This window comes from Pseudomonas sp. FA117, from assembly GCF_057370475.1.
The window spans coordinates 5,661,818-5,719,488 of the sequence record NZ_CM170675.1 but is presented as its reverse complement, the minus strand read 5'-3'; the positions used below and the strand labels follow the sequence as shown (position 1 = coordinate 5,719,488).

General features: G+C 61.7%; 30 protein-coding genes, 2 tRNA genes and 4 rRNA genes (2 of these 36 running past the window's edge). 23 read left to right on the top strand and 13 right to left on the bottom strand.

Annotated features, from left to right (window positions below; all coding sequences use genetic code 11):
• The 7 genes from AC1TXO_RS26095 to rrf (AC1TXO_RS26065) all read left to right on the top strand — a co-directional run.
• On the top strand, positions 1 to 229 hold the 3' end of the coding sequence (locus AC1TXO_RS26095) for a CaiB/BaiF CoA transferase family protein (protein ID WP_486404383.1). It extends 992 nt beyond the left edge of the window; the window shows 229 of its 1,221 coding nt (coding positions 993-1,221); the start codon falls outside the window, past its left edge; the stop codon is at positions 227 to 229.
• A 564-nt stretch (positions 230 to 793) separates the two neighbouring features.
• Positions 794 to 2,330, top strand: a 16S ribosomal RNA gene (locus AC1TXO_RS26090).
• A 77-nt stretch (positions 2,331 to 2,407) separates the two neighbouring features.
• Positions 2,408 to 2,484 (top strand) — tRNA-Ile (locus AC1TXO_RS26085).
• A 6-nt stretch (positions 2,485 to 2,490) separates the two neighbouring features.
• Positions 2,491 to 2,566, top strand: a tRNA-Ala gene (locus AC1TXO_RS26080).
• Positions 2,567 to 2,787: 221 nt separating this feature from the next.
• Positions 2,788 to 5,680 (top strand): 23S ribosomal RNA (locus AC1TXO_RS26075).
• 133 nt (positions 5,681 to 5,813) lie between these two features.
• Positions 5,814 to 5,929: ribosomal RNA gene (gene rrf, locus AC1TXO_RS26070) — 5S ribosomal RNA — on the top strand.
• 109 nt (positions 5,930 to 6,038) lie between these two features.
• Positions 6,039 to 6,154 (top strand): 5S ribosomal RNA (gene rrf, locus AC1TXO_RS26065).
• The 16S, 23S and 5S rRNA genes sit together here with 2 tRNA genes alongside, the layout of an rRNA operon.
• A gap of 107 nt (positions 6,155 to 6,261) precedes the next feature.
• Here rrf (AC1TXO_RS26065) and AC1TXO_RS26060 read toward each other — a convergent pair.
• The 6 genes from AC1TXO_RS26060 to AC1TXO_RS26035 form a co-directional block, all read right to left on the bottom strand.
• Complete coding sequence (locus AC1TXO_RS26060; protein WP_486404382.1) at positions 6,262 to 6,729, bottom strand: SRPBCC family protein; 468 nt, start codon at positions 6,727 to 6,729, stop codon at positions 6,262 to 6,264.
• A 34-nt stretch (positions 6,730 to 6,763) separates the two neighbouring features.
• Positions 6,764 to 10,195 carry an amino acid adenylation domain-containing protein gene (locus AC1TXO_RS26055; protein WP_486404381.1) on the bottom strand — a complete coding sequence of 1,144 codons (3,432 nt, stop codon included), beginning with the start codon at positions 10,193 to 10,195 and terminating at the stop codon, positions 6,764 to 6,766.
• Positions 10,196 to 10,205: 10 nt separating this feature from the next.
• A complete protein-coding gene (locus AC1TXO_RS26050) occupies positions 10,206 to 11,135 on the bottom strand; it encodes a diiron oxygenase (protein ID WP_486404380.1) in 930 nt (309 codons plus the stop codon).
• Positions 11,132 to 11,908 (bottom strand): DUF3050 domain-containing protein, encoded by a 777-nt coding sequence (locus tag AC1TXO_RS26045; RefSeq protein ID WP_486404379.1) that lies wholly within the window; start codon positions 11,906 to 11,908, stop codon positions 11,132 to 11,134. The genes AC1TXO_RS26050 and AC1TXO_RS26045 overlap by 4 nt, the downstream gene beginning before the upstream one ends.
• 601 nt (positions 11,909 to 12,509) lie before the next feature.
• Positions 12,510 to 13,094: a thioesterase II family protein gene (locus tag AC1TXO_RS26040; protein ID WP_486404378.1), complete on the bottom strand. Its 585-nt coding sequence runs from the start codon at positions 13,092 to 13,094 to the stop codon at positions 12,510 to 12,512.
• 73 nt (positions 13,095 to 13,167) lie between these two features.
• A complete protein-coding gene (locus tag AC1TXO_RS26035; RefSeq protein WP_486404377.1) occupies positions 13,168 to 13,860 on the bottom strand; it encodes a GntR family transcriptional regulator in 693 nt (230 codons plus the stop codon).
• A 206-nt stretch (positions 13,861 to 14,066) separates the two neighbouring features.
• Between AC1TXO_RS26035 and lapG the strand changes: the two genes are divergently transcribed.
• Entirely contained in the window at positions 14,067 to 14,828 is a 762-nt protein-coding gene (lapG, locus tag AC1TXO_RS26030) for a cysteine protease LapG (protein ID WP_486404376.1), read from the top strand.
• Between the two features lie 9 nt (positions 14,829 to 14,837).
• Complete coding sequence (gene lapD, locus AC1TXO_RS26025; RefSeq protein WP_486404375.1) at positions 14,838 to 16,784, top strand: cyclic di-GMP receptor LapD; 1,947 nt, start codon at positions 14,838 to 14,840, stop codon at positions 16,782 to 16,784.
• A 110-nt stretch (positions 16,785 to 16,894) separates the two neighbouring features.
• Here lapD and AC1TXO_RS26020 read toward each other — a convergent pair whose 3' ends face one another.
• Together AC1TXO_RS26020 and AC1TXO_RS26015 are read right to left on the bottom strand one after the other, a co-directional pair.
• Positions 16,895 to 17,236 carry a tryptophan synthase subunit beta gene (locus AC1TXO_RS26020; protein WP_486406919.1) on the bottom strand — a complete coding sequence of 114 codons (342 nt, stop codon included), beginning with the start codon at positions 17,234 to 17,236 and terminating at the stop codon, positions 16,895 to 16,897.
• Between the two features lie 159 nt (positions 17,237 to 17,395).
• A complete protein-coding gene (locus tag AC1TXO_RS26015) occupies positions 17,396 to 34,672 on the bottom strand; it encodes a retention module-containing protein (protein ID WP_486404374.1) in 17,277 nt (5,758 codons plus the stop codon).
• A 338-nt stretch (positions 34,673 to 35,010) separates the two neighbouring features.
• Between AC1TXO_RS26015 and AC1TXO_RS26010 the strand changes: the two genes are divergently transcribed.
• The 7 genes from AC1TXO_RS26010 to AC1TXO_RS25980 all read left to right on the top strand — a co-directional run bounded on the left by AC1TXO_RS26010 (position 35,011) and on the right by AC1TXO_RS25980 (position 43,818).
• Entirely contained in the window at positions 35,011 to 36,348 is a 1,338-nt protein-coding gene (locus AC1TXO_RS26010) for a TolC family outer membrane protein (RefSeq protein ID WP_486404373.1), read from the top strand.
• Between the two features lie 44 nt (positions 36,349 to 36,392).
• A complete protein-coding gene (locus AC1TXO_RS26005; protein WP_486404372.1) occupies positions 36,393 to 38,549 on the top strand; it encodes a type I secretion system permease/ATPase in 2,157 nt (718 codons plus the stop codon).
• Positions 38,539 to 39,915 (top strand): HlyD family type I secretion periplasmic adaptor subunit, encoded by a 1,377-nt coding sequence (locus AC1TXO_RS26000; protein WP_486404371.1) that lies wholly within the window; start codon positions 38,539 to 38,541, stop codon positions 39,913 to 39,915. The genes AC1TXO_RS26005 and AC1TXO_RS26000 overlap by 11 nt, the downstream gene beginning before the upstream one ends.
• A gap of 215 nt (positions 39,916 to 40,130) precedes the next feature.
• Positions 40,131 to 41,030, top strand: a complete 900-nt coding sequence (locus AC1TXO_RS25995) for a TauD/TfdA dioxygenase family protein (RefSeq protein ID WP_486404370.1) — start codon at positions 40,131 to 40,133, stop codon at positions 41,028 to 41,030.
• 18 nt (positions 41,031 to 41,048) lie between these two features.
• Positions 41,049 to 42,068, top strand: a complete 1,020-nt coding sequence (locus tag AC1TXO_RS25990) for an ABC transporter substrate-binding protein (protein WP_486404369.1) — start codon at positions 41,049 to 41,051, stop codon at positions 42,066 to 42,068.
• 6 nt (positions 42,069 to 42,074) lie between these two features.
• Complete coding sequence (locus AC1TXO_RS25985; protein ID WP_486404368.1) at positions 42,075 to 42,938, top strand: ABC transporter ATP-binding protein; 864 nt, start codon at positions 42,075 to 42,077, stop codon at positions 42,936 to 42,938.
• A gap of 16 nt (positions 42,939 to 42,954) precedes the next feature.
• Positions 42,955 to 43,818, top strand: coding sequence for an ABC transporter permease (locus tag AC1TXO_RS25980; RefSeq protein ID WP_486404367.1), 864 nt, complete (start codon positions 42,955 to 42,957; stop codon positions 43,816 to 43,818).
• Between the two features lie 61 nt (positions 43,819 to 43,879).
• Here AC1TXO_RS25980 and AC1TXO_RS25975 read toward each other — a convergent pair whose 3' ends face one another.
• From AC1TXO_RS25975 to AC1TXO_RS25965, 3 genes are all read right to left on the bottom strand, one after another.
• Positions 43,880 to 44,194: a DUF2388 domain-containing protein gene (locus AC1TXO_RS25975; RefSeq protein ID WP_486404366.1), complete on the bottom strand. Its 315-nt coding sequence runs from the start codon at positions 44,192 to 44,194 to the stop codon at positions 43,880 to 43,882.
• A 92-nt stretch (positions 44,195 to 44,286) separates the two neighbouring features.
• Positions 44,287 to 45,963: a GspE/PulE family protein gene (locus tag AC1TXO_RS25970; RefSeq protein WP_486404365.1), complete on the bottom strand. Its 1,677-nt coding sequence runs from the start codon at positions 45,961 to 45,963 to the stop codon at positions 44,287 to 44,289.
• Between the two features lie 121 nt (positions 45,964 to 46,084).
• Complete coding sequence (locus AC1TXO_RS25965; RefSeq protein WP_486404364.1) at positions 46,085 to 46,411, bottom strand: hypothetical protein; 327 nt, start codon at positions 46,409 to 46,411, stop codon at positions 46,085 to 46,087.
• Between the two features lie 126 nt (positions 46,412 to 46,537).
• Between AC1TXO_RS25965 and AC1TXO_RS25960 the strand changes: the two genes are divergently transcribed.
• The gene (locus tag AC1TXO_RS25960) at positions 46,538 to 47,002 is read left to right on the top strand and encodes an Lrp/AsnC family transcriptional regulator (RefSeq protein ID WP_486404363.1); all 465 of its coding nucleotides are present in this window, start codon (positions 46,538 to 46,540) and stop codon (positions 47,000 to 47,002) included.
• Between the two features lie 58 nt (positions 47,003 to 47,060).
• Here AC1TXO_RS25960 and AC1TXO_RS25955 read toward each other — a convergent pair whose 3' ends face one another.
• On the bottom strand, positions 47,061 to 48,440 hold the full coding sequence (locus AC1TXO_RS25955; protein WP_486404362.1) for a CYTH domain-containing protein: 1,380 nt from the start codon (positions 48,438 to 48,440) through the stop codon (positions 47,061 to 47,063).
• 101 nt (positions 48,441 to 48,541) lie between these two features.
• Here AC1TXO_RS25955 and argE point away from each other — a divergent pair, with 101 nt between their 5' ends.
• Together argE and argA are read left to right on the top strand one after the other, a co-directional pair.
• Positions 48,542 to 49,684 carry an acetylornithine deacetylase gene (gene argE, locus AC1TXO_RS25950; protein WP_486404361.1) on the top strand — a complete coding sequence of 381 codons (1,143 nt, stop codon included), beginning with the start codon at positions 48,542 to 48,544 and terminating at the stop codon, positions 49,682 to 49,684.
• 125 nt (positions 49,685 to 49,809) lie between these two features.
• Complete coding sequence (argA, locus tag AC1TXO_RS25945) at positions 49,810 to 51,108, top strand: amino-acid N-acetyltransferase (RefSeq protein WP_486404360.1); 1,299 nt, start codon at positions 49,810 to 49,812, stop codon at positions 51,106 to 51,108.
• 89 nt (positions 51,109 to 51,197) lie between these two features.
• On the opposite strand, the gene AC1TXO_RS25940 is transcribed toward argA, so the two are convergent.
• The gene (locus AC1TXO_RS25940) at positions 51,198 to 52,574 is read right to left on the bottom strand and encodes a glutamine synthetase family protein (protein ID WP_486404359.1); all 1,377 of its coding nucleotides are present in this window, start codon (positions 52,572 to 52,574) and stop codon (positions 51,198 to 51,200) included.
• Between the two features lie 668 nt (positions 52,575 to 53,242).
• Between AC1TXO_RS25940 and AC1TXO_RS25935 the strand changes: the two genes are divergently transcribed.
• The 4 genes from AC1TXO_RS25935 to AC1TXO_RS25920 form a co-directional block, all read left to right on the top strand.
• Positions 53,243 to 54,601, top strand: a complete 1,359-nt coding sequence (locus AC1TXO_RS25935; protein ID WP_486404358.1) for a glutamine synthetase family protein — start codon at positions 53,243 to 53,245, stop codon at positions 54,599 to 54,601.
• A gap of 48 nt (positions 54,602 to 54,649) precedes the next feature.
• Complete coding sequence (locus tag AC1TXO_RS25930; RefSeq protein ID WP_486404357.1) at positions 54,650 to 56,011, top strand: aspartate aminotransferase family protein; 1,362 nt, start codon at positions 54,650 to 54,652, stop codon at positions 56,009 to 56,011.
• A 169-nt stretch (positions 56,012 to 56,180) separates the two neighbouring features.
• Positions 56,181 to 57,278 (top strand): polyamine ABC transporter substrate-binding protein, encoded by a 1,098-nt coding sequence (locus tag AC1TXO_RS25925; RefSeq protein WP_486404356.1) that lies wholly within the window; start codon positions 56,181 to 56,183, stop codon positions 57,276 to 57,278.
• 162 nt (positions 57,279 to 57,440) lie between these two features.
• Positions 57,441 to 57,671, top strand: the 5' end (the start) of a protein-coding gene (locus AC1TXO_RS25920; RefSeq protein ID WP_486404355.1) for a polyamine ABC transporter substrate-binding protein. It continues 864 nt past the right edge of the window; 231 of the gene's 1,095 nt are visible here — the first part of the coding sequence; its start codon is at positions 57,441 to 57,443; its stop codon lies off the right edge, out of view.

The window sequence follows — 57,671 nt, the reverse complement described above, 5'->3', positions numbered from 1 at the left end:
GATGTTCCAGGATCCGCAGGTGGTGGCGCGTGGGCTGGCGGTGCAGGTGCCGCATCCGCTGTCGGGCAGTGTGCCGCAGGTGGCGAGCCCGATCAGGCTGTCGCAGACGCCTGTGGAGTATCGGCGGGCGCCACCTTTATTGGGAGAGCACACCGAAGCAGTATTGGTAGACGTCCTGGGGTTGGATGCAGAGGCTGTTCAGGCCCTGCGCTCGGCTGGGGTGTTGTGACAGCGTCTATATATAGAAGAGGGGAGGCCGACAGGCCTCCCCGCTTTGTTTTTCAGCGATCTGAAAGATTCTTGAAATAAAAGGTTGACGCCCTCTCGAATCCCCTTATAATGCGCCCCACTTCCGCAGCAAACGGAACGCGAAACTCCTTGTTAATCAACGAGTTAAGCGAGTTCGGTGTAGCGCGAAGGGCTTCGGTCTCTTGATCGGCAGCGGTGAAAAAGGCAGTTGACAGCATCGTTTGGTGCTGTATGATTCGCCTCCCGCTACGAGAGATCGCAGCGAGTCAAGTGTTTGAAGCTAAACGAGTTTCTCGCGAAAAACTTCAAAATAAACGCTTGACACCGAATGAGGAAAGCGTAGAATGCGCGCCTCGGTTGAGACGAAAAGCTCTTGACCAAACGCTCTTTAACAAATCGAATCAAGCAATTCGTGTGGGTGCTTGTGAGTACGGACTGATAGTCGCCAAGATTATCAGCATCACAAGTGGCCATGCGAGAAATCACATAGTCATTTGAGATTGCTGAGCCAAGTTTAGGGTTTCTTAAAAACCCAAGCAGTATTGAACTGAAGAGTTTGATCATGGCTCAGATTGAACGCTGGCGGCAGGCCTAACACATGCAAGTCGAGCGGATGACGGGAGCTTGCTCCTTGATTCAGCGGCGGACGGGTGAGTAATGCCTAGGAATCTGCCTGGTAGTGGGGGACAACGTTTCGAAAGGAACGCTAATACCGCATACGTCCTACGGGAGAAAGCAGGGGACCTTCGGGCCTTGCGCTATCAGATGAGCCTAGGTCGGATTAGCTAGTTGGTGAGGTAATGGCTCACCAAGGCGACGATCCGTAACTGGTCTGAGAGGATGATCAGTCACACTGGAACTGAGACACGGTCCAGACTCCTACGGGAGGCAGCAGTGGGGAATATTGGACAATGGGCGAAAGCCTGATCCAGCCATGCCGCGTGTGTGAAGAAGGTCTTCGGATTGTAAAGCACTTTAAGTTGGGAGGAAGGGTTGTACGTTAATACCGTGCAATTTTGACGTTACCGACAGAATAAGCACCGGCTAACTCTGTGCCAGCAGCCGCGGTAATACAGAGGGTGCAAGCGTTAATCGGAATTACTGGGCGTAAAGCGCGCGTAGGTGGTTCGTTAAGTTGGATGTGAAAGCCCCGGGCTCAACCTGGGAACTGCATCCAAAACTGGCGAGCTAGAGTATGGTAGAGGGTGGTGGAATTTCCTGTGTAGCGGTGAAATGCGTAGATATAGGAAGGAACACCAGTGGCGAAGGCGACCACCTGGACTGATACTGACACTGAGGTGCGAAAGCGTGGGGAGCAAACAGGATTAGATACCCTGGTAGTCCACGCCGTAAACGATGTCAACTAGCCGTTGGAATCCTTGAGATTTTAGTGGCGCAGCTAACGCATTAAGTTGACCGCCTGGGGAGTACGGCCGCAAGGTTAAAACTCAAATGAATTGACGGGGGCCCGCACAAGCGGTGGAGCATGTGGTTTAATTCGAAGCAACGCGAAGAACCTTACCAGGCCTTGACATGCAGAGAACTTTCCAGAGATGGATTGGTGCCTTCGGGAACTCTGACACAGGTGCTGCATGGCTGTCGTCAGCTCGTGTCGTGAGATGTTGGGTTAAGTCCCGTAACGAGCGCAACCCTTGTCCTTAGTTACCAGCACGTTATGGTGGGCACTCTAAGGAGACTGCCGGTGACAAACCGGAGGAAGGTGGGGATGACGTCAAGTCATCATGGCCCTTACGGCCTGGGCTACACACGTGCTACAATGGTCGGTACAGAGGGTTGCCAAGCCGCGAGGTGGAGCTAATCTCACAAAACCGATCGTAGTCCGGATCGCAGTCTGCAACTCGACTGCGTGAAGTCGGAATCGCTAGTAATCGCGAATCAGAATGTCGCGGTGAATACGTTCCCGGGCCTTGTACACACCGCCCGTCACACCATGGGAGTGGGTTGCACCAGAAGTAGCTAGTCTAACCTTCGGGAGGACGGTTACCACGGTGTGATTCATGACTGGGGTGAAGTCGTAACAAGGTAGCCGTAGGGGAACCTGCGGCTGGATCACCTCCTTAATCGAAGACATCAGCCTGCTGATGAGCTCCCACACGAATTGCTTGATTCATTGTCGAAGACGATCAAGACCCTATATAGGTCTGTAGCTCAGTTGGTTAGAGCGCACCCCTGATAAGGGTGAGGTCGGCAGTTCAAATCTGCCCAGACCTACCAATATGCGGGGCCATAGCTCAGCTGGGAGAGCGCCTGCCTTGCACGCAGGAGGTCAGCGGTTCGATCCCGCTTGGCTCCACCACTTATGCTGCACCTTGATCAGAACCTAGAAATGAGCATTCACTGATGAATGTTGATTTCTGGCTTTTGTCAGATCGTTCTTTAAAAATTCGGATATGTGATAGAAATAGACTGAAGACCAGTTTCACTGCTGGAATTCAGGCTAAGGTAAAATTTGTGAGTTCTCACGAATTTTCGGCGAATGTCGTCTTCACAGTATAACCAGATTGCTTGGGGTTATATGGTCAAGTGAAGAAGCGCATACGGTGGATGCCTTGGCAGTCAGAGGCGATGAAAGACGTGGTAGCCTGCGATAAGCTTTGGGGAGTCGGCAAACAGACTGTGATCCAGAGATCTCTGAATGGGGGAACCCACTCAGCACAAGCTGAGTATCTTGTACTGAATACATAGGTGCAAGAGGCGAACCAGGGGAACTGAAACATCTAAGTACCCTGAGGAAAAGAAATCAACCGAGATTCCCTTAGTAGTGGCGAGCGAACGGGGACCAGCCCTTAAGCTGGTTTGAGATTAGTGGAACGCTCTGGAAAGTGCGGCCATAGTGGGTGATAGCCCCGTACACGAAAATCTCTTGCCAGTGAAATCGAGTAGGACGGAGCACGAGAAACTTTGTCTGAACATGGGGGGACCATCCTCCAAGGCTAAATACTACTGACTGACCGATAGTGAACCAGTACCGTGAGGGAAAGGCGAAAAGAACCCCGGAGAGGGGAGTGAAATAGAACCTGAAACCGTATGCGTACAAGCAGTGGGAGCCTACTTTGTTAGGTGACTGCGTACCTTTTGTATAATGGGTCAGCGACTTATATTCAGTGGCGAGCTTAACCGAATAGGGGAGGCGTAGCGAAAGCGAGTCTTAATAGGGCGCTTTAGTCGCTGGGTATAGACCCGAAACCGGGCGATCTATCCATGGGCAGGTTGAAGGTTAGGTAACACTGACTGGAGGACCGAACCGACTACCGTTGAAAAGTTAGCGGATGACCTGTGGATCGGAGTGAAAGGCTAATCAAGCTCGGAGATAGCTGGTTCTCCTCGAAAGCTATTTAGGTAGCGCCTCATGTATCACTGCTGGGGGTAGAGCACTGTTTCGGCTAGGGGGTCATCCCGACTTACCAAACCGATGCAAACTCCGAATACCAGCAAGTGCCGAGCATGGGAGACACACGGCGGGTGCTAACGTCCGTCGTGAAAAGGGAAACAACCCAGACCGTCAGCTAAGGTCCCAAAGTCATGGTTAAGTGGGAAACGATGTGGGAAGGCTTAGACAGCTAGGAGGTTGGCTTAGAAGCAGCCACCCTTTAAAGAAAGCGTAATAGCTCACTAGTCGAGTCGGCCTGCGCGGAAGATGTAACGGGGCTCAAACCATGCACCGAAGCTACGGGTATCACCTCTGGTGATGCGGTAGAGGAGCGTTCTGTAAGCCTGTGAAGGTGAGTTGAGAAGCTTGCTGGAGGTATCAGAAGTGCGAATGCTGACATGAGTAACGACAATGCGAGTGAAAAACTCGCACGCCGAAAGACCAAGGTTTCCTGCGCAACGTTAATCGACGCAGGGTTAGTCGGTCCCTAAGGCGAGGCTGAAAAGCGTAGTCGATGGAAAACAGGTTAATATTCCTGTACTTCCAGTTATTGCGATGGAGGGACGGAGAAGGTTAGGCCAGCCTGGCGTTGGTTGTCCAGGTTTAAGGTGGTAGGCTGAAATCTTAGGCAAATCCGGGATTTCAAGGCCGAGAGCTGATGACGAGTGCTCTTTAGAGCGCGAAGTGGTTGATACCATGCTTCCAAGAAAAGCTCCTAAGCTTCAGATAACTGGGAACCGTACCCCAAACCGACACAGGTGGTTAGGTAGAGAATACCAAGGCGCTTGAGAGAACTCGGGTGAAGGAACTAGGCAAAATGGCACCGTAACTTCGGGAGAAGGTGCGCCGGCGAGGGTGAAGGACTTGCTCCGTAAGCTCATGCCGGTCGAAGATACCAGGCCGCTGCGACTGTTTATTAAAAACACAGCACTCTGCAAACACGAAAGTGGACGTATAGGGTGTGACGCCTGCCCGGTGCCGGAAGGTTAATTGATGGGGTTAGCGCAAGCGAAGCTCTTGATCGAAGCCCCGGTAAACGGCGGCCGTAACTATAACGGTCCTAAGGTAGCGAAATTCCTTGTCGGGTAAGTTCCGACCTGCACGAATGGCGTAACGATGGCGGCGCTGTCTCCACCCGAGACTCAGTGAAATTGAAATCGCTGTGAAGATGCAGTGTATCCGCGGCTAGACGGAAAGACCCCGTGAACCTTTACTATAGCTTTGCACTGGACTTTGAGCTTGCTTGTGTAGGATAGGTGGGAGGCTTTGAAGTGGGGACGCCAGTTCTCATGGAGCCATCCTTGAAATACCACCCTGGCAACCTTGAGGTTCTAACTCAGGTCCGTGATCCGGATCGAGGACAGTGTATGGTGGGTAGTTTGACTGGGGCGGTCTCCTCCCAAAGAGTAACGGAGGAGTACGAAGGTGCGCTCAGACCGGTCGGAAATCGGTCGTAGAGTATAAAGGCAAAAGCGCGCTTGACTGCGAGACAGACACGTCGAGCAGGTACGAAAGTAGGTCTTAGTGATCCGGTGGTTCTGTATGGAAGGGCCATCGCTCAACGGATAAAAGGTACTCCGGGGATAACAGGCTGATACCGCCCAAGAGTTCATATCGACGGCGGTGTTTGGCACCTCGATGTCGGCTCATCACATCCTGGGGCTGAAGCCGGTCCCAAGGGTATGGCTGTTCGCCATTTAAAGTGGTACGCGAGCTGGGTTTAGAACGTCGTGAGACAGTTCGGTCCCTATCTGCCGTGGACGTTTGAGATTTGAGAGGGGCTGCTCCTAGTACGAGAGGACCGGAGTGGACGAACCTCTGGTGTTCCGGTTGTCACGCCAGTGGCATTGCCGGGTAGCTATGTTCGGAAGAGATAACCGCTGAAAGCATCTAAGCGGGAAACTTGCCTCAAGATGAGATCTCACTGGGATCTAGAATCCCCTGAAGGGCCGTCGAAGACTACGACGTTGATAGGTTGGGTGTGTAAGCGCTGTGAGGCGTTGAGCTAACCAATACTAATTGCCCGTGAGGCTTGACCATATAACACCCAAGCAATCTGCCTGGCAGATTGTGGTGGTGAAGACGAAACGAACCGAAAGTTCGAGGCGACCCACAAAGATCACATATCCGAATTGGCTGGCGTGTCTGCAAGGACACACTGGCAACCGAATTTCTTGACGACCATAGAGCATTGGAACCACCTGATCCCATCCCGAACTCAGCAGTGAAACGATGCATCGCCGATGGTAGTGTGGGGTTTCCCCATGTGAGAGTAGGTCATCGTCAAGATTCATTTCGCAAAACCCCTATCTGCGCGAGCAGGTAGGGGTTTTGTCTTTAAGTAGAGACTACAGAGATTCGCTGGCACGTCCCTCGGACGGACCGGCACACAGGATTTCTTGACGACCATAGAGCATTGGAACCACCTGATCCCATCCCGAACTCAGCAGTGAAACGATGCATCGCCGATGGTAGTGTGGGGTTTCCCCATGTGAGAGTAGGTCATCGTCAAGATTCATTTCGCAAAACCCCTATCTGCGTGAGCAGGTAGGGGTTTTGTCTTTCTGGCGAAATGAAAAACCGCTGCGCTGTTGCCAGCGCAGCGGTGTCGAAGGGTGCCGTCAGCCCAGCAGATTGCGCACGTTGTTCATCGCATCATCGGCAAAACCCTGGAGAAACGCCTGGAAGGCCGGCAGCGTCTCTGCGCCACCCTCCCAGGGCTCGGCCTGGATGGTCCAAGTCGCGCGGCTGTGCTGCCCTTCAAGGGCCTCCACCTGCATCGCGGCCCACAGGTTGCCAATGTTGAGGCTGGTGTAGATCAGGCTCCAGGTCATCTGCATTGCCTGTTCGTCGCGCGAATTCAACTGCTCGATGACCACGTTGCCATCCTTGAACAGCTTCTTGCGCACCGAGCGCACGCCTGTGCCGGTCATGTCGATATGGGCCAGGGCCGGAATGAACACCGGGAAGCCGGCGAAGTTGCCGACGATATTCCACACGGCAGCGGCAGGTGCCGCGATGTCCACGCTGGATACGACCAGGCAACCTTCGGGGTTGCGGATCAGTGTGTCGGGTTTGAGTGCTTGCATGGGATGTTGCTCCTGTTGTGAATGATGAAAAATTTCAGAGGAAGCCGATGTCGTTCAGGTAGCGGCAGCCGCGCTGCAACAGCGCTGCATCTTTCGCTGGATAGCAGGCGCCCATGCGCCGAACGCCTTCCCGCGCATTGCCGTGCTCGATGTTGGAGATGTCGCCGATGTCCTCCTCGAAACCTTCGAGATAGAAGCCCAGGACATCGAACAACGCGTTGTCACGATCGACACGTCGCAACTGGCCTTGCCATTGCGTCACGTCCACCAGCTCGAACCGGTGGCCTTGCTCGTGGAACGCGGCCAGGTAGTCCTGCCAGCGCAGCGGCTCAGGGTTGTGCAGGTTGAACACGCACTCTCCGGGCAGGTGACGGCTGCCGTGGAAGGCGATGAAGCGGGCGAGGAAGTCCACCGGCATGAGATCGAAGTCAATTTCCAGGCGCGGCACCTGGCCCAGTTGCAGTGAACCTTTGAGCATCAGCATCAGGCGGTTGCGCTGTGGCTGGCAGTTGCCGGTACGGCTGTCGAAGGTGATGTTTCCGGGACGGAACAGATTGACCCTGACACCCGCTTCGCGAGCCCGCTGCAGGATGCGCTCGCCCACCCACTTGCTCAGGTTGTAGCCGTTGCGGATGTAGATCGGTGGCGTTGCTGCCGGATCCTGCTCCAGCACTCGTCCATCGCTGCCCACTGCGCTGCAGGCAGAGAGGGTCGAGATGAAGTTGAAGACTTTCTTGCGCCGCCCCTCGCACAGGCGCAGGCACTCGAACAGCGGCTCGACGTTGTCTGCCGCCAGGGCCTGGTAATCCAGCACATGGTTGACCTGGGCGGCGTTGTGCAGCAGTACGCCGAAATTCAGGTCCAGCTCTTCGTAGTCTGCTTCGCTCAACCCCAGTCGCGGGCGCCGCAGGTCGGCATCGAATACCCGCACCCGCCGCATGTCCAGGTTCAGCCGGTTGTCCGCCAGCGCCTGGGCAAAACGCTCGTGCGCACCTTGCTCCGCGCTGCTGCGTACCAGGCACGCGACTTCGGTTGCGCCCCAGTCGAGCAGGGCTTCGACCAGATGCACGCCGAGAAAGCTGTTCGCTCCAGTGACGATGACCTTGTGCACGTCTCCCATGGCCTGGACGGGCAGTACCTGCAGATCCAGGGCCCGGTTGGCATCCTGTTCCAGCCGTTCCAGCGAGCCCTGCACAGTGGCATCGTTGCCGTCGAGCAACGCACCGAGGCGTTGCAGCGTCGGCTGCTCGATGAAGCGGTTGATCGCCACTGCACGCCCGAACACCTCACGCACCTCCAGCAGCAGCCGAGACAGCAGGATCGAGTGACCGCCGAGGTTGAAGAAGCTGTCATCGATGGAGATATCGGCCGGCGGCAGCTCCAGCAATTCGCTCCACAGCATCAGCAGACGCTGCTCGGTCGCCGTCTGCGCAGCCATCCGCTGCGCTGCTGGCAAGGCCAGCGGTCGCGCCCGCAGTGCCTGGCGATCGACCTTGCCGTTGGCGGTGTAGGGCATCTGCTCCAGCACCTGGTAGAACACTGGGCGCATGTAGTCGGGCAGATGCTGCTCGGCATGATCGCGCAAGGCTGCCTGCGCCTCGCTGTGCACAGGCTGGGCAGTGAAGGCCAGGATTCGCCTCTGGTCATCGATCACCACCGCGAGCTGGGCATACAGGCCGCTGTCGCGCAGGCAATGCTCGATCTCCTCGGGCTCGACCCGGAACCCGCGGATCTTCACCTGATTGTCCCTGCGCCCGCACAGCTCGATACCCTGTGCGGTCCACTTGCCGATGTCGCCGGTGCGATAGGCACGCAACGGGCGGCCGTCCGCCAGCTCGAGCGTGACGAAGCGCTCGAGGGTCAGCCCGGGATTGTTCAGGTAACCCAGGCCGACCCCGGGGCCGCAGATATAGAGTTCACCGGGCGTCTGCTCGATGACCGGTTGCAGGTTTTCATCGAGAATCAGTACCTGCGTGTTGGCGATCGGTACGCCGAGGTTACGGTTGCTGTGGCCAGCCGCGAACACCCGCGTGGTCGCCAGCACCGTGGTCTCGGTCGGCCCGTAGATATTGTGCATCTGGCACTGCTGGCTGTAGCGCGCGATCACCTCCGGCTCGCAGACATCGCCACCGGTCACCAGGTGGCGCAGCCCGAGCGGCTCGTCGCGTGGCAGGATGCTCAGCAGGGCCGGCGGCAGAAACGCGTGGCTCACCGCCTGGCTGTGGATAAGTTGCATCAGGCACTGCGGATCGCGGCGCTGGTCGTCATCGGGGATGACCAGCTGCGCACCACAGGCGAAGGTCGGCAGGATGTCCAGCAGTGAGGCATCGAAGCCGACAGTGGAGAACTGCAGCACGCGGCTGTGGGCGTCCAGGGCCACATGCTCGCGGTACCAGGCGATGAAGTGCATGAGATTGCGCTGGCTGAGCAGCACGCCCTTGGGCTGGCCCGTAGTGCCGGAGGTGTAGATCGCCACGCAAGGCTGGTCCGGTTCGGCGGGACGACGCCGCAGCGAGGGCAGGCAGCGCTCGCTGCCTGGTTCCACCCGGCCTGCATCGAGTGTCGGCAGATCACTGTTCACCTGGCCGTCATGCAGCAGCACCCAGGCATCGGCATCCCTGAGGATGCGCTGGCGGCGCTCTGCAGGGGTTGCCGGGTCCAGCGGCAGATAGACCGCGCCGCAGCCCAGGATGGCCAGTATGCTGGCATAGAGTGCCCGCGACTTGGCCATGCAAACGGCCACCACCACGGGGCGATCACCCTGGTCGGGCAGCAACGGCAGCAGCGCCTTCTGCACGGCGACAGCCTGGGCATGCAGGGTACGGTAGCTGTCGCGCTGGCCATTGTGGTTCAGCGCCGGTTGTCCGGCGAATCGGCGCAGGCTCTGTTCCAGGCAGTCCATCAGCCCGGCTTCGCTGTGCGTCAGCAGGTCGGGATGCAGGGTACGGTTGAAGGGATGTTGATAGGCCAGCGCCTCCAGCCAGTCCAGCCCGTGCTCGCGCTCATGCAAGCCTGCCGCCACGGTGGGGGTTTCCTGCAGATGAGACGGATCACGGGCCAGGCGGGTGACGTGCAGTGCAGTCTGTTCGGCGATGGCCAGCAGCGCTTGTTCACGCAACTGCTGGCCATTGCCCGAGGCGGGGTTCGCCAGGGCCAGCCGACCGATCAGGCGTTGTGCGCGGGCGCTGCCACACCAGTACAGCAGCTCCAGGCGCGGCAAGGGCTCGGCATGGCTTGCACCCAGGCGCAGCCTGAGCAAGGGCGAATCGCCCAGATGGCGCCAGTCGCTGCTGGCCAGTTTCAGGCTGCCGTCTTCAAGCACCAGATCGTGATGACTGGCCAGTACCTGACGCAGCGCCGATGCTGTATCGGCCCGCAGGCAGGCGTGGCCGTGTTCGTCGAGCATCCGGGCAAGATGTTGCAGGCCGGCGCTGTTGCCGGCCAGGATTATATCGAGACGTCGCATGCTGATCTCCTCAGGACAGGTAGCCGCGCAGGGCGTCCTGCACGCAGGGTGAGTCGAGCATCGAGCTGCTGCGCAGGAAGCGCAGGATGTTGCCCAGCAGCGGATGCTGGTGATTGATCGGATAGGCCAGGCCCAGCACTTCCTCACGCAGCGCCTGGCGGGTGTCCTCGCTGACTGGCAGCGCCTCGATCAGGCTGAAGTCGAAGGCCTGCTGGATGTCGTTGGTCAGGTACTGGCCCAGGAACACCGGCAGCACGCTGGCGATGGACTGGCGGTCGTGCTCGGGTGCGGCCTGCCAGTAGATGCGTGTCAGGCGGGCCCAGAACGTCGAGTGCCGGCCTTCGTCGAGCAGGTGGTCGGCCATCAACCCTTTCACCGAAGGCTTGACCGTGTCGTCACGGGCGAAGGCCGCCACGTCGTCAGTCAGGGTGTTCTCGGCGATACCGACGCAGATCAGTTCCATGGCATCGCGCAGCGGCTCCGGCACCTGCGCCAGTGCAGCCGGAATCGCGCGGCTGAGTTCGATTTCGTCAGGCAGGGCAATCGGTTCTATTCCGGTCAGGGCGACGGTCTGCTGCAGGAAGTCCATCGCCACCAGGGCGTGGTAGTCCTCGTCGACCACCACGGTCATCGCGTCATAACGACAGGCAAAGGGAAAGCGCACGGCGAAGCGGTCCTTGGCGATGCGCCGGGCGGTGCGGTCGACGATCTCGGTCTCGAAGATCACCACGTCGTTGATGAACTTGTAGAGGCTCTGGACCAGCACGAAGTCGCGCAACGGCGCACAGGCCTGCTGGAAGGTGGCGCTGAGCACCAGCGGCTGGCGGCTGATCGGGTAGATCAGCCGCTGGTCGTCCTCGACCCGACGCCGTGGGCGTGTGCGGATGGTGGCGCGTTCCTCCCAGGCATCGGCGAAGGAGCGGTAGTCGAGCGCATTCATGGCGTGACCTCTGCAGTCGGCACCTGCAACGAAGCACGCAGGCGGTCCCACAGCGCCATGCGGCTCTGTACGGCGGCAATGGCGGCCTCGTACACCTCCTCCTGGCGCTGCGGGTCGTCGTTCACCAGGCGCGACAGCAATTGCTCGGCGGCCGGGCCGTGATCCTCGGCATCCACCTCGATGTGCCGCTGCAGGTAGTAGCGGAACGTCGGTGCCTGTGCCTGGCCTATGCCCCATTGGTCGAGGATCTGCTGGAACATCTCCGGGATGACGCTCTCGCGGCCATGCAGGAAGGCTGCTGCCACGCGATGGGCCGGTGCGTTGAGGGCAACTTCGAGCGTGTCGCCGACAAACTGCCTGGCCGCTTCGCTGGCCCCCGAGCGGTGCAGCGCCGTGGCGTAGTCGACGCCCTGTTGCTGCAGGCTGACGAAGCACTCGATGGCCTGGGTGCTGGCGCCCACCTCGCGCATGGCGTCCAGGTAGAGCTCGAAGTGGCTGTAATGACCCTGCTGCAGGCGGTCATCGGACTCCTCACCGAGGACGATTTCATTGATCAGGCGTGCGGCGGCGGGGTCCGCCGGGGGCAGCCAGGGCAGGCGCGTGCAGGTCAGTTCCTGTTGCAGGCGCTTGGTCAGCGACATGAAGTCCCAGACGGCGAAAACATGGGTTTCCATGAAACGTTGCAGGATTTCGAGCGAGTCGATTTCCGAAAACAGCGGGTGCCGGGCAAGTTCGGCTTTATGCTCGGAAAGTGTGCGCTTCAATGTGCTCATGAGCAGTGTCCCTGACAGATAAGTTGGCGTGTTATTGCCGACACATTCCAGCGATTGAAAAACATCGGGCGAGCGGATGCCTCGACGGAGATTCGATGGCTGAACGGTATCGGTGGCTACGGCGCGCCCTGGATGCGCCTGACTGAAGGAAGTCAAGGCATGACGGGTGCCGGCGATATAAAAACTAGAACAACTTCAAAGTTGTCTGCAAATGTTTTTTGAAATAATTTCTTTGTGCATAAAGTTCGGGCAATAGTTGCCCAAATAAAACATCGGATATGTTTTATATGGAATATACAGGCCCCTTCCGATAATGGATTATCAGAAAACGAAGTTGAGTGAATGCCTCACTCGAAGCACTGATCAATGGCGGTGCGAGGATGTTTCACTGTCGAGGGGCGGCTAATCGCCACGCGGCCCGTGCCCCGGTGCAAGGCTCCTTCTGTGGGTAGATGGAATGCATGCGACCGGGCGCGTAATGGACGATCGGCAGTCGCAGCGCGACTAGAGTGGGCTCAAAAGATCCGCGCTGCCATGGTCATTGGCAGCGGACGAAGGGAAATGGCGTCGCGAACACAGGGAATAGACGGGTTTTTGCCGCTTAGAAGCTCAACAGACCAAGGTGCGTGTTGAAAATTCTCACAAACCTTTGGTCCAGATATGACTTGTCAATCGTGTGATCCGGAAGCTCGATCAGTTCCAGTTCGCGCCGGACAAAGGCGTGCCAGCCCAGCATTTCGGGGAGGAAACCTGGTGGATAGAGCACCGTCACCGGTACCTGGACAGCATTCGCGCTGGCGCAAGGTTCGGCGACCCTCGGGCTGTCACAGCTGGAAACAAACAAATGACGCGTCTGGCCAGGATATTCACGCTCGGCAAGCTGAGCCAGCTCGAATGCCATGTGTGCCCCAAGGTGCTGGCCGAACAGCGCATGGGGCTCGCCGAGGTAAGGGGTCAGGTAGCGGGCGATGGTATGGGCGACAGTGGAGGGCCCCAGCGGGGGATTGCAGGGTGCACATTCGGCATGCCGGCGGACATCCACCGCAATCAGTTCGATGTGGTCGCTCAGGGTGCGGGCCCAGGTGCGGTATTGCTCCAGGTGTTGCGGGCTGCAGGCGAAACAGATCAGACGCACTCGCGGAGGCTGCCCGATATCTTCTGTGGCCTGTGGGTTCTGCACGTGCACGGTCGATCCTTCGCTCCGGGTGGGTACCGGCGCTCGATGGCCGGCGCAGCTTGTGGCCGCGACAGCGCATGATTCACTTGGCGGGTTGCCTGTTCAGGTAGTTGCGGATGGTACGCGATGCCGTGTTCAAGTGTCGCTCCAGCACCTCGACAGCCTGCTCGACCAGTTTGTCGCTGGCGGCGTCGACCAGCGCCATGTGGTCATCCTGGGTGAGCTTGCCAAGCCCCATCGAGGACAGGTGGAAGCGCAGGAAGCGCTCTTCTTCGTTGAGTTCGATCTCGATCATGCGCAGCAGCTTGTGGTTTTTTGCCTTGCTGTACAGCGTCATGTGGAACAGGCGGTTGAGGCGGCCGATTTCGGCATGGCGTGTCTCGTTTTCCAGCTGCTGGATGTAGTTGCGGGCAAGTGCGATGTCCGCGGCATCCAGGTCCGGGATCGACTGGCGCAGGGCTTCGGTTTCGAGCAGCACGCGCAAGGCGTAGGTGTCGACCGCGTCCTCGCCGATCAGCGGCGCGACCACGGCGCCCTTGTGCGTCACGACCTTGAGCAGCGATTGCGCCTCGAGCTGGCGCAAGGCCTCGCGCACCGGCATGCGGCTGACACCGAACAGATCGGCCAGCTCCTGCTGGCGCAAGGCGGTGCCCGGTGGCAGGCGACCATCGAGAATGGCGCTGCGCAGACGCTCTTCTATGACGCTGCGGGCAAGGTGCACTGGCACCTGCTCGCTACCCAGCACGGAGCTGAGGAGTCTGGTTTTCTCGGCCACGCGGAGTCTGCCTCGATGGGTTGCCGTAATTGGATCCAATAACCCTAGTAAGCAGGGTGGGAGGTTGTCAAACCGTGGCGACGGACGCCAGCGGTGAAGGAACGCGGCTATCGTGAATGAAGTCATCCTGCAAGGGAAGTCAGACCTTTCCCTGTGGGCTGATCGTAAGGTCCTACGCGTTTTCACACAGGCGCCATGATTGTAAGGTGCCATTGTCTTTTCCCCCGGCAAGCCGCACCATCGCTGCTTTCGACTGGTCTGGACGGGTGTTCGCAGTGGCGATACCTAGAGTGCTCAATTCGGCCGTGCGTCGCCTCGGCCTCGCCGTGCTGCTCGGCTGCCTGCTGCTGGGCGGCCTGCACGCGGATTGGGATTTCGCCCAGATCAGCCGTCGAGCGCAACAGCTGTACGGGCCGCTCGGTGCCGGACAAGGGCGCATCGATGCCTGGCAGAACCTGATGGCTACGCAGAAGCAGGGCAGCGAGCTGGACAAGCTGCAGGTGGTCAACCTGTTCTTCAACAAGCAACTGCGCTATGTCGAGGATATCGACCTGTGGCACGAGGTCGACTACTGGGCCACGCCGGTCCAGTCGCTGATCAAGGGCGCCGGTGATTGCGAGGACTACGCCATCGCCAAGTACTTCAGCCTGCGCCGCATGGGTGTTCCCGCCGAGAAGCTGCGCATCACCTACGTCAAGGCGTTGCGCCTGAACCGGGCGCACATGGTCCTGACCTATTATTCAAGCCCACAGGCCCAGCCGCTGGTACTCGACAGCCTGATGGACGCGATCAAGCCGGCCAGCCAGCGCAACGACCTGCTGCCGGTCTATGCCTTCAACGGTGAAGGGCTGTGGTTGACCGGCGCGGGCGGCAACAAGAAGGTCGGCGATACCAAGCGCCTGTCGCGCTGGCAGGATGTGCTGAAGAAAATGCAGGCCGAAGGGTTCCCGGCCGAACCGGTTTATTGAGGAGCACAGATGTCACTGTTCAAACAATTGTTGCTTGCCATATGCCTGCTCCTGACCATCGCCTTCAGTGGCAGCTTCATGGTCAGCCTGGAGAGTTCGCGCAGTCAGTACGTCAATCAGTTGCGCTCCCATGCGCAGGATGCGGCGACGGCGCTGGCCCTGTCGCTGACGCCGAACATCGACGATCCGGCGATGGTCGAGCTGATGGTCAGCTCGATCTTCGACAGCGGCTATTACTCGAGCATCAAGGTCATCGACCTGGACTCCAATGCGGTGCTGGTCGAGCGCCACGCCGAACCGGACAGCAACGGTGTGCCGGGCTGGTTCATCGGCCTGATAGGGCTGGAGCCTGCCGGGGGCGACGCTCTTGTCAGCCGTGGCTGGCAGCAGGCGGCGCGGGTCGAGGTGATCAGCCACCCGATGTTCGCCCTGGCCAAGCTCTGGCAGAGCGCCCTGGGCAGCCTGGGCTGGCTGCTGCTGTGCGGTGTTGTGAGCGCGGTGCTGGGAGCGCTGCTACTGCGACGGCAGCTGCGCCCGCTGGACTACATGGTGGCGCAGTCCCACGCCATTGCCCGGCGCGAATTCCTCAGCCTGCCCGAGCTGCCACGCACCCCTGAACTGCGTCGTGTGGTGCAGGCGATGAACCAGATGGTCGAGAAGCTCAAGGCGCTGTTCACCGAGCAGGCCGAGCGCAGCGAGAAGCTGCGTACCGAGTCGTACCAGGACAGCCTGACGGGGCTGGCCAACCGGCGTTACTTCGAGATGCAACTGAACACCCGGGTCAGCAACCTGGAAGAAGCCCGTGCGGGCTACCTGCTGTTGCTGCGGGTCCAGGACCTGGCCGGCCTCAACGCCCGCCTTGGCGGCCAGCGCACCGACCAGCTGCTGCAGGCGGTGGGCGAACAGCTGCGGCGTACCTGCGCCAGCTATCCGGAGACCAAGGACCTGATCACCCGCAGCCGTGGCGGCGAGTTCGCCGTGCTGGCGCCGGGGATGGTCCATGAAGAGGCGGTGCAGCTGGCCCAGGCCCTGGAAGCCACATTGCAAAGCCTGCATGTGACCGGTGCCAGCGATGTCGACCCGGTTGCCTGCATCGGGCTGGCGCCGTTCAGCCCGGGGGATGCGCCGCAAGCCCTGCTGAAGCTGGCCGACGAAGCCCTGGCGCGGGCCGAGAGCCAGCCGGACCCGGGCTGGGTCTGCCTGGAGCAGGGCGCCGCGGCGCAGGCTGCCGACAGCCATCACGCCTGGCATTCACGCCTTGACCAGGCCTTGGCCAAGGGGCAGTTCGAGCTGTTCTTCCAGCCGGTAGTGGATTGCCAGGCGCCGGAACATATCCTGCACTACAAGGTGATCTCGCGGCTTCACGACGAGCAGGGCGAAGCCCTGGCGGCGGGGCGCTTCCTGCCGTGGCTGGAGCGCTTCGGCTGGATGCCGCGCCTGGACCTGCTGGTGCTGGAAAAGGTCTTGCGCCACCTGCACAGCCACGGCGAGTCGCTGGCGCTGAACCTGTCTGCGGCCACCCTGGCCGATGCCAAGGCATTGCAGCGCGTCTATGAACTGCTGGGCCAGCATGGCGCGCTGGGGCCAAGGCTGACGTTCGAGATCGGTGAAGAGCAGTTGCCGGAGCAGGCTGCGCTGGAGAAGCTGACCCGCCACCTGCACAAGCTTGGCTTTGGCCTGGCCCTGCAGCGCTTTGGCGGGCGTTTCAGCATGATCGGTAACCTGGCGCACCTGGGCCTGGCGTACCTGAAGATCGACGGTGGATACATCCGCAGCATCGATCAGGAGCGGCACAAGCGCTTGTTCATCGAAGCCATCCAGGGCGCGGCGCACAGCATCGACCTGCCGTTGATCGCCGAACGGGTGGAAACGGAAGGGGAACTGCAGGTGTTGCGCGAGATGGGCGTACAGGGGATTCAGGGACAGTTGGTGGGAGAGCCCGCGCCCTGGAAATGAGCGCGCTGCAGCATTGCGCAAAAGCGTGCTGCCCTTTTCACGGGTAAACGGGTGCGGCGGTCGGCGCCCCGATGTGTCCGCGAAAAGGGCAGTGCTGTATCAGCCGAACCTCAGATCAAACCACCCTCTTCATCGTCCTCGATCAGGTTGTTCAGGCTCCCCAGCGCCTTGCGCGCGGTGGAGCGGCTGAGCAGCTTGGCCTGGGCACCGGGGGGCAGGTCGGTGATGCTGAACACACCCTTGGCGGTCAGCACCTCGATCAGGTCCTCGAGCACACGGATCATGTCCAGGTCGCTCTGCTTGAGCTGCTTGAGACTGTTCTCTACCACGTCATCGGCAAACCATTCCTGGATTTCGGCATGGTCGGCAGGGAGTGTTTCCGTGTATTCGGCAAAGGGGGCTGCTTCTACCCGCAGCAACTGGCCGTCGGCTTGGCGTTGCACGTAGAACATGGCATCGACCCTCGTCACGATGATTCCTTTTTGGTTGTCAGCAGCATAGGCAAAGTTCAGCGGGCCTGCCGGGCCCGGCAGGCGAGTATGCGCCGCAGGGCGACGACAGGAAAGCACCGCAGCCCTGGCGGCCGGTGAGGGCCGCCAGGCGCGTGGGCATCAGCTGTTGGAGTTGTCGATCTTGATGGTCGGGTCGGCACCGCTGATCAACGAGTTGATCGTGGTGTTCGACCAGTTCACGCCCTCGAGCTTGATGGTCACGTCGGCGTTGGCCAGGCCACCGGCGGCATTGAGCTTGCCTTCGGTGCTGACCTGCAGGGTCGACTCACCGTTGACGGTGGTGATCTTCAGGAAGTTGTCGATGGTACTGGCCTTCTCGCCCTGCAGCAGGTCGCGCAGGTCGAGGCGGTCACCCTCGCTGGCCTTGAAGTCCTTGATCACGTCGTTGCCCAGGTCGCCGGCCTTCCACACGAAGGTGTCGGCACCGGTGCCGCCGATGAGGATATCGTCGCCCTTGCCACCGATCAGCACGTCGTTGCCGGCGCCGCCGATGAGGATGTCGTTGCCTTCACCGCCGAGCAGGGTGTCGTTGCCGGTTCCACCGAGCAGGATGTCGTTGCCGCGCCCGCCGTCGATGTAGTCGTCGCCACCCTGGCCGAAGATGATGTCGTCGCCATCGCCACCCATCAGCGTGTCGTTGCCGTCGTTGCTGCGCGAGACATCGAACTCGGTGTAGTGCTCGGTGATGTACTTGTGCATCGCCCGCCCATCCACATCGCCTGCATCGAGGCCCAGCTTGTTGGCGACATAGCCGCGGATCGCGTCGACGCCGGTACCTGCGACCGAGTCGAAGGTGACCAGGTCACCGAAGATAATGTCGTTGCCATCACCGCCGTTGACTGTGTCGTTGCCTGGCTGGGTAACCTCGGTATGGCCGAGGATGGCCTCGGCCAGCTTGCTCGGATCGATGTTGGTCTGCGGCTTGCCATCGGTGTCGAACGGCTTGAGGTCGTTGGCCTTGATATCGCTGTTCAGGCCGATGGCCTCGACCTGCGACAGCCCCGACAGCAGCTTGAAGGCGGCGGTCGAGTCGTTCAGGGTCGCGGTCGTGGTGTCGGACCCGTTGCCGGCGCGGTTGGAGAGCTCGTAGCCACCGTTACCTTCGGCACGCACATCACCGGAGGTGGTCACGGTCCAGCGGCCGCTCCAGCTGTTGTAGGTCTGCACGGTCAGCTTGCCGCTGCTGTCGATGGTCAGGTAGTTGGAGTTGTCCAGGTACTTGCTGATCGTCGTGCCTGGCTTCCAGTTGTTCGAGGCCAGGAAGCTGTCCAGCGTGGTGCTGGTGTTGCCCAGGTTCGGGTTGCCCTGCTCGCTGGTCTGGTAGTAGGTCGGCTTGCCGTCGGTGACGAAGAACGTCTGGTTGCTGCCGGTGTTGCCAGCATTCTTGAGGTTCTGGAACCAGTTGGCGGTGGTCTTGAAGGCGTCCTCGTAGTTGGTGCCGCCGTCGGCGTTCAGCGTCTTCAGGGCGTTGAGCAGGGTCTGCAGGCCAGCATCGTTGAGGGTCACCGAGACCGTGGATTTCACCTGGCTGGCGAAGTCCACGAGCAGGATGTTCACGGTACCGGACTGATCGCCCTTGACACTGGCGGCCAGGGTCTTGAACACCGACTCCAGCGATTTCTTCGCCGCGTCCACGCCAGACGAGCCCATGCTGCCCGAGGTGTCGACGATGAAGGCGATGTTGTAGTCCTGGCCCGGTACCACGTGCAGGCCGACCACGTCGGCGACGACGATATCGTTGCCATCGGTGCCGGTGTAGTTGTCGGCATCGGACGTCAGGTTGCTGGTGTTGTAGGCCTGCGGGTACACCGTGACCTTGATCGTGCCTTCGCTGGTCGCGGTGCTGCCGCCAACGCTTTCGGTGGAGGTCGAGCTGACCTTCACGTCGAACTGGCCGGTGTAGTAGGCCGGTGGCTTGATCGCCAGGCTGCCCAGGTTCCAGCCGGTCACATCCACTGCGCTGGCGCCGACCGTGAAGCTGTGGCCGGCGTTGTCGCTGATCACCGAGCCGGCCGGGATGCAGCTGAGCTTGACGCTCAGGGTTTCCGAACCGTCGGTGTCGGTCAGGTTGGTGCTGATGCCCACCAGCTTGACCGGCGCGCCATTCTCACGGCCTTCGTTGAGCTTGTAGCCGTCGTAGTAGCCCTGGCCGTTGCTGCCGTGCAGGTCGGAGACGGTCAGGCCGGCATTGGCCATCGACCCGAGGTTCGGGTACATCGGGATGTTCGAGCTGTTCAGGTCGGTGACCGCGCCGTTGCCCACCTTGATGTTGATGTCCAGGCTGCCTGGGCCTGCCTGGTTGGCGTTGTAGATCTCCAGGGTGTAGTAGCCGCTGGTGGTCGGCGTGAAGCTGCCGGTGATCGCGCCACTGGCGTTGCCCCAGGTGCCGCTGGCGACGTTCTTGCCGCCAATGACGATCTGCAGGCTGTCGTCGGCCGTGCCGCTGAAGGTGTAGGTCTTGCCGGCTTCCATGTAGATCAGGCCGGAGGTCTTCGAGCCGGTGCCCGGGGTGACGGTGCCGGTGGTGTCGACGGTCGTGACCTGTTCGCTCTTGCTGGCGTTGCCGGAGTTGGCGAAGACATTCTTGAGCTGGTCGCCGGTGATGCCGTTGCCGTTGCTGCCCAGGCCGTTGAGGCTGTTCCAGGTTTCCTTGGTCAGGCCGATCGAGTTGACGTTGTTGTTGCCGATCGACAGGTCAGGCCGGTCGGCTACCGGCGTGATGTCGACCTTCATGGTCACTTCGCTGCCGGTGTTGGTGCCGTCGTTGGGCTTGTACTTGATCTGCGCGTAGTCGGCCTGCTTGTTGCCCACGCCGGTGCCACCGTAGCCGTCGACGCCCGACTGGTTGGCCAGCGGTACGAACTTGAGCTTGCCGGCGGCGATGTCGGCCTGGCTGATGGTTTGGTTGAGCGACACGTCGACCCACGAGGTGCCGTTGAAGAACTTCAGGTTGCCCAGGTCCGGCAGCTTGCTGATGGTCACGCCCAGGCCGGTGTTGCCATCGGCGTCGGTGACCTTGAAGTCGCCCCACTGGAACACGTAGTCGGTGTCTTCGGTACCGGTGACGGCGCCGCCTGGCGATACCGGCATGTGGTCGTTGTCGATGATGGTGGTGGTCACGCTCGACTTGCCGGCATCGACCTGCAGGTTTTCGAAGCCACCACCGCTGACGCCGCTGATCTTGACGGTGAAGTTTTCCGAGCCTTCGACGAGCTGGTCGTCGATGGTCTTCACGTCGAAGGTGGCGGTGCTGCTGCCAGCCGGGATCTTCACGGTGACCACACCGGTGTAGTCCTGACCGTTGGTGGCGGTGCCGCTGTAGCTCAGGGTGACAGTGACCTCGGTCTTCGACGGATTGGTCAGGGTCAGGGTGTAGTGGGCAGTGTCGCCTTCGGTCACCGACGTGTCGCCGCTGATGCCCACGGTGGTCAGGTCGCCCTGGCCGCTTGGTTCGTCGGTGACGGTCGTGGTGATGGTGTTGCTGCCCAGGGTCAGCTTCTCGAAGTTGTCGCCGCCGGTGACCGACTCGATCTTGTTGACGATCGGTGCCTGGCCGCCGACATAGACGTCGTCCTTGGCGGTGATGGTGAAGGTGCCGCTGGCGCTGCCCGCCGGGATGGTCACCTTGGTGCCGTCGCTCAGGGTGAAGACCAGGCCGTTGTGGCCTTTGACATCCAGGCCCTGGGCGTTGGTCAGGGTCACGGTGTAGGTGACCTGGCCGCCTTCGGTGACGGTGGTCTTGTCAGCGGTCAGGGTGGCGACGACTTCGCTGATGGTATCGGTGATCTGCACGGTGGCAGAACTGCCGAGTTCCAGGTTTTCGAAAGTCTTGCCCGGAACGGTAGCGTCGGAAATACCAACGGTCAGGGAACCGCCGTCCTTGAAGACGTCATCACCCTGGGCCTGAGCTTTGTACTCGACTTGAGTCTGGCCGGCAGCAATGGTGACCTTGTCACCGTTGCTCAGGGTCACGGTCAGCGGACGATCCAGCGGCTGGTTTACCTTCACGGTGAACGACGGCTGCTGGTCTTCGGTGACATTGCCATTGCTGACGATGGTGACGGAGACCTTGTCGCCCTGGTTATCGGTACCTGGAGTGCCGCTGCCTGGCTCGTCAGTCACTTTGGTGGTGACCGAGGTGTCGCTCAGGGTCAGCTTCTCGAAGTTGTCGCCGCCGGTAACCGATTGGATCTTGTTGACGATGTTCGGCTGGCCCCCGACGTACACATCATCCTTGGCAGTGATGGTGAAGGTGCCGGTGGCGCTGCCTGCAGGAATGGTGACCTTGGTGCCGTCGCTCAGGGTGAAGACCAGGCCGTTGTGGCCTTTGACGTCCAGGCCCTGGGCGTTGGTCAGCGTTACGGTGTAGGTGACCTGGCCGCCTTCGGTGACGGTGGTTTTGTCTGCGGTGAGAGTGGCGACGACTTCGCTGATGGTGTCGGTGATCTGCACGGTCGCCGAACCGCCGAGCTCAAGGTTTTCGAAGGTTTTGCCAGGTACGGTGGCGTCGCTGATCCCAACGGTGAGTGAGCCACCGTCCTTGAAGACATCGTCGCCTTGAGCTTGAGCCTTGTACTCGACTTGGGTCTGACCCGCAGCGATGGTGACTTTGTCGCCGTTGCTCAGGGTCACGGTCAGCGGACGATCCAGCGGCTGGTTCACCTTCACGGTGAACGATGGCTGCTGGTCTTCAGTGACGTTGCCGTTGCTGACGATGGTGACGGAAACCTTGTCGCCTTCGTTGCCCGCACCAGGGGTGCCGCTACCTGGCTCGTCGGTCACTTTGGTGGTGACCGAGGTGTCGCTCAGGGTCAGTTTCTCGAAGTTGTCGGCACCCGAGACCGATTGGATCTTGTTGACGATGTTCGGCTGGCCCCCGACGTACACATCATCCTTGGCAGTGATGGTGAAGGTGCCGGTGGCGCTGCCTGCAGGAATGGTCACCTTGGTGCCGTCGCTCAGGGTGAAGACCAGGCCGTTGTGGCCTTTGACGTCCAAGCCCTGGGTGTTGGTCAGGGTCACGGTGTAGGTGACCTGGCCGCCTTCGGTGACGGTGGTCTTGTCAGCGGTCAGGGTGGCGACGACTTCGCTGATGGTGTCGGTGATCTGCACGGTGGCAGAACCGCCGAGTTCCAGGTTTTCAAAGGTCTTGCCCGGTACAGTGGCGTCGCTGATGCCAACAGTGAGCGAGCCGCCGTCTTTGAAGACGTCGTCGCCCTGAGCCTGTGCCTTGTACTCGACCTGAGTCTGGCCCGCAGCGATGGTGACTTTGTCGCCATTGCTCAGGGTCACGGTCAGCGGACGATCCAGCGGCTGGTTCACCTTCACGGTGAACGATGGCTGCTGGTCTTCAGTGACGTTGCCGTTGCTGACGATGGTGACGGAAACCTTGTCGCCCTGGTTATCGGTACCTGGAGTGCCGCTGCCTGGCTCGTCAGTCACTTTGGTGGTGACCGAGGTGTCGCTCAGGGTCAGTTTCTCGAAGTTGTCGCCGCCGGTAACCGATTGGATCTTGTTGACGATGTTCGGCTGGCCCCCGACGTACACATCATCCTTGGCGGTGATAGTGAAGGTGCCAGTCGCACTACCCGCCGGGATAGTCACCTTGGTGCCGTCGCTCAGGGTGAAGACCAGGCCGTTGTGACCTTTGACGTCCAGGCCCTGGGCGTTGGTCAGGGTCACGGTGTAGGTGACCTGGCCGCCTTCGGTGACGGTGGTTTTGTCTGCGGTGAGAGTGGCGACGACTTCGCTGATGGTGTCGGTAATCTGCACGGTGGCAGAACCGCCGAGCTCAAGGTTTTCAAAGGTCTTGCCCGGTACGGTGGCGTCGCTGATGCCAACAGTGAGCGAGCCGCCGTCTTTGAAGACGTCGTCGCCCTGAGCCTGTGCCTTGTACTCGACCTGAGTCTGGCCCGCAGCGATGGTGACTTTGTCGCCATTGCTCAGGGTCACGGTCAGCGGACGATCCAGCGGCTGGTTCACCTTCACGGTGAACGATGGCTGCTGGTCTTCAGTGACGTTGCCGTTGCTGACGATGGTGACGGAAACCTTGTCGCCTTCGTTGCCCGCACCAGGGGTGCCGCTACCTGGCTCGTCGGTCACTTTGGTGGTGACCGAGGTGTCGCTCAGGGTGAGCTTCTCGAAGTTGTCCGCGCCCGAGACCGATTCCAGTTTGTTCACCAGCGAAGGCTGGCCGCCGACGTACACGTCATCCTTGGCGGTGACAGTAACCGAGCCGGTCTTCTGGCCGGGTGCCAGGGTGATCTTGGTGCCATCGCTGAGGGTGAACACCAGACCGCCGTGGGCGATTACCGGGAAGGCCGGTGGGCTGACCAGGGTCACGGTGTAGGTGATCTGGCCGCCTTCGGCGACGGTGGTCTTGTCGACGGACAGATTGGCGAACACCTCGGTGATGGTGTCGCTGATCTGCACGGTGGCCGATCCGCCCAACTCAAGGTTTTCGAAGGTCTTGCCCGGTACGCTGGCATCGCTGATGCCGACCGTGAGCGAGCCCGCGTCCTTGAACACGTCATCGCCCTGGGCGGGTGCCTTGTACTCGACCTGGGTCTGACCGGCAGCAATGGTGACTTTGTCGCCATTGCTCAGGGTGATAATCAGCGGACGATCGAGGATCTGGCTGACTTTAACGGTGAAGCTTGGCTGCTGGGCTTCGTTCACATCACCGTTGCTCACGATGGTGACGGAGACCTTGTCGCCCTGGTTGTCGGTACCAGGGGTGCCGCTACCTGGCTCGTCGGTTACTTTGGTGGTGACCGAGGTGTCGCTCAGGGTGAGCTTCTCGAAGTTGTCGCCGCCGGTAACCGATTGGATCTTGTTGACGATGTTTGGCTGGCCGCCAACGTAGACATCGTCCGGGGCGTGGATAGTGAAGGTACCGGTGGCGCTGCCAGCCGGGATGGTGACCTTGGTACCGTCGCTGAGGGTGAACACCAGGCCATTGTGGCCCTTGACGTCCAGGCCCTGGGCGTTGGTCAGTGTCACGGTGTAGGTGATCTCGCCGCCTTCGGACACGGTGGTCTTGTCAGCGGTGAGGGTCGCGATAACTTCGCTTTCAGTATCGGTGATCTGAACAGTCGCCGAACCGCCGAGCTCCAGGTTCTCGAAGGTCTTGCCCGGAACGGTGGCGTCGGAAATACCGACGGTCAGCGAACCGCCGTCCTTGAACACGTCGTCGCCCTGGGCCTGAGCCTTGTACTCAACCTGAGTCTGGCCCGCAGCAATGGTGACTTTGTCACCATTGCTCAGGGTGACGGTCAGCGGACGATCCAGCGGCTGGTTCACCTTCACGGTGAACGACGGCTGCTGATCTTCGGTGACGTTGCCGTTGCTGACGATGGTGACCGAAACCTTGTCGCCCTCGTTGCCCGTACCAGGGGTGCCGGTACCTGGCTCGTCGGTGACGTCGGTTTTCACTTCGCCCTGACCCAGGGTCAGTTTTTCGAAGTTATCCGCGCCGGTAACGCCCTCCAGCTTGTTGACAATCGAGGGCTGGCCGCCGACGTAGACGTCGTCTGGCGCGTGAATGGTGATGGTGCCGGTGGCGCTGCCCGCTGGAACGGTCACTTTGGTGCCGTCGCTCAGCGTGAAGACCAGGCCGTTGTGGCCTTTGACATCCAGACCTTGGGCGTTGGTCAGAGTGACAGTGTAGGTAATTTCACCGCCTTCGCTGACAGTGGTCTTGTCGGCTGTGAGGGTCGCGATGACTTCGCTTTCGGTATCAGTGATCTGTACGGTGGCCGAGCCGCCCAACTCCAGGTTCTCGAAGGTCTTGCCCGGAACGGAAGCGTCGGAAATGCCGACGGTTAGCGAACCGCCGTCTTTGAACACGTCATCGCCTTGGGCCTGAGCCTTGTACTCGACTTGAGTCTGGCCAGCCGCGATGGTGACTTTGTCGCCATTGCTCAGGGTGACGGTCAGCGGACGATCCAGCGGCTGGTTCACCTTCACGGTGAACGACGGCTGCTGGTCTTCAGTGACATTGCCGTTGCTGACGATGGTGACCGAAACCTTGTCGCCCTCGTTGCCCGTACCAGGGGTGCCAGTGCCTGGCTCGTCGGTGACGTCGGTTTTCACTTCGCCCTGACCCAAGGTCAGCTTCTCGAAGTTGTCTGCGCCGGTCACGCCCTCCAGCTTGTTGACTATCGAAGGCTGACCACCGACGTAGACGTCGTCCGGCGCAGTGATGGTGACCGTGCCACTGGCACTGCCCGCAGGGATGGTGACCTTGGTGCCATCCGAAAGGGTAAACGTCAGCCCGCCATGGCCGGTGACATCCAGGCCCTGGCCATTGGTCAGGGTGACGGTGTAGGTGATCTGGCCGCCTTCGCTGACGGTGTTCTTGTCGGCAGTCAGCGTGGCAATGACTTCACTTTCGGTATCGGTGATCTGAACAGTCGCCGAACCGCCGAGCTCAAGGTTTTCGAAGGTTTTACCCGGAACAGTAGCGTCGCTGATCCCAACGGTCAGCGAACCACCATCCTTGAACACATCGTCGCCCTGGGCTGGAGCCTTGTACTCGACTTGAGTCTGGCCCGCCGCGATGGTGACTTTGTCGCCATTGCTCAGGGTGACGGTCAGCGGACGATCCAGCGGCTGGTTCACCTTCACGGTGAACGACGGCTGCTGGTCTTCGGTGACGTTGCCGTTGCTGACGATGGTGACGGAAACCTTGTCGCCTTCGTTGTCGGTGCCTGGAGTACCAGTGCCCGGCTCGTCGGTCACTTTGGTGGTGACGGAATTGTCCCCCAGTGTCAGTTTCTCGAAGTTATCCGCACCCGAGACCGATTCCAGTTTGTTGACGATGTTTGGCTGACCGCCAACGTAGACGTCGTCCGGAGCATGAATCGTGAAGGTGCCACTGGCGCTGCCAGCCGGGATGGTGACTTTGGTGCCGTCGCTCAGTGTGAAGACCAGGCCGTTGTGGCCTTTGACGTCCAGACCCTGAGCGTTGGTCAGAGTGACGGTGTAAGTAATCTCGCCGCCTTCGCTGACAGTGGTCTTGTCGGCAGTCAGCGTGGCAATCACTTCACTTTCGGTATCGGTGATCTGGACGGTGGCCGAGCCGCCCAACTCCAGGTTCTCGAAGGTTTTGCCTGGAACACTGGCGTCGCTGATACCAACGGTGAGCGAACCGCCGTCTTTGAAGACGTCGTCGCCCTGAGCCTGTGCCTTGTACTCGACCTGAGTCTGGCCCGCCGCGATGGTGACCTTGTCGCCATTGCTCAGGGTCACGGTCAGCGGACGATCCAGCGGCTGGTTCACCTTCACGGTGAACGAGGGCTGCTGATCTTCAGTGACATTGCCATTGCTGACGATGGTGACCGAGACCTTGTCGCCTTCGTTGCCCGCACCAGGGGTTCCGGTACCTGGCTCGTCGGTGACGTCGGTTTTCACTTCGCCCTGACCCAAGGTCAGTTTCTCGAAGTTGTCCGCGCCACTAACGCCCTCGAGCTTGTTGACGATCGAAGGCTGGCCGCCGACGTAGACGTCGTCTGGAGCGTGAATGGTGATGGTGCCGGTGGCGCTGCCAGCCGGAACCGTGACTTTGGTACCGTCGCTCAGTGTGAAGACCAGGCCGTTGTGGCCTTTGACGTCCAAGCCTTGGGCGTTGGTCAGGGTCACCGTGTAGGTGATCTCGCCGCCTTCGGACACGGTGGTCTTGTCAGCGGTGAGGGTCGCGATAACTTCGCTTTCAGTGTCGGTGATCTGAACGGTCGCCGAACCGCCGAGCTCCAGATTCTCGAAGGTCTTGCCCGGAACGGTGGCGTCGGAAATGCCGACGGTCAGCGAACCGCCGTCTTTGAACACGTCGTCGCCCTGAGCTTGAGCCTTGTACTCAATCTGAGTCTGGCCCGCAGCGATGGTGACTTTGTCGCCATTGCTCAAGGTGACGGTCAGAGGACGATCCAGCGGCTGGTTCACCTTCACGGTGAACGACGGCTGCTGGTCTTCAGTGACATTGCCATTGCTGACGATGGTGACCGAGACTTTGTCGCCCTCGTTGCCCGTACCAGGGGTGCCGGTACCTGGCTCGTCGGTGACGTCGGTTTTCACTTCGCCCTGACCCAGGGTCAGCTTCTCGAAGTTATCTGCGCCGGTCACGCCCTCAAGCTTGTTGACGATCGAGGGCTGGCCACCGACGTAGACGTCGTCAGGGGCGTGGATGGTGATGGTGCCGGTGGCGCTGCCCGCTGGAACGGTCACTTTGGTGCCGTCGCTCAGCGTGAAGACCAGGCCATTGTGGCCTTTGACGTCCAGACCCTGGGCGTTGGTCAGGGTCACGGTGTAGGTGATCTCGCCGCCTTCGGACACGGTGGTCTTGTCAGCGGTGAGGGTCGCGATAACTTCGCTTTCGGTATCAGTGATCTGAACGGTGGCCGAGCCGCCGAGTTCCAGGTTTTCGAAAGTCTTGCCTGGAACGCTGGCGTCGGAAATACCGACGGTCAGGGAACCGCCGTCCTTGAAGACGTCATCGCCCTGAGCCTGTGCCTTGTACTCGACCTGAGTCTGGCCCGCAGCAATGGTGACTTTGTCGCCATTGCTCAAGGTGACGGTCAGAGGACGATCCAGCGGCTGGTTCACCTTCACGGTGAACGAGGGCTGCTGGTCTTCAGTGACGTTGCCATTGCTGACGATGGTGACGGAAACCTTGTCGCCCTCGTTGCCCGTACCAGGGGTTCCGGTACCTGGCTCGTCGGTGACGTCGGTTTTCACTTCGCCCTGACCCAGGGTCAGCTTCTCGAAGTTATTCGCGCCAGTAACCGATTCCAGCTTGTTCACGATCGACGGCTGGCCGCCGACGTAGACGTCGTCAGGGGCGTGAATGGTGATGGTGCCGGTAGCACTGCCCGCTGGAACGGTCACTTTAGTGCCGTCGCTGAGGGTGAAGACCAAGCCGTTATGGCCAGTAACCGACAGACCTTGGTCGTTAGTCAGGGTGACGGTGTAAGTGATTTCGCCGCCTTCAGACACCGTGGTCTTGTCGGCGGTCAGGGTGGCGACAACCTCACTTTCGGTGTCAGCGATCTGAACGGTAGCCGAGCCGCCGAGTTCCAGATTCTCGAAGGTCTTGCCTGGAACACTGGCGTCGCTGATCCCAACGGTGAGCGAGCCCGAGTCTTTGAAGACGTCATCGCCTTGAGCTGGGGCTTTGTACTCAACTTGGGTCTGGCCCGCAGCGATGGTGACCTTGTCGCCATTGCTCAGGGTGACAGTCAGAGGACGATCCAGCGGCTGGTTCACTTTGACGGTGAACGACGGCTGTTGATCTTCAGTGACGTTGCCGTTGCTGACGATGGTGACGGAAACCTTGTCACCCTCGTTGCCAGTGCCCGGAGTACCAGTGCCCGGCTCATCGGTGACGTCAGTTTTCACTTCGCCCTGACCCAAGGTCAGTTTTTCGAAGTTGTCGGCGCCAGTGACCGATTCCAGCTTATTCACGATGCTTGGCTGGCCGCCGATGTATACGTCATCAGGTGCATGGATGGTGATGGTGCCGGTGGCGCTGCCCGCCGGAACGGTCACTTTGGTGCCGTCGCTAAGCGTGAACACCAGTCCGTTATGGCCGGTAACCGACAGACCTTGGGCGTTAGTCAGGGTGACGGTGTAGGTGATCTCGCCGCCTTCGCTGACGGTGGTCTTGTCGGCGGTCAGGGTCGCGACAACCTCACTTTCGGTGTCAGCGATCTGAACGGTAGCCGAGCCGCCGAGCTCCAGGTTTTCGAAAGTCTTGCCTGGTACGGAAGCGTCGGAAATACCAACGGTCAGGGAGCCCGAGTCTTTGAAGACGTCATCGCCCTGAGCTGGAGCTTTGTACTCAACCTGAGTCTGACCCGCAGCGATGGTGACCTTGTCGCCATTGCTCAGGGTGACAGTCAGAGGACGATCCAGCGGTTGGTTCACTTTGACGGTGAACGACGGCTGTTGATCTTCAGTGACGTTGCCGTTGCTGACGATGGTGACGGAAACCTTGTCACCCTCGTTGCCAGTACCCGGAGTGCCAGTGCCTGGCTCGTCAGTCACTGTGGTGGTGACGGTGTTGTCGCCGAGGGTCAGCTTCTCGAAGTTATCGGCACCAGTGACCGACTCCAGCTTGTTCACGATCGCTGGCTGGCCGCCGACGTAGACGTCGTCAGGGGCATGAATCGTGAAGGTGCCGCTGGCGCTGCCTGCAGGAATGGTGACCTTGGTACCGTCGCTGAGGGTGAACACCAGGCCGTTGTGGCCTTTGACGTCCAGACCCTGAGCGTTGGTCAGAGTGACGGTGTAGGTAATCTCGCCGCCTTCGCTGACAGTGGTCTTGTCGGCAGTCAGCGTGGCAATCACTTCACTTTCGGTATCGGTGATCTGGACGGTGGCCGAGCCGCCCAACTCCAGGTTCTCGAAGGTTTTGCCTGGAACACTGGCGTCGCTGATACCAACGGTGAGCGAACCGCCGTCTTTGAAGACGTCGTCGCCCTGAGCCTGTGCCTTGTACTCGACCTGAGTCTGGCCCGCCGCGATGGTGACCTTGTCGCCATTGCTCAGGGTCACGGTCAGCGGACGATCCAGCGGCTGGTTCACCTTCACGGTGAACGACGGCTGCTGGTCTTCAGTGACATTGCCGTTGCTGACGATGGTGACGGAAACCTTGTCGCCTTCGTTGCCCGTACCAGGGGTTCCGCTACCTGGCTCGTCGGTGACGTCGGTTTTCACTTCGCCCTGACCCAAGGTCAGCTTCTCGAAGTTGTCTGCACCGGTAACGCCTTCAAGCTTGTTGACGATCGAAGGCTGGCCGCCGACGTAGACATCATCAGGGGCGTGGATGGTGATGGTGCCGGTGGCGCTGCCAGCCGGAACCGTGACCTTGGTGCCGTCCGAAAGGGTGAACACCAAACCGTTGTGGCCTTTGACGTCCAGACCTTGGGCGTTGGTCAGCGTCACGGTGTAAGTGATCTCGCCGCCTTCGCTGACGGTGGTCTTGTCGGCAGTCAGCGTGGCTATGACTTCACTTTCGGTATCGGTGATCTGAACAGTCGCCGAACCGCCGAGCTCAAGGTTTTCGAAGGTTTTACCCGGAACAGTAGCGTCGCTGATACCAACGGTGAGCGAACCGCCGTCCTTGAAGACGTCGTCGCCTTGGGCCTGCGCCTTGTACTCGACTTGAGTCTGGCCAGCCGCAATGGTGACCTTGTCACCATTGCTCAGGGTCACGGTCAGAGGACGGTCCAGCGGCTGGTTCACCTTCACGGTGAACGACGGCTGCTGGTCTTCAGTGACATTGCCGTTGCTGACGATGGTGACCGAAACCTTGTCGCCCTCGTTGCCCGTACCAGGGGTGCCAGTGCCTGGCTCGTCGGTGACGTCGGTTTTCACTTCGCCCTGACCCAAGGTCAGCTTCTCGAAGTTGTCTGCACCGGTAACGCCTTCAAGCTTGTTGACGATCGAAGGCTGGCCGCCGACGTAGACATCATCAGGGGCGTGGATGGTGATGGTGCCGGTGGCGCTGCCAGCCGGAACCGTGACCTTGGTGCCGTCAGAAAGCGTGAAGACCAGGCCGTTGTGGCCTTTGACGTCCAGGCCTTGGGCGTTGGTCAGGGTAACGGTGTAAGTGATCTCGCCGCCTTCGCTGACGGTGGTCTTGTCGGCAGTCAGCGTGGCAATGACTTCACTTTCGGTATCGGTGATCTGAACAGTCGCCGAACCGCCGAGCTCAAGGTTTTCGAAGGTTTTACCCGGAACAGTAGCGTCGCTGATCCCAACGGTCAGCGAACCACCATCCTTGAACACATCGTCGCCCTGGGCTGGAGCCTTGTACTCGACTTGAGTCTGGCCCGCCGCGATGGTGACTTTGTCGCCATTGCTCAGGGTGACGGTCAGCGGACGATCCAGCGGCTGGTTCACCTTCACGGTGAACGACGGCTGCTGGTCTTCGGTGACGTTGCCGTTGCTGACGATGGTGACGGAAACCTTGTCGCCTTCGTTGCCCGTACCAGGGGTTCCGGTACCTGGCTCGTCGGTCACTTTAGTGGTGACGGAATTGTCCCCCAGCGTCAGCTTCTCGAAGTTATCCGCACCGGTAACGCTTTCCAGCTTGTTGACGATGTTCGGCTGGCCACCAACGTAGACGTCGTCTGGGGCATGAATCGTGAAGGTGCCGCTGGCGCTGCCTGCAGGAATGGTGACCTTGGTACCGTCGCTGAGGGTGAACACCAGGCCGTTGTGGCCTTTGACGTCGAGGCCTTGGGCGTTGGTCAGCGTCACCGTGTAGGTGATTTCGCCGCCTTCGCTGACAGTGGTCTTGTCGGCAGTCAGCGTGGCAATCACTTCACTTTCGGTATCGGTGATCTGGACGGTGGCTGAACCGCCGAGCTCCAGGTTCTCGAAGGTCTTGCCCGGAACGGTGGCGTCGGAAATACCGACGGTCAGCGAACCGCCGTCCTTGAACACGTCGTCGCCCTGGGCCTGAGCCTTGTACTCAACCTGAGTCTGGCCCGCAGCAATGGTGACTTTGTCACCATTGCTCAGGGTGACGGTCAGCGGACGATCCAGCGGCTGGTTCACCTTCACGGTGAACGACGGCTGCTGATCTTCGGTGACGTTGCCGTTGCTGACGATGGTGACCGAAACCTTGTCGCCCTCGTTGCCCGTACCAGGGGTGCCGGTACCTGGCTCGTCGGTGACGTCGGTTTTCACTTCGCCCTGACCCAGGGTCAGTTTTTCGAAGTTATCCGCGCCGGTAACGCCCTCCAGCTTGTTGACAATCGAGGGCTGGCCGCCGACGTAGACGTCGTCTGGCGCGTGAATGGTGATGGTGCCGGTGGCGCTGCCCGCTGGAACGGTCACTTTGGTGCCGTCGCTCAGCGTGAAGACCAGGCCGTTGTGGCCTTTGACATCCAGACCTTGGGCGTTGGTCAGAGTGACAGTGTAGGTAATTTCACCGCCTTCGCTGACAGTGGTCTTGTCGGCTGTGAGGGTCGCGATGACTTCGCTTTCGGTATCAGTGATCTGTACGGTGGCCGAGCCGCCCAACTCCAGGTTCTCGAAGGTCTTGCCCGGAACGGAAGCGTCGGAAATGCCGACGGTTAGCGAACCGCCGTCTTTGAACACGTCATCGCCTTGGGCCTGAGCCTTGTACTCGACTTGAGTCTGGCCAGCCGCGATGGTGACTTTGTCGCCATTGCTCAGGGTGACGGTCAGCGGACGATCCAGCGGCTGGTTCACCTTCACGGTGAACGACGGCTGCTGGTCTTCAGTGACATTGCCGTTGCTGACGATGGTGACCGAAACCTTGTCGCCCTCGTTGCCCGTACCAGGGGTGCCAGTGCCTGGCTCGTCGGTGACGTCGGTTTTCACTTCGCCCTGACCCAAGGTCAGCTTCTCGAAGTTGTCTGCGCCGGTCACGCCCTCCAGCTTGTTGACTATCGAAGGCTGACCACCGACGTAGACGTCGTCCGGCGCAGTGATGGTGACCGTGCCACTGGCACTGCCCGCAGGGATGGTGACCTTGGTGCCATCCGAAAGGGTAAACGTCAGCCCGCCATGGCCGGTGACATCCAGGCCCTGGCCATTGGTCAGGGTGACGGTGTAGGTGATCTGGCCGCCTTCGCTGACGGTGTTCTTGTCGGCCGTCAGCGTCGCGACAACCTCGCTCTCGGTATCGCTGATCTGCACGGTGGCCGCGCCGCCGAGCTTCAGGTCTTCGAAGGTCTTGCCCGGCACGCTGGCATCGGTCACGCCCAGGGTGACCGAGCCCGCATCCTTGAACACGTCGTCGCCCTGCGCCGGCAGGCTGTAGGTGGCCTGGGTCTGGCCCGCAGCGATCACCACTGTAGCGCCGTTGCTGAGGGTGACGGTCAGGTCGTGGTCGAGCGTCTGGCTGACCGAAACAGTGAAGGTCGGCTGTTGTGCTTCGGTCACGTTACCGTTGCTGGCGATGCTTACGGTCACGGTATCGACGCTGTCGCTGACCACGGTCTGCGCCGGGGTCGGGTTCGGCACCAGGCTTTCGAAGTTGCCGCCGCTGGTGCCGGTAATGGTGGTGCTGACCGTGCTGCCGTTGACGAAGACATCGTTGGCCGGAGTCTGGAAGTCGACCGAGCCGCTGGTCTTGCCAGCCTCGATGGTGATGGTCTGACCATTGGACAGGGTGACGGTGACCGGTGTCTGCGCCGGGTTGGTCAGGGTCACGGTGTAGGTGATCACGCCGCCTTCGGTGACATTCGGCGAGGCGGTCAGGGTCGCGGTAGTGGTGTCGACCGAGTCGTTGACCACGGTCTGTGCCGGGGCCGGGTTCGGCACCAGGTTCTCGAAGTTGCCACCGCTGGCGCCGGTAATGGTGGTGCTGACCGTGCTGCCGTTGTTGTAGACGTCGTTTGGCGGGGTCTGGAAGTCGACCGAGCCGCTGGACTTGCCCGCCTCGACGGTGATGGTCTGGCCATTGGACAGGGTAACGGTCACCGGCGTCTGTGCCGGATTGGTCAGGGTCACGGTGTAGGTGATCACACCACCCTCGGTGACGCTAGGCGTCGCGGTCAGGGTGGCGGTGGTGGTGTCGATCGTGTCGGTGATCTGGGTCACCGCGGGCGTCGGGTTCGGGGTAACGATCAGGCCGTTGCCACCGGTGGTACCGGTGATGGTGGTGGAGATCTGGCCACCATCGATGTACGGCGTGTCATTGGCAGGAATGTTGACGTTGACCGAACCGCTGGTCTGGCCGGCCGGGATCACGATCACTGCGCCGTTGGACAAGGTGACGGTGAGGTTGCTTTGCGGCGCCTGGCCGACGGTCGCGGTATAGACGATGACGCCGCCCGCTTCGCTGATCGAAGGGGTGGCGCTCAGGCTCAGGCCGGTCGGAATGGGGTTGTTGTTGGTCGTGGTGTCATTGTTGGCATTCAGCCCACCGACTTCCTCGTTGGCCAGGCCGGCGGCGAAGCCCAGCGGACCGGTAGGGAAGCCAATGCTTGGATCGACCACACCGGCAGTTTCTTCCAGCAGAACGAAGCTGTGGCCGCCACCGACCGAGCCACCGCCCGCCGCAGCAGGGCCGGCAGCGGGCGCTTCCAGCTCGGTGGTCGGGTCGACGCCGGAGGCGATCGCCTGCTGCAGCTCTTCGACCGATGGCGCGGCCTGCGCGCTGGCCTGGGCCAGGTCGGTGCTGCTGTCGGGCGTATCGGCGCTCCACTGGCTGTCGCGGCCCAGGTCGAGCAGGCGACCGTCGGCCAGTTCCAGGGTCACGGCGCCGCCGGGGCCGGTCAGGACTTCCTCGCCTGCGAACAGGCGATCGCCTTCGATCAGCACGCGCTTGATGCCTTCCGGGGATACTGCGATGACTTGGCCAACAATGCTTTTGACGATGGCAACGACAGTGCTCATGGAACTCTCCGGGATGTGTCTCGATTGGCTTCCGGCCGGCGTGCGAACCTGCTTCCGCTGGAATGTTACAAAAATGATTTGACGCTTTTATGTGTCAATTTTCTGGCAATATTTTTTGGCTATTAAGTTTATGCCAAAGTATTGACCTTCGTGTCGCCATCCTAAACAATCGGCAAACTAATGTCACATTGATATTTGGGTTACCGCCTCTTCCTTTCGTATTAATTACGTACAGTCTCGCAAGCTCGCCAATCGTTCAGTTTCGGCCGCCATTTTCCGGGGTCGGACCCGCTTCGGCCGTGATTTGGGACAACAGCGCCACTTGGGAATCAGTAAAAATGCGTGCGTCACTTTTCACCGTTCTTCCTCTCGCCCTTGCAGCCTCCATTGCCCAAGCACAAACCCTGCCCGAAGCCATGCAGAAGGCCCTGGACGTGCACCCGGAAATCCAGGCCGGCGTCAACGCCCGTACCGCTGCGGACTACCAACTGCGCGCCGCCCAGGGCGGCTACCTGCCGCGCGTCGACATGACCGCCGGCTACGGCCGCGAGGGCAGCGACTCGCCGAGCACAAGCCACCGTTGGGAAACCCTGAACCGTGGTGAGTCAAGCATCCGTCTTCGACAAATGGTTTTTGACGGTTTCGCCACCTCCAGTGAAGTCGGCCGTCAACAAGCCACCGTCAATGCCCGCGCCTATTCCCTGATGGGCACCTCCGAGCGCACCGCGCTGACGGTCGCCCAGGTCTACCTCGATGTGCTGTCGCGCCGCGAAATGGTGCGCCTGGCCGAAGACAACCTGCGCAACCACGAACGCATCCTCGACCAGATCAAGCTGCGCACCAGCCGCGGTGTCGGGCGTCTGGCCGACCTTGACCAGGCCGAGGCACGCCTGGCCCAGGCGCGCAACAACCTGATCACCGAACAGACCAACCTGGCCGACGCCAACACCAACTACCTGAGCGTGATCGGGCAGATGCCGGACGAGCTGAGCGCGCCTGCGCCGTTCATCGACCTGTTGCCGGCCAGCCTGGACGAAGCGCGTCACCAGATGGTCGAGAGCAGCCCGATCCTGCGCTCGGCAGAATCCGACATCGCGGCGGCCGAGAAGCAATACGAAGCGGCCAAGTCTAGTTTCTATCCACGTTTCGATGCGGAACTCGGACGGACGGCAGACAACAACCTCGACGGCTCCGTTGGCCACAACAATGAGTGGCAGGCCATGCTGCGCATGAACTTCAACCTCTATGCCGGTGGCAGCAACAAGGCCGACCTGGAATCGAAGTCGTACCTGGCCAACCAGGCGCTGGATATCCGCAACAATGCCTTGCGCCAGCTCAACGAGGAGTTAGGCTTGGCGTGGAACGCGCTGGACAACGCCAACGCCCAGCTGCCGATCGCCCAGCAGTACGTCGATCACAGCACCCGGGTGCGCAGCGCCTACCAGCAGCAGTTCAGCCTGGGTGAGCGGACCTTGCTCGACCTGCTCGATAGCGAGAATGAAACCTTCACCGCGCAACGTCGTCTCGTTGAAGTGAAGAACACACAGTTGTTTACTCAATACCGAATCAAGGCGACCATTGGTCAACTGCTGAAGAGCCAGGGTGTCGTTGCCCCCATGGCAACCGTCGTACAGAACGATCTGAAGCCAAAGGTGAACCTGCCAGGCATGAACTGAAGGCGCACCGTCCTATCCAACCGCAAGGATGAAGAGAGCGCCGCGTGGAATCTGAAGTCAGTCGAGTACAACTCAACCATGATCCACGCAGTCAGCATGACGATCCGCTGCTGGACAGCCTGCTGACCCTGTGTGTCCTGCACCAGAAACCCGCCAGCCGGGCCATGCTCACCACCGGCCTGCCGCTGCCGGCGCAGCGCCTGAGCGTCGAGTTGCTGCCCCGCGCTGCGGCTCGCGCCGGGCTGCAGGGCCGCCTGCTGCAACGCAGGCTCGAGCAGATTCCCAGCATCGCCATGCCGGCCATGCTGCTGCTCAAGGAAGGCCGCAGCGCCGTCCTGCTCGGTTGGGAGAACGACGATACCGCGCGCCTGCTGCTCAGCGAGAGCGACGGCGGTGAAGTGCTGGTGACCCGCGAGGCGCTGGTCAGCGACTACAGCGGCAAGGTGTTCTTCGCCCAGCCGCAGCACAAGTTCGACGTCAACCACGGCAACCTGATTCCGCGTGCGCGCTCGTGGTTCCGCGACACCCTGATGCGCAGCAAATGGCTGTACATCGACGCCATCGCCGCCAGCCTGGTGATCAACCTGATCGCCCTGGCCGCGCCGCTGTTCGTGATGAACGTGTACGACCGCGTGGTGCCCAACCAGGCCACCTCGACGCTGTGGGTACTGGCGGTGGGCATCGCCGGTGCCTATGTCTTCGACCTGATCCTCAAGGGTTTGCGCAGCTTGTGCCTGGACCTGGCGGGCAAGAAGACCGACCTGATCATTTCCGCGACGCTGTTCGAGCGCATCGTCGGCATGTCGATGAAGTACCGGCCCGCGCGGGTCGGCAGCTTTGCGCAGAACATCCACGAGTTCCAGGGCCTGCGCGACTTCCTCGCCTCGCTCACCCTCACCAGCCTGATCGACCTGCCGTTCACCCTGCTGATCCTGATGGTGATCGCCATCATCGGCGGGCACCTGGTATGGATTCCGGTGCTGGCCTTCCCGCTGGCCCTGGGGATTGGCTACGCCCTGCAGAAACCGCTGATGGCGACGATGGAGCGGACCATGGCGCTGGCCTCCGAACGCCAGTCCAGCCTCATCGAGACCCTCGCCGGGCTGGATGCGGTGAAGGTCAACAACGCCGAGAGCGAGCGCCAGTACATGTGGGAGCAGACCCTCGGTACCCTCAGCCGCCTCGAACTGCGGGTCAAGGTGTTGTCGGGCCTGGCGATGAACATCACCCTGCTGATCCAGCAGCTCGCCGGTGTGGCGATGATCTGCGTGGGCGTCTACCTGATCATCGACGGCAACCTCAGCATGGGTGGCCTGGTGGCCTGCTACATGCTCAGCGGCCGTGCGCTCGGCCCACTGGGCCAGCTCAATGGTTTGCTGGCCCGCTACCAGCAGGCCAAGGTGACCATGGTCGCCACCGACCAGATGATGGAACTGCCGCAGGAGCGCAACTTCGAGGAACGCCCGCTGAGCCGCCAGGTGCTGCAGGGCGCGGTCGAGTTCCGCGGCGTCGAGTTCACCTACCCGAACCAGCAGAACCAGGCGCTCAAGGGCATCAACCTGATCATCCGCCCCGGCGAGAAGGTCGGCATCATCGGCCGCAGTGGCTCGGGCAAGAGCTCGCTGGCCAAGTTGATCGTTGGCCTTTATGAGGCCGACGGTGGCTCGCTGCTGGTCGACGGCGTCGACATCCGCCAGATCGACGTCAGCGAGCTGCGCCACAACATCGGCTACGTGCCGCAGGACATCCAGCTGCTGGCCGGCACCCTGCGCGACAACCTGGTCAGCGGAGCCCGCTACATCGAGGACGAGCTGATCCTGCAGGCTGCAGAGCTTGCCGGCGTGCACGAATTCGCCCGCCTGCACCCCGACGGCTACGAGCTGCAGGTCGGCGAGCGCGGCCAGAACCTTTCCGGCGGCCAGCGGCAGAACGTCGCCCTGGCCCGCGCGCTGCTGCTCAACCCGCAGATCCTGCTGCTCGACGAGCCTACCAGCGCCATGGACAACACCGGCGAAGAGCGCCTCAAGCAGCGCCTGGGCGCGGTGATCGAAGGCAAGACCGTGCTGCTGGTCACTCACCGGGCCTCGTTGCTGTCGCTGGTGGACCGCTTGATCGTCATCGATCGTGGACAGATCGTCGCGGATGGCCCGAAAGCCGCCGTCATGGAAGCGCTGAAGAAGGGGCAGATCAGTGTTGCATAAGCTGGATTTCGGGCGTTTCAAGGACAACCTGCGCCGCTATTTCAAAGGCTCCGAATCGCTGGCAGGCCAGCCGCTGCCGGAGGTAAACAAGGCACTGATCGAAGATGCCCCGCGCATCGTGCGCCTGACCATCTGGGGGGTGATCGCCTTCTTCCTGTTCCTGATCGTCTGGGCCAGCGTCGCGCCCATCGACGAGGTGACGCGCGGGGAGGGCAAGGCCATTCCGTCGTCCAAGGTGCAGAAGATCCAGAACCTGGAGGGCGGGATCGTCGCGCAGATCTATGCCAAGGAAGGGGAGATCGTCGAAGTCGGCCAGCCCCTGCTGCGCCTGGATGAAACCCGTTTCGCCTCCAATGTCGACGAGACCGAGGCTTCGCGCCTGGCCATGGCGCTGCGGGTGCAGCGTCTGAGTGCCGAGGTCGAAGACAAGCCACTGCAGATCGACGAGGAACTGCGCAAGGCCGCACCAAGCCAGGCTGCCAGCGAACAGTCGCTGTACCAGAGCCGTCGCCAGCAGTTGCACGACGAAATCAGTGGCCTGGAGCAGCAACTGGTGCAGAAGCAGCAGGAGCTGCGCGAGTTCAACTCCAAGCGCGCCCAGTACGCCAACAGCCTGCAGCTGCTGCGCCAGGAAATCTCCATGTCCGAGCCGCTGGTGGCCCAGGGCGCGATTTCCCAGGTCGAAGTGCTGCGCCTGCGTCGTGCGGAAGTCGAGAACCGCGGCCAGATGGACTCCACCGCCCTGGCCATTCCTCGCGCCGAGGCGGCGATCAAGGAAGTGCAGAGCAAGATCGAGGAGACTCGCGGCAAATTCCGCAGCGAGGCGCTCACCCAGCTCAACGAAGCGCGCACCGAGCTGAACAAGGCCACCGCGACCGGCAAGGCGCTGGATGACCGGGTCAGCCGCACCATGGTCACCTCGCCGGTGCGTGGCATCGTCAAGCAGCTGCTGGTGAACACCATCGGTGGCGTGATCCAGCCGGGCAGCGACATCATCGAGATCGTGCCGCTGGATGACACCCTGGTGGTGGAGGCGAAGATCCTGCCCAAGGATATCGCCTTCCTGCACCCGGGCCAGGAAGCCACGATCAAGTTCACTGCCTACGACTACACCATCTATGGCGGGATGAAGGCCAAGCTCGAGCAGATCGGTGCCGACACCATCACCGACGAAGACAAGAAGACCACCTACTACCTGATCAAGCTGCGCACCGACAGAAGCCACCTGGGCTCTGACGAGAAGCCGCTGCTGATCATCCCCGGCATGGTCGCCACGGTGGATATTCTCACCGGCAAGAAGACCATCATGAGCTACCTGCTCAAGCCGATCATCAAGGCGCGTTCCGAGGCGTTGCGCGAACGGTGATCCTGTGTGGGAGCGGCGCTCCTATGAGCCCGCTCCTGTATATGTATATTCGTTAACGATATTTAAATTTCTTTTCTTATGACTTTATAGTCACTCCCACTGCGTACCTGCCGACCAATCGGCGCGCCGCACGACTCGAACCCACACGGGAAATCCCCGTGCGTTTCTGAATCGATGCGCGCCCCTGGAAGTCGCGCACTGCGTGGGAGTGAACAATGTCAGCCGCCTCGAACGCCTTGTCGTCCATCGACAGCGCGCAGCCGCAACGCTTCGAAATCCGCCCCTTCTCCGGTGCCGTCGGTGCCGAGATCCTCGGGCTGGACCTGTCCCGGCCGGTCAACGCCGAGGACTTCACCCGCATCCATCGCGCCCACTTGGACCACCATGTCCTGGTGTTCCGCGACCAGCGCATCACCCCCGAACAACAGATCGCCTTCAGCCGTCGCTTCGGCGTGCTGCAGATCCATGTGCTCAAGCAGTTCCTGCTGGAGAACCATCCTGAAATCCTGATCGTCTCCAACATCGTCGAGGATGGTCGCAATGTCGGCCTGGGCGATGCCGGCAAGTTCTGGCATTCGGACCTCTCCTACAAGGAGCTGCCGAGCCTTGGCTCGATGCTGCATGCCCAGGAGCTGCCCAGCGAGGGTGGCGACACCCTCTTCGCCGACATGCACAAGGCCTGGGACGCCGTTCCCAAGGCGCTGCGCAAGGTCGTGGAGGGGCGCAGCGCCGCGCACTCGTACACGGCGCGCTATTCGGAAACCAAGTTCGAGGGCAACTGGCGCCCGACCCTGACTGCCGAGCAACTGGCTCAGGTCAACGAAGTCATCCACCCGGTGGTGCGTACCCACCCGGAGAACGGGCGCAAGGCGCTGTTCGTCAGTGAAGGCTTCACCACTCGCATCGTCGGCCTGCCCGATGACGAAAGCCGCGACGTGTTGCAGCAGCTCTACGCCCTCAGCGTGCTGGAGCAGAACATCTACCGCCACCAGTGGCAGCCGCACGACATGGTGTTCTGGGACAACCGCTCGCTGATCCACCTGGCCGCCGGTTGCCCCGCGCACCTGCGCCGCAAGCTCTACCGAACCACCATCCAGGGCGATGCCCCGTTCTGACGACTGAGGACTCTCATCATGCGTAAATCCATCAGCCGCCTGGCGGCCAGCATCGGCCTGGGCGCCGGCCTGATCGTAGGCGGCCTCGCGGCGCCGGCGGTGGCCCAGGCCGAAGGCAAGATCCGTATCGCCGAGCAGTTCGGCATCGTGTACCTGTTGCTCAATGTCGTTCGTGACCAGCAACTGATCGAGAAGCACGGCAAGGAGCAGGGCATCGACATCGAGGTCGACTGGGCGCAGCTTTCCGGCGGCGCGGCGATCAACGACGCGTTGCTGTCGGGCTCGGTGGACATCGCAGGCGCCGGCGTCGGCCCGCTGCTCACCGTCTGGGACCGCACCTACGGTCGGCAGAACGTCAAGGCCGTGGCCTCGCTGGGCAACTTCCCCTACTACCTGGTCAGCAGCAACCCCAATGTGAAGACCATCGCCGACATTTCCGAGAAGGACCGCATCGCCGTGCCGGCGGTGGGTGTCTCGGTGCAGTCGCGCTTCCTGCAGTACGCGGCAGCCAAGCAGTGGGGCGACAAGGAATACAACCGCCTCGACAAGTACACCCTGGCCGTGCCGCACCCGGACGCCACAGCCGCGCTGCTGGCCGGCGGCACCGAGCTCAACGGGCATTTCTCCAACCCGCCGTTCCAGGACCAGGCACTGGCCAACAAGAACGTGCACATCGTGCTCAACAGCTACGACCTGCTCGGCCCCAATTCGCCGACCCTGCTGTTCGCCACCGAGAAGTTCCGCAAGGACAACCCCAAGACCTACAAGGCGTTCATCGATGCGCTCGCCGAAGCCGCCGACTTCGCCCAGAACGACAAGGCCGCAGCCGCCGACACCTACATCCGCGTGACCAAGGCCAAGATCGATCGCGACGCGTTGATCAAGCTGATCGACAACCCGCAGTACGAGTTCACCATCACGCCGAAGAACACTTACCCGCTGGCCGAATTCCTCTACCGGGTCGGCGCCATCAAGCACAAGCCCGAGTCGTGGAAGGACTATTTCTTCCAGGATGAGCGCCCATTGCAGGGGAGCTGATCGACCATGACCGCCCCATTGCCAGGCCACGCGGCCAGCAACCTGAGCCGTGTCGACACGCCGCCGCTGCTCAAGGTGGACAATCTCAGCCTCGAGTACCGCACCGCCCAGCGCGTGGTGCGCGCTACTCACCAGGTCAGCTTCGAAGTCGATCGCGCCGACCGTTTCGTGCTCCTCGGCCCGTCCGGCTGCGGGAAATCGACCCTGCTCAAGGCGGTGGCCGGTTTCATCGAGCCGCGCGAAGGGCAGATCCTGTTGCAGGGCCAGCCGGTCAAGGGGCCTGGCCCCGACCGCATCGTCGTGTTCCAGGAGTTCGACCAGCTACCGCCGTGGAAGACGGTGAAGCAGAACGTCATGTTTCCGCTGCTGGTCTCGGGCCAGCTCAAGCGCGCCGAGGCCCAGGAGCGGGCGCTGCACTATCTGGAGAAAGTCGGCCTGGCCGGCTTCGCCGACGCCTACCCGCACACCCTGTCTGGCGGCATGAAGGCGCGTGTGGCGATTGCCCGTGCGCTGGCCACGCAGCCGAAGGTGTTGCTGATGGACGAGCCCTTCGCCGCGCTCGACGCCCTGACCCGACGCAAGATGCAGGAAGAACTGCTGCTGTTATGGGAAGAGGTGCGTTTCACCTTGCTCTTCGTCACCCACTCCATCGAGGAGGCGCTGGTGGTCGGCAACCGCATCCTCTTGCTGTCGCCGCATCCGGGACGGGTAAGGGCCGAGGTGCATAGCCACCAATACGATCTGGGCAGCTTGGGCGGCAGCGACTTCCAGGCCAGCGCCCGACGTATCCATCGCCTGCTGTTCGATGAAGCCGGCGAGCCGGAGCAGCCTCAGGACCTGGGCTTCAACGATATCCGCATCGCTTACTGACAGGAGGAGCCTGCGCATGACGACGACACCTGCACGCCAGGAATACGAAGTGCCGCTGCAGCCCCTGCCAGGGCTTTCGCTGGAGCGTGAGCTACCGCTTGCCCAACGCCTGTGGCAACAGGCCTGGCTGCGCAAGACAGTGATTCTTGTACTGCTCGCCTTGATCTGGGAGGCAGTGGCGCGCTACACCGCCAACGACCTGCTGCTGCCGACCTTCCTGCAAACGGCGGCGGCGTTCCGGGACGGCATGGCCAGTGGCGAGCTGCCGGCCAAGGTCGGGGTTTCGCTGGTGGTGCTGCTCAAGGGCTATGTACTGGGGATCGTACTGGCCTTCGGTTTGACCAGCCTGGCGGTCTCGACCCAGTTCGGCCGCGACCTGCTGGGTACCCTGACCTCGATGTTCAACCCGCTGCCGGCCATCGCGTTGCTGCCGCTGGCGCTGTTGTGGTTCGGGCTGGGTGACAACAGCCTGATCTTCGTGCTGGTGCATTCGGTACTCTGGGCGCTGGCACTCAACACCTACGCAGGCTTTCTCGGGGTATCCGAGACCCTGCGCATGGCCGGGCGCAACTACGGCCTGCGCGGCCTGCGCCTGGTACTGCACGTGCTGGTGCCGGCGGCGCTGCCGTCGATTCTCTCCGGGTTGAAGATCGGCTGGGCATTCGCCTGGCGCACGCTGATCGCTGCCGAGCTGGTGTTCGGTGCCAGCAGCGGCAAGGGCGGGCTGGGTTGGTACATCTTCCAGAACCGCAACGAGCTGTATACCGACAAGGTGTTTGCCGGGCTTGCCGTGGTGATTTTGATCGGCCTGCTGGTGGAGGGGTTGGTGTTCAACACCCTCGAGCGACTGACGGTGAGGCGGTGGGGAATGCAGCGCTGATCGGTCGGATGCGTGCCGGCCCGCCCTTGCCGACAGGGGCGGCCGACACGCATCGACTGGATTACCGGGCGCCGACGTTGCTGGCCAGGATGGCGTTGGCCAGCTCCATGTCGGTGGCCTGCACGCCGGGATTGTCGGCACGGACCTGGCGCATCGCCGCTTCCAGGTAAGGACCGCGGATCGAGCCTTCGCTGGCCACGAAGCTGCCGGCGTCGTCCTGGGCTGCGGCAACCAGCTTGTGATCCTTGAAGGTCAGGTAGGTGGAGCCGGTGGTCGCACCGGACGAAATCACATTGCGCCAGAAACCGTCGGCCATGGCGGATCCGATCGGCAAGGACAGCAAGGCAGCAGCTGCTATGGCAGTTTTGAGACGCATGGGCATTACCTCGGGGGGTGAAGACGGGAGGGTGTGAAATTGGATCTTCGCGAAGGCTGCAAGTTCCGTTGCAGCCCCCGCATGCCGGGGGCTCAGGCACATACTCGAAGTACTTCTGCAACGCTGGTGAGGCCCTGCGCGACCTTGTCTTCCCCGCAGCGCTGCAGATCGCGCATCCCCTGTGCCAGTGCCTGCCGGCGCAGGCTGGCGAGGTCGTCTGCGGGGCCGATCCGGGCACGCAGGGTATCGTCGGGCACCAGCAACTCGAACAGCCCCGTTCGACCCTGAAAGCCTGTGTCGCGACAGGCACGGCAGGTGCCGGACTGCGCATTCCCGCCATTGCATGCGGTGCAAAGTGTTCTGGCCAGACGCTGGGCCATCACTCCGATCAGCGTGGCCTTTATCAGGTAGTCGGCGACGCCAAGCTCCTGCAGGCGAGTTATCGCGCTGCAGGCATCGTTGGTGTGCAGGGTGGACAGCACCAGGTGCCCGGTCAGTGCCGCCTGCACCGCTACCTGGGCCGTTTCGCGGTCGCGGATTTCACCGATCATGATGATGTCCGGGTCCTGGCGCAGCAGGGCGCGCACGCCGTCGGCAAAGCCCAGGTCCAGGGCGGGTTGGACCTGCAACTGGTTGAAGTCGGGCTCCAGGCGCTCGATCGGGTCTTCGATGGTGCACAGGTTGAGCTGCGGGCTGGCCAGGTACTTGAGGCTGGCGTACAGCGTGCTGGTCTTGCCCGAGCCGGTAGGGCCGGTGAGCAGGATGATGCCCTGGCGTCGGGTCAGCAGCGCCTGCCATTGTTCCAGCAACATACCGTCCAGCCCTAGCTGTGCGAAGTCCTGGTGCCGTTGCTGCGGGTCGAACAGGCGCAGCACCAGCTTTTCGCCGAAGGGGGTGGGCAGGGTCGAGAGGCGCAGTTCCACCTGCGCGCCATCGGCCAGGCGGCTGTTCAGGCGGCCGTCCTGGGGGCGTCTCTTTTCGGCCACATCCAGGCGCCCCAGGTGCTTGAAGCGGCTGACCAAGGCCAGCGTGACACTGGCGGGGAAGACGTAGACGGTGTGCAGCAGGCCATCGATGCGATAGCGCAAACGGCCTTGCTCGCGGCGTGGCTCCAGGTGGATGTCGCTGGCGCGCTGTTCGACGGCGTAGTGCAGCAACCAGTCGACGATATGCACGATGTGCGCATCATCGGCGCTGACGGCCGCTTGCCTGCTCCCTGATTCCAGCAGCTGCTCCAGCTCGCTCAGACGGTGGCGCTGCTGCTGCTGGGCACCCTGTACCGACCGGGACAGGCGTTGGCAGGTGTCGTCTAGCGCGCGCAGTTGCACCGGGTTGGCCAGCACTCGGTGAATCGGCAGGCCCAGGCTATGGCGCAGGTCGGCTTCCCATTCGCGTTGATAAGGCTGGGCGCTGGCGACGGTAATGCCATGCTCGTTCACGGCCACGGCGAGGATGCCGTGGCGCTTGGCGAACGCCGGCGAAATCAGGCCATCGATGCGCGCCAGGTCGATCTGCATCGGGTCCAGGCGCAGGTAGGGCTGGCCGGCTTTGTCGGCCAGCCAGTGACAGAGGCTGTCGAGGTCGAGCCTGTGACCGGGTCGCAAGGGGTCGTCAAGACCCAGGCTGGCAAGGGTTTCCAGCGGATGGGCGGGATGTGCCCTGGCCTGATCGAGTGCGCGCCGGGCGTCGTCGGGGCACAGGCGCTGCTCGGTCATCAGGGCATCGAGCAAATGCTCGAGGGCGAGGCTTCCATCCTGGGCGGTGCGCATGTCGGCTTCCGGGCTGCTGAGGGCACGGGGAGGTTAGCCGGGCGAGGGCGCATCGGGGCATGGCAATGGGTTTCCGGATCTTTCCTTGCGGCGTGGGCGCACGTTCCCGCGAAGGCCGGTTTCAGCCCGCCGCTACCTCCGACAGCATCGGCACGCTCTCCAGCACCACCTCGCCGACACACACCAGGTTACGCATTTTCTGCGCGATCACCCCGGCGCGATGCCAGCTGAGGCCGCCGATGCCGATTTCCAGCTCCAGCAGGTCGTCGCGTTGGCTGACCTGCAGGCTGTGCGGTGTGAGGAACTGCAGGGCGAAGAGGTTGAGAACCCGGCACAGACTGTCGGGCTCGGCCTCGATATCCAGGCGGTAGCGCACCTCGGCATGAATGGCGCTGGCGGCCCAGACGTCGCTGCGAGGTAGGGTGTCGGGCCGTTCGAGTGCGTTCATGTGGTGCTCCTTTGGGATTGGAGAAATTCTCGCAGGTCGCTACCGGCATTTCTTCGCTATGATTCGTCGATTTCGTCATGTATGCGAATAGAATAATTCGGCGCATCGATTTTTTGGGACTTGATCATGCAAAGCGAACTGGATGCCTACGACCGTCGGATTCTCGAGTTGCTGCAGGAGGACGCTTCGCTGTCGAGCGCGCAGATCGCCGAGCGTGTCGGGCTTTCGCAGTCACCATGCTGGCGCCGGATTCAACGCCTGAAGGACGAAGGGGTGATCCGCGCCCAGGTAACGCTGCTGGACCGCAAGAAGGTCGGCCTGAACACGCAGATTTTCGCCGAGGTCAAACTCAATGCGCACGGCCGCTCCAACTTCACCGAGTTCACCGAGGCGATCCGCGGTTTTCCCGAAGTCCTGGAGTGCTATGTGCTGATGGGCTCGGTGGACTTCCTGCTGCGTATCGTCACCTCGGACATCGAAGCCTACGAGCGGTTCTTCTTCGAGAAGCTGTCCAATGTGCCGGGGATACAGGAAGTGAATTCGATCGTGGCGCTATCGCAGATCAAGTCCACGACCAGCCTGCCGCTGTAGGCTGCTGGAGCATGTCGCGAAGGGCTGCTCCAGCCCTTCGCGACACAAGGCCCGGGACTCAGGCCTTGAGCAGGTGTTTCCAGGCGCGGCTCTGGTCGATGGCGCGGGCCTGATCGATGCGGGCTTCGAACAGTTCGCCCGGCTGATCTTCGCCCAGCGGCTGGTCGGCCAGTTCGTGGAGCTTCTTCAGGTCACCGTACAGGCGGTCCAGTTGCGGCACTTCCAGCACATGGCGGGCATGGTGCAGCCAGGTCAGCAACTGCTCGATACGTGGCAACTGCTCACCCAGATCCTCTGGACGCTGGGTGTACAGCGGCAGCTTCAGTGCACGGCCTTCTTCGCCGAGCTGGTGCAGCAGCCAGCTGGCCAGTTGCGCCTTGCCCTGGCGCTCGCCACGGCCCTTGCGCTCGACGGTCCAGGTACGGGCCAGCAGCCAGCGCGAGGTTTCCAGCGAGAACTGGCCCCAGCGGGTGTCTTCGAGCTCTTCGGCAAACTGCTCGGGCGCGGCGCGGCGGATGTCTTCGTCGTCGTTGCCGGCCTGCACCAGCGGGCGCCAGTCTTCGAGCAGGGCGTCCAGGCGCGCGCGCAGGTCGCGGGTGGTAGCGCGGGGCGCGGCCTGGCCCAGGCTGCTGGTGAGGGCGCGCAGCTCTGCCAGGCACTGCACCCACTCCTGCAGCAGGCGCCAGTGGCCGTTGTGACGGTACTGCTCGGCCAGGCGCTGGCTGCTGCCCAGCAGCTGCCAGGCGAGGGCGGTATAGGCGTCGTCCACGGCCATCTCGGCGTCCAGCTCGGTGTGCGGCAGGCCCAGTTCGTAGCTGTCCGGCTCGAGCAGGCGGTAGCCGCGCTCGGCCTTGCTGATGTCGCAGGGCATCAGCGCCAGCGTTGCCGACAGCTCGGCGGCCAGCTCCAGCAGGGCTTCGGGCGCGCCTTCACGCAGCTCCAGCTCCAGTTCGCAGATTTCTTCCTTGCGCTTGCCGGCGATCACGAAGCCCTGGTCGAGCGCCGCTTCGATCACCACCTTGGCCTTGCCGCGGCCCCAGGAGATCTCGGCGTACTCGCGGGTGAAGTCGGTGGTGAACAGCGGCTTGATGGTCTTCTTGTCCAGCTCGGCCAGTTGCTCGGGCCAGCAGCTGGCGTCGAGTTTCTTCAGGTCCAGCTTGACCTTGTCCAGGTGCCACTCGTATTCGTTGCGCTCGGACAGGCCGGCGATGCTCTGGCCGCGGCACTTGAGGGTCTGGATGATGACCTCGCCGTCACGGCGCAGGCGCAGGGCGACACGGGCAGCGGACAGCTCGCGGGCGGGGGTGTCGAAATACTGGTTGAGCAGTTCGCGGGTCTGCCAGCCGGACTTGTTGCGCTTCTTCAGCAAGGGGTGCTCGCGCAGGGCGGCAAGGGTCTCGCGGCTGGCGCGGAGCTTGAGTTCGGTTTCTGTGTGCATCGCTGGCTCGAAGAAAGGCGTGGTTGCGCAGAGTCTACAGGAGTTGCCCTGCCAGCGGACGGGATTGCTATGATGCCCCCATGCTTCCGAGGAGTCCGCGCATGCCGTTGCCACCGCTCAAAGACCAGTTCGCCGCGCTGATCGCAGCACCCTCGGTCAGTTGTACCCAGGCAGCCCTGGACCAGTCCAATCGTCAGGTCATCGACCTGCTTGCCACCTGGCTCGGCGACCTGGGTTTCACCTGCGAGATCCAGCAGGTCACCCCGGGCAAGTTCAACCTGCTCGCCAGCCGTGGCAGCGGCCCCGGCGGCCTGGTGCTGGCCGGTCACAGCGATACCGTGCCGTTCGACGAGCAGCTGTGGAGCAGCGACCCGCTGAAGCTCACCGAGGTGGACGGGCGCTGGATCGGCCTGGGCAGCTGCGACATGAAAGGCTTCTTCGCCCTGGTGATCGAGGCGGTGATTCCGCTGCTGGAGCACGACTTCAAGCAACCGTTGCTGATCCTGGCCACGTGCGACGAAGAAAGCTCGATGTCCGGCGCCCGTGCCCTGGCCGAGGCCGGGCAGCCGCTGGGGCGGGCGGCGGTGATCGGTGAGCCCACGGGGCTGAGGCCGATCCGCATGCACAAGGGCATCCTCATGGACCGCATCGACATCCTCGGACGCAGCGGCCACTCGTCGGATCCAAGCCTCGGCCACAGCGCCCTGGAAGCCATGCACGCGGTCATGGGTGAGCTGATGGGCCTGCGCCAGCAGTGGCAGCAGACCTACCGCAACCCGCAGTTCAGCGTGCCGGCGCCGACCATGAACTTCGGCTGTATCCATGGCGGCGACAACCCCAACCGTATCTGTGGCCAGTGCTCCCTCGAATTCGACCTGCGCCCGCTGCCGGGCATGGATGCCGAGCAACTGCGCGCGGCGATCCGCGAAAAGCTCAGGCCTGTGGCCGAGCGCCATGAGGTACGTATCGACTATGCGCCACTGTTCCCCGAGGTGCCGCCATTCGAACAGGCGGCCGATGCCGAGCTGGTGCAACTGGCCGAACGCCTGACCGGTCATCGCGCCGAAGCGGTGGCCTTTGGCACCGAAGCGCCTTATCTTCAGCAGCTGGGTTGCCAGACCATCGTGCTTGGCCCCGGAGACATCGCCTGCGCCCACCAGCCGGGCGAGTACCTTGAAATGTCACGAATCGAGCCTACCGTGCGTCTATTGCGTGACCTGATCCGGCACTATTGCCTGAGCTAAACGTCCATTGACCTGATTCGTTCCTGCCTAGAGGAGACCGCGCGTGACCGCAAGCCTGTTCCGACGATGACTTTCGAACGTTGTGCGCCTTCACCCGTCTCGTTCACTTATCCACAGGCCCTGTCATGCCCGATTACGTCAACTGGCTGCGTCATGCTTCTCCCTACATCAATGCCCATCGCGACTGCACCTTCGTGGTCATGCTCCCCGGCGATGGCGTGGAACACCCCAACTTCGGCAATATCGTCCACGACCTGGTGCTGCTGCACAGCCTCGGCGTGCGCCTGGTGCTGGTGCACGGCTCGCGTCCGCAGATCGAAAGCCGCCTGGCGGCCCGCGGCCTGACCCCGCATTACCATCATGGCCTGCGCATCACCGATGCTGCGACCCTGGAATGCGTGATCGATGCCGTCGGCGCACTGCGCCTGGCCATCGAAGCCCGCCTGTCGATGGACATCTCGGCATCGCCCATGCAGGGCTCGCGCCTGCGGGTGGCCTGCGGCAACCTGGTGACCGCACGGCCGATCGGCGTGCTCGAGGGTGTCGACTACCACCACACCGGTGAAGTACGGCGGATCGACCGCAAGGGCATCAGCCGTCTGCTCGACGAGCGCTCCATCGTGCTGCTGTCGCCGCTGGGCTACTCGCCGACCGGCGAGATCTTCAACCTGGCCTGTGAAGACGTCGCCACCCGTGCCGCGATCGAGCTGGGCGCCGACAAGTTGCTGCTGTTCGGCGCCGAGCCGGGCCTGCTCGACGAGCACGGCAAGCTGGTGCGCGAACTGCGTCCGCAGCAGGTTCCGGCGCATCTGCAGCGCCTGGGCAGCGACTACCAGGGCGAACTGCTCGACGCGGCTGCCGAGGCCTGCAAGGGTGGCGTGGCGCGCAGCCATATCGTCAGCTACGCCGAGGACGGCGCGCTGCTCACCGAGCTGTTCACCCGCGACGGTGGCGGTACGCTGGTGGCGCAGGAGCAGTTCGAGATCGTCCGCGAGGCGACCATCGAGGATGTCGGCGGCCTGCTGGATCTGATCAGCCCGCTGGAAGAGCAGGGCATTCTGGTGCGCCGTTCGCGCGAAGTGCTGGAGCGAGAGATCGAGCAGTTCAGTGTGGTCGAGCGCGACGGCATGATCATCGCCTGTGCGGCGCTGTATCCCATCGCAGAGTCGCAGGCCGGTGAGCTGGCGTGCCTGGCAGTCAACCCGGAGTACCGCCATGGTGGCCGGGGTGACGACTTGCTCGAGCGCATCGAGACCCGTGCCCGGGCGTTGGGGCTCGAGACCCTGTTCGTGCTGACGACGCGTACCGCGCACTGGTTCCGCGAGCGCGGCTTCCAGCCCAGTGGCGTCGAACGGCTGCCGGCGGCGCGAGCGTCGCTGTACAACTACCAGCGCAACTCGAAGATTTTCGAGAAGTCGTTGTAGGTCAGCACCGGCCCTATCGCGGGACAAGCCCGCGATAGAGTCGGCCCAGAGCCGATGAAAAACGCCGCCCCTGAGGGCGGCGTTTTCATTCACACGGTATGCAGATACCAGTTGTACTCGAGGTCGGAGATCGAGTGCTCGAACTCCTCCAGCTCGCTCTCCTTGCACGCGACGAAGATGTCGATGTACTTCGGATCGATGTACTTGTTGAGGATCTCGCTGTCGTCCAGCTCGCGCAGGGCATCACGCAGGTTGTTCGGCAGGCTCTGCTCCAGCTGCTCGTAGGAGTTGCCTTCGATCGGCTGGCCTGGCTCGACCTTGTTGGTCAGGCCGTGGTGCACACCGGCCAGCACCGCAGCCATCATCAGGTACGGGTTGGCGTCGGCACCGGCAACGCGGTGCTCGATGCGTACGGCGTCCGGCGAGCCGGTCGGTACGCGCAAGGCCACGGTGCGGTTGTCCAGGCCCCAGCTCGGCGCGTTCGGCACGTAGAACTGCGCGCCGAAACGGCGGTACGAGTTGACGTTCGGGCAGAGGAAGGCCATCGAAGCGGGCAGGGTCTCGAGCACACCGCCGACAGCGTGACGAAGCGCGGCGTTCTGCTCGGGATCCTCGCTGGTGAAGATGTTGTTGCCATCTTTGTCCAGCACGGAGATGTGTACATGCAGGCCGTTGCCAGCCTGGCCCGGGTAGGGCTTGGCCATGAAGGTGGTGTCCATTTCATGGTCGTAGGCGATGTTCTTGATCAGGCGCTTGAGCAGCACCGCATAGTCACAGGCCTTGAGTGGATCGGGCACGTGATGCAGGTTGACCTCGAACTGCGCCGGGGCGCTTTCCTTGACGATCGCGTCGGCCGGGATGCCCTGCTCCTTCGCGCCTTCGAGGATGTCCTGCAGGCAGTCGGCGTACTCGTCCAGGTCGTCGATCAGGTAGACCTGGGTCGACTGTGGACGCTTGCCGGAGATCGGCGAACGCGGCGGTTGCGGCCGGCCGTTCACGTTCTCCTGGTCGATCAGGTAGAACTCCAGCTCGAACGCGGCGCAAATCGTCAGGCCCATGTCGGTGAACTTGCTCACCACCTGGCGTAGCACTTCACGCGGGTCGGCGAAGAACGGCTCGCCTTCGATCTCGTGCATGGTCATCAGCAGTTGCGCGGTCGGGCGCTTCTGCCAGGGTTCGTTGGAGAGGGTGCCAGGGATCGGGTAGCAGATGCGGTCGGCGTCGCCGATGTCCAGGCCCAGGCCCGTGCTTTCGACGGTCGAACCGTTGATATCCAGGGCGAAGAGGGAGGCGGGCAGGTTGATGCCTTTCTCGTAAACCTTGTGGAGGCTGGTGCGTTCGATTCGCTTGCCACGAACCACACCATTCATATCTGCAATCAGAAGGTCAACGTAGAGAACCTCAGGATGTTCCTTAAGGAACGCGTTCGCTTCGTTAAGCTGAACGGCACGCGGGGGTACCGACATGATGCAACACCTTTGTTGTTAAAAATATCAATCAAGGGGGGCTTGCAGACCCAGTCAATCGAAAAGACAAACTGATGTCAAGCCAACCTCCTGATGCCCTGAAATGGCACATCAACGGCGGATTTGCTGCATATAAGGGCGTGCCATTATCCGCTAAATCAGTGTGAAAGGGCTACGGCGATGGTGGCGTATTTTATTTTTTACGGAGGTGTTGTGAAAAAAAATGAACGAGGCTAAGCTCGGTCGCAACCCATAACAGTAATAATACGAGGGTCACATGGTCCGCCAGTCGCGACCTGAAAGCGCCGCCTGCGCTGTGCAGTCAGGTATTTTCACCGCTTGCCGCAAGGCCCTCGCATGCCTGGCCCATTGCTGGCACAGACTGGTCGCAATAATTGACGACCGGCGCCCTCGGCTCTCGCCCCGTAGTGGTTTACTGCACGCTTTTCTTCCTTCCTGCCCTTTGCTTTCGAGATCGACACGCCTGCCGCGCGTGAATCGGCTGCCGTCCTGTGCGTGGGTTTTTGCTTTGGCAACGTACTCCATCCAGAATCAATGCGTGGGCCTTGCCAGGCCCTGCCGCGCCGAATGCGCCGACATTGACCGACGCCAGGCGTCAGTAGCGCCCGCCCCGTTGGGGCTGGGTCAAATGACCTCCTGAGGTATTTATGAGTAACAACCTCGACCAGCTCACCGATTGGTTGAAAGAGCACAAGATCACCGAAGTCGAATGCCTGATCAGCGACCTGACCGGCATCACCCGCGGCAAGATCTCGCCGACCAACAAATTCATCGCCGAAAAGGGCATGCGCCTGCCTGAAAGCGTTTTGTTGCAAACTGTGACTGGCGACTACGTCGACGACGACATCTATTACGACCTGCTCGATCCGGCCGACATCGACATGATCTGCCGCCCCGACCAGGACGCGGTGTTCCTCGTGCCCTGGGCCATCGAGCCGACCGCCCAGGTGATCCACGACACCTACGACAAGAAGGGCAACCCGGTCGAGCTGTCGCCGCGCAACGTCCTCAAGAAGGTACTCAAGCTTTACGCCGACAAAGGCTGGCAGCCGATCGTCGCGCCAGAGATGGAGTTCTACCTGACCAAGCGCAGCGAAGATCCGGACTTCCCGCTGCAGCCACCGGTGGGCCGCTCGGGCCGCCCTGAAACCGGCCGTCAGTCGTTCTCCATCGAGGCTGCCAACGAATTCGACCCGCTGTTCGAGGATGTCTACGACTGGTGCGAACTGCAGCAGCTGGACCTCGACACGCTGATCCACGAAGACGGCACCGCGCAGATGGAGATCAACTTCCGTCACGGCGACGCGCTGCACCTGGCCGACCAGATCCTGGTGTTCAAGCGCACCATGCGCGAGGCCGCGCTCAAGCACAACGTGGCGGCCACCTTCATGGCCAAGCCGATGACCGGCGAGCCGGGCAGTGCCATGCACCTGCATCAGAGCGTGATCGACATCGCCACCGGCAAGAACATCTTCTCCAACGAAGACGGCAGCATGAGCACGCTGTTCCTGCACCACATCGGTGGCCTGCAGAAACTCATCCCCGAAGCGCTGCCGCTGTTCGCACCGAACGTCAACTCGTTCCGCCGCTTCCTGCCGGACACCTCGGCGCCGGTCAACGTCGAGTGGGGCGAAGAAAACCGTACCGTCGGCCTGCGCGTCCCGGATGCCGGCCCGCAGAACCGTCGGGTGGAAAACCGCCTGCCAGGCGCCGACGCCAACCCCTACCTGGCCATCGCCGCGAGCCTGCTGTGCGGCTACATCGGCATGGTCGAGGGTATCGAGGCCAGTGCTCCGGTGCAGGGTCGTGGCTATGAGCGGCGCAACCTGCGCCTGCCGCTGACCATCGAGGATGCCCTGGAGCGTATGGAAAACAGCCGCGCCCTGGTGCAGTACCTGGGCAAGAAGTTCATCACCGGCTACGTCGCCACCAAGCGCGCCGAGCATGAAAACTTCAAGCGCGTCATCAGTTCCTGGGAGCGTGAGTTCCTGCTGTTTGCCGTGTGATCAACCCTGGGGTCGCCAACGTGCGGCCATCGGAAAGTGGAGAAGCAGATGAGCGTCAACAACCCGCAAACCCGTGAATGGCAAAACCTGAGCGGCGAGCACCACCTGGCACCCTTCAGCGACTACAAGCAGCTGAAGGAGAAGGGGCCGCGGATCATCACCAGGGCCCAGGGTGTGCATTTGTGGGACAGCGAGGGGCACAAGATCCTCGATGGCATGGCCGGCCTGTGGTGCGTGGCGGTCGGCTATGGTCGCGAAGAGCTGGTCCAGGCGGCAGAGAAGCAGATGCGCGAGCTGCCGTACTACAACCTGTTCTTCCAGACCGCTCATCCGCCGGCACTGGAACTGGCCAAGGCCATCACCGACCTGGCGCCCGTAGGCATGAGCCATGTGTTCTTCACCGGCTCCGGCTCCGAAGGCAACGACACCGTGCTGCGCATGGTCCGCCACTACTGGGCGCTCAAGGGCAAGCCGAACAAGCAGACGCTGATCGGCCGGGTCAACGGCTACCATGGCTCCACCGTGGCTGGCGCCAGCCTGGGTGGCATGAGCGGCATGCACGAGCAGGGCGGTTTGCCGATCCCGGGCATCGTGCACATCCCGCAGCCGTACTGGTTCGGCGAAGGTGGCGACATGAGCCCGGATGACTTCGGCGTATGGGCCGCCGAACAGCTGGAGAAGAAGATTCTCGAAGTCGGCGAAGACAACGTCGCCGCCTTCATCGCCGAGCCGATCCAGGGCGCCGGCGGGGTGATCATTCCACCCGAGACCTACTGGCCGAAGATCAAGGAAATCCTTGCCCGCTACGACATCCTGTTCGTTGCCGACGAAGTGATCTGCGGCTTTGGCCGTACCGGCGAGTGGTTCGGTTCCGATTATTACGACCTCAAGCCTGACCTGATGACCATCGCCAAGGGCCTCACCTCCGGTTACATCCCCATGGGGGGTGTGATCGTGCGTGACAAGGTGGCCAAGGTGCTCGCCGAGGGTGGCGATTTCAACCACGGCTTCACCTACTCCGGCCACCCGGTGGCAGCGGCGGTGGGGCTGGAAAACCTGCGCATCCTGCGGGACGAGCACATCGTCGAGAAGGCCCGCACGGAAGTGGCACCGTACTTGCAAAAACGACTGCGTGAGCTGCAGGACCACCCACTGGTGGGCGAGGTTCGCGGGCTGGGCCTGCTCGGCGCAATCGAGCTGGTCAAGGACAAGGCGACCCGCAGTCGCTACGAAGGCAAGGGCGTGGGCATGGTCTGCCGCAACTTCTGCTTCGACAACGGCCTGATCATGCGCGCGGTGGGCGACACCATGATCATCGCGCCGCCGCTGGTGATCAGCCGTGACGAGGTGGACGAGCTGGTGGAAAAGGCGCGCAAGTGCCTGGATCTGACCCTGGAAGCGATTCGATAGGCGTTTGCTAGGCTAGCAACGTGACATTAAGTCGTTACAAGGCCCTGCTTTCCTTGAAACAGCGCCTTGTAACTTGCCAGACTAGCGGTTGTTTCAGTCGGCCGGCGCTTGCACCACGGGACCTGGCAGCTGAACAGATGGCTACTAAAAAAATTCTGGAGCATAACGCATGAAGAAAATGGGCAAGACGTTGCTGGCTGCCGCCCTGATGGGTGCCATGGCCACCGCTGTTCAGGCTGAAGACAAGGTGCTGAACGTCTACAACTGGTCGGACTACATCGCTCCGGACACCATCGCCAAGTTCGAAAAGCAGACCGGCATCAAGGTCAAGTACGACGTCTTCGACAGCAACGAAACCCTGGAAGCCAAGCTGCTGGCAGGCAAGTCGGGCTACGACGTGGTGGTGCCGTCCAACAACTTCCTGGCCAAGCAGATCAAGGCCGGCGTCTACGAGGAGCTCGACCGCTCCAAGCTGCCGAACTGGAAGAACCTCGACGAAGACCTGCTCAAGGCCGTCGGTGATGCCAGCGACCCGGGCAACAAGCACGCCTTCCCGTACATGTGGGGCTCCATCGGCATTGGCTACAACCCGGCCAAGGTCAAGGCGGCGCTGGGCGTCGACAAGATCGACTCGTGGGACGCCGTGTTCAAGCCCGAGAACATCGCCAAGCTCAAGAGCTGCGGCGTGAGCTTCCTCGATGCGCCGACCGAAATGCTCCCGGCCGCGCTGCACTACCTGGGCCTGCCGTCCAACAGCACCAAGAAAGAAGACCTGGCAGCCGCCGAAGCGCTGTTCCTCAAGGTGCGTCCTTCGATCACCTACTTCCACTCCTCCAAGTACATCGGCGACCTGGCCAACGGCAACATCTGTGTGGCCGTCGGCTACTCGGGTGACCTGGAGCAGTCCAAGGCCCGCGCCCACGAAGCCGGCGACAAGGTCAAGCTGGACTACATCATTCCGAAAGAAGGCGCTGGTACCTTCTACGACATGGTCGCCATCCCGAAAGATGCCGAGCACAAGGATGCCGCCTACAAGTTCATGGACTTCCTGATGCAGCCTGAAGTCATGGCCGAGATCACCAACGCCGTGCGCTTCCCGAACGGCAACAAGGCCGCGACCCCGTTCGTCGACAAGGACATTACCAGCGACCCGAGCATCTATCCGCCAGCGGATGTGAAGAAGCAGCTGTACGCGATCGCCGCACCTGAAGCGGCCGCCCAGCGTGTGATCACCCGCAGCTGGACCAAGATCAAGTCGGGCAAGTAAGCCCGGTGCAGGGCTCTCTGGGCCGGGCTTTTCCGGCCCAGGGGGCATAAACCTCGATTGTTGATTGCGACATCCCAGCCACGCAGGTAAGTTGCGCGCCGGTTTTGCGTGTACGGCTGCTCCAAGCCGCCACCGAAGGCTCTGATTGTGAGGACCAACCACTTGTCTATTTCTGTATTGCGCAAGGCCATGATGGCCGGAGCAGGTCTGACGCTGGCCTGCAGCGTTCAAGCGGCGCCCACGGTGCACTTCTACAACTGGTCCGACTACGTCGGCCCGACCACCCTCGCGGACTTCGAGAAAGAGACGGGCATCAAGCCCGTGCAGGACGTCTTCGATTCCAACGAAACCCTGGAAGGCAAGCTGCTGGCCGGCAATACCGGCTATGACGTG

What these genes read in the sequence shown, in the direction of transcription:
- AC1TXO_RS26060 (WP_486404382.1), bottom strand. Translation starts at nt 6,729, where the DNA reads ATGCAAGCACTCAAACCCGACACACTGATCCGCAACCCCGAAGGTTGC.
- AC1TXO_RS26055 (WP_486404381.1), bottom strand. Translation starts at nt 10,195, where the DNA reads ATGCGACGTCTCGATATAATCCTGGCCGGCAACAGCGCCGGCCTGCAA.
- AC1TXO_RS26050 (WP_486404380.1), bottom strand. Translation starts at nt 11,135, where the DNA reads ATGAATGCGCTCGACTACCGCTCCTTCGCCGATGCCTGGGAGGAACGC.
- AC1TXO_RS26045 (WP_486404379.1), bottom strand. Translation starts at nt 11,908, where the DNA reads ATGAGCACATTGAAGCGCACACTTTCCGAGCATAAAGCCGAACTTGCC.
- lapD (WP_486404375.1), top strand. Translation starts at nt 14,838, where the DNA reads ATGTCACTGTTCAAACAATTGTTGCTTGCCATATGCCTGCTCCTGACC.
- AC1TXO_RS26020 (WP_486406919.1), bottom strand. Translation starts at nt 17,236, where the DNA reads ATGTTCTACGTGCAACGCCAAGCCGACGGCCAGTTGCTGCGGGTAGAA.
- AC1TXO_RS26015 (WP_486404374.1), bottom strand. Translation starts at nt 34,672, where the DNA reads ATGAGCACTGTCGTTGCCATCGTCAAAAGCATTGTTGGCCAAGTCATC.
- AC1TXO_RS26010 (WP_486404373.1), top strand. Translation starts at nt 35,011, where the DNA reads ATGCGTGCGTCACTTTTCACCGTTCTTCCTCTCGCCCTTGCAGCCTCC.
- AC1TXO_RS25995 (WP_486404370.1), top strand. Translation starts at nt 40,131, where the DNA reads ATGTCAGCCGCCTCGAACGCCTTGTCGTCCATCGACAGCGCGCAGCCG.
- AC1TXO_RS25990 (WP_486404369.1), top strand. Translation starts at nt 41,049, where the DNA reads ATGCGTAAATCCATCAGCCGCCTGGCGGCCAGCATCGGCCTGGGCGCC.
- AC1TXO_RS25985 (WP_486404368.1), top strand. Translation starts at nt 42,075, where the DNA reads ATGACCGCCCCATTGCCAGGCCACGCGGCCAGCAACCTGAGCCGTGTC.
- AC1TXO_RS25980 (WP_486404367.1), top strand. Translation starts at nt 42,955, where the DNA reads ATGACGACGACACCTGCACGCCAGGAATACGAAGTGCCGCTGCAGCCC.
- AC1TXO_RS25975 (WP_486404366.1), bottom strand. Translation starts at nt 44,194, where the DNA reads ATGCGTCTCAAAACTGCCATAGCAGCTGCTGCCTTGCTGTCCTTGCCG.
- AC1TXO_RS25970 (WP_486404365.1), bottom strand. Translation starts at nt 45,963, where the DNA reads ATGCGCACCGCCCAGGATGGAAGCCTCGCCCTCGAGCATTTGCTCGAT.
- AC1TXO_RS25965 (WP_486404364.1), bottom strand. Translation starts at nt 46,411, where the DNA reads ATGAACGCACTCGAACGGCCCGACACCCTACCTCGCAGCGACGTCTGG.
- AC1TXO_RS25960 (WP_486404363.1), top strand. Translation starts at nt 46,538, where the DNA reads ATGCAAAGCGAACTGGATGCCTACGACCGTCGGATTCTCGAGTTGCTG.
- AC1TXO_RS25955 (WP_486404362.1), bottom strand. Translation starts at nt 48,440, where the DNA reads ATGCACACAGAAACCGAACTCAAGCTCCGCGCCAGCCGCGAGACCCTT.
- argE (WP_486404361.1), top strand. Translation starts at nt 48,542, where the DNA reads ATGCCGTTGCCACCGCTCAAAGACCAGTTCGCCGCGCTGATCGCAGCA.
- argA (WP_486404360.1), top strand. Translation starts at nt 49,810, where the DNA reads ATGCCCGATTACGTCAACTGGCTGCGTCATGCTTCTCCCTACATCAAT.
- AC1TXO_RS25940 (WP_486404359.1), bottom strand. Translation starts at nt 52,574, where the DNA reads ATGTCGGTACCCCCGCGTGCCGTTCAGCTTAACGAAGCGAACGCGTTC.
- AC1TXO_RS25935 (WP_486404358.1), top strand. Translation starts at nt 53,243, where the DNA reads ATGAGTAACAACCTCGACCAGCTCACCGATTGGTTGAAAGAGCACAAG.
- AC1TXO_RS25930 (WP_486404357.1), top strand. Translation starts at nt 54,650, where the DNA reads ATGAGCGTCAACAACCCGCAAACCCGTGAATGGCAAAACCTGAGCGGC.
- AC1TXO_RS25925 (WP_486404356.1), top strand. Translation starts at nt 56,181, where the DNA reads ATGAAGAAAATGGGCAAGACGTTGCTGGCTGCCGCCCTGATGGGTGCC.